Origin of the sequence: Dyella caseinilytica (assembly GCF_016865235.1) — a bacterium.
In the GTDB taxonomy this organism is placed as follows: Bacteria; Pseudomonadota; Gammaproteobacteria; order Xanthomonadales; family Rhodanobacteraceae; genus Dyella_B; species Dyella_B caseinilytica.
Genome location: NZ_CP064030.1, coordinates 3040212 through 3094013 on the forward strand (window position 1 = coordinate 3040212; position 53802 = coordinate 3094013).

The 53802-nt window shown below is 59.8% G+C and carries 65 protein-coding genes and 1 tRNA gene (2 of these 66 running past the window's edge); 35 read left to right on the forward strand and 31 right to left on the reverse strand.

Annotated elements, in window-relative coordinates; translation table 11 throughout:
* The 5 genes in view from ISN74_RS13105 to ISN74_RS13125 are tightly spaced (at most 37 nt apart) and all read right to left on the reverse strand, a layout consistent with a single transcriptional unit that may run on beyond the window.
* A protein-coding gene (locus ISN74_RS13105; protein WP_188799660.1) for a DUF3987 domain-containing protein crosses the window boundary here: on the reverse strand, window positions 1-1398 show its 5' portion. It extends 1023 nt beyond the left edge of the window; only the first 1398 of its 2421 coding nucleotides appear in the window; it begins with the start codon at window positions 1396-1398; its stop codon lies beyond the left edge, outside the window.
* A gap of 37 nt (window positions 1399-1435) precedes the next feature.
* Entirely contained in the window at window positions 1436-1648 is a 213-nt protein-coding gene (locus tag ISN74_RS13110; RefSeq protein WP_188799661.1) for a TraR/DksA family transcriptional regulator, read from the reverse strand.
* A gap of 10 nt (window positions 1649-1658) precedes the next feature.
* Window positions 1659-1931: a hypothetical protein gene (locus ISN74_RS13115; RefSeq protein ID WP_188799662.1), complete on the reverse strand. Its 273-nt coding sequence runs from the start codon at window positions 1929-1931 to the stop codon at window positions 1659-1661.
* On the reverse strand, window positions 1931-2251 hold the full coding sequence (locus ISN74_RS13120) for a hypothetical protein (RefSeq protein WP_188799663.1): 321 nt from the start codon (window positions 2249-2251) through the stop codon (window positions 1931-1933). The genes ISN74_RS13115 and ISN74_RS13120 overlap by 1 nt, the downstream gene beginning before the upstream one ends.
* The gene (locus tag ISN74_RS13125; RefSeq protein ID WP_188799664.1) at window positions 2248-2613 is read right to left on the reverse strand and encodes a hypothetical protein; all 366 of its coding nucleotides are present in this window, start codon (window positions 2611-2613) and stop codon (window positions 2248-2250) included. Before ISN74_RS13125 ends, ISN74_RS13120 begins: the two co-directional genes overlap by 4 nt.
* Before the next feature lie 65 nt (window positions 2614-2678).
* Between ISN74_RS13125 and ISN74_RS13130 the strand changes: the two genes are divergently transcribed.
* From ISN74_RS13130 to ISN74_RS13205, 16 genes are all read left to right on the forward strand, one after another.
* Window positions 2679-2927, forward strand: a complete 249-nt coding sequence (locus ISN74_RS13130) for a hypothetical protein (protein ID WP_188799665.1) — start codon at window positions 2679-2681, stop codon at window positions 2925-2927.
* A complete protein-coding gene (locus ISN74_RS13135) occupies window positions 2924-3412 on the forward strand; it encodes a hypothetical protein (protein WP_188799666.1) in 489 nt (162 codons plus the stop codon). The genes ISN74_RS13130 and ISN74_RS13135 overlap by 4 nt, the downstream gene beginning before the upstream one ends.
* A 299-nt stretch (window positions 3413-3711) precedes the next feature.
* Window positions 3712-3903: a hypothetical protein gene (locus ISN74_RS13140; protein WP_188799667.1), complete on the forward strand. Its 192-nt coding sequence runs from the start codon at window positions 3712-3714 to the stop codon at window positions 3901-3903.
* Window positions 3900-4289 carry a hypothetical protein gene (locus tag ISN74_RS13145; protein ID WP_188799668.1) on the forward strand — a complete coding sequence of 130 codons (390 nt, stop codon included), beginning with the start codon at window positions 3900-3902 and terminating at the stop codon, window positions 4287-4289. Before ISN74_RS13140 ends, ISN74_RS13145 begins: the two co-directional genes overlap by 4 nt.
* Entirely contained in the window at window positions 4286-4477 is a 192-nt protein-coding gene (locus ISN74_RS13150) for a hypothetical protein (protein WP_188799669.1), read from the forward strand. The genes ISN74_RS13145 and ISN74_RS13150 overlap by 4 nt, the downstream gene beginning before the upstream one ends.
* Before the next feature lie 2 nt (window positions 4478-4479).
* Complete coding sequence (locus ISN74_RS13155; protein ID WP_188799670.1) at window positions 4480-4845, forward strand: hypothetical protein; 366 nt, start codon at window positions 4480-4482, stop codon at window positions 4843-4845.
* The gene (locus ISN74_RS13160; RefSeq protein WP_188799671.1) at window positions 4842-5210 is read left to right on the forward strand and encodes a hypothetical protein; all 369 of its coding nucleotides are present in this window, start codon (window positions 4842-4844) and stop codon (window positions 5208-5210) included. The genes ISN74_RS13155 and ISN74_RS13160 overlap by 4 nt, the downstream gene beginning before the upstream one ends.
* Complete coding sequence (locus ISN74_RS13165) at window positions 5207-5413, forward strand: hypothetical protein (RefSeq protein ID WP_188799672.1); 207 nt, start codon at window positions 5207-5209, stop codon at window positions 5411-5413. The genes ISN74_RS13160 and ISN74_RS13165 overlap by 4 nt, the downstream gene beginning before the upstream one ends.
* A gap of 107 nt (window positions 5414-5520) precedes the next feature.
* Window positions 5521-6069, forward strand: coding sequence for a DUF7173 family protein (locus tag ISN74_RS13170; protein WP_188799673.1), 549 nt, complete (start codon window positions 5521-5523; stop codon window positions 6067-6069).
* A complete protein-coding gene (locus tag ISN74_RS13175) occupies window positions 6066-6605 on the forward strand; it encodes a 3'-5' exonuclease (protein WP_188799674.1) in 540 nt (179 codons plus the stop codon). The genes ISN74_RS13170 and ISN74_RS13175 overlap by 4 nt, the downstream gene beginning before the upstream one ends.
* A gap of 2 nt (window positions 6606-6607) precedes the next feature.
* The gene (locus tag ISN74_RS13180; RefSeq protein ID WP_188799675.1) at window positions 6608-7366 is read left to right on the forward strand and encodes an ATP-binding protein; all 759 of its coding nucleotides are present in this window, start codon (window positions 6608-6610) and stop codon (window positions 7364-7366) included.
* Between the two features lie 61 nt (window positions 7367-7427).
* Window positions 7428-7961, forward strand: coding sequence for a DUF669 domain-containing protein (locus tag ISN74_RS13185; RefSeq protein WP_188799676.1), 534 nt, complete (start codon window positions 7428-7430; stop codon window positions 7959-7961).
* Between the two features lie 411 nt (window positions 7962-8372).
* Window positions 8373-9491: an oxidoreductase gene (locus ISN74_RS13190; protein WP_188799678.1), complete on the forward strand. Its 1119-nt coding sequence runs from the start codon at window positions 8373-8375 to the stop codon at window positions 9489-9491.
* 1 nt (window position 9492) lies between these two features.
* Window positions 9493-9942 (forward strand): hypothetical protein, encoded by a 450-nt coding sequence (locus ISN74_RS13195; protein ID WP_188799679.1) that lies wholly within the window; start codon window positions 9493-9495, stop codon window positions 9940-9942.
* A complete protein-coding gene (locus ISN74_RS13200; RefSeq protein ID WP_188799680.1) occupies window positions 9939-10319 on the forward strand; it encodes a zinc-finger-containing protein in 381 nt (126 codons plus the stop codon). Before ISN74_RS13195 ends, ISN74_RS13200 begins: the two co-directional genes overlap by 4 nt.
* Complete coding sequence (locus tag ISN74_RS13205; protein ID WP_188799681.1) at window positions 10319-12163, forward strand: DEAD/DEAH box helicase; 1845 nt, start codon at window positions 10319-10321, stop codon at window positions 12161-12163. Before ISN74_RS13200 ends, ISN74_RS13205 begins: the two co-directional genes overlap by 1 nt.
* A gap of 53 nt (window positions 12164-12216) precedes the next feature.
* Here the strand turns inward: ISN74_RS13205 and ISN74_RS13210 are convergent, their stop codons facing one another.
* Window positions 12217-12810, reverse strand: coding sequence for a hypothetical protein (locus tag ISN74_RS13210; protein ID WP_188799682.1), 594 nt, complete (start codon window positions 12808-12810; stop codon window positions 12217-12219).
* Between ISN74_RS13210 and ISN74_RS13215 the strand changes: the two genes are divergently transcribed.
* Window positions 12809-13279, forward strand: a complete 471-nt coding sequence (locus ISN74_RS13215; RefSeq protein WP_188799683.1) for a hypothetical protein — start codon at window positions 12809-12811, stop codon at window positions 13277-13279. The two genes, ISN74_RS13210 and ISN74_RS13215, sit on opposite strands and share 2 nt — an antisense overlap.
* Window positions 13276-13530 (forward strand): helix-turn-helix transcriptional regulator, encoded by a 255-nt coding sequence (locus ISN74_RS13220; protein WP_203546612.1) that lies wholly within the window; start codon window positions 13276-13278, stop codon window positions 13528-13530. Before ISN74_RS13215 ends, ISN74_RS13220 begins: the two co-directional genes overlap by 4 nt.
* Window positions 13531-13569: 39 nt before the next feature.
* Here ISN74_RS13220 and ISN74_RS13225 read toward each other — a convergent pair.
* The 7 genes from ISN74_RS13225 to ISN74_RS13255 form a co-directional block, all read right to left on the reverse strand.
* Window positions 13570-13662 (reverse strand) — tRNA-Ser (locus tag ISN74_RS13225).
* A gap of 66 nt (window positions 13663-13728) precedes the next feature.
* A complete protein-coding gene (gene csrA / locus ISN74_RS13230; protein WP_188799684.1) occupies window positions 13729-13938 on the reverse strand; it encodes a carbon storage regulator CsrA in 210 nt (69 codons plus the stop codon).
* A 271-nt stretch (window positions 13939-14209) separates the two neighbouring features.
* Window positions 14210-16846, reverse strand: coding sequence for an alanine--tRNA ligase (alaS, locus tag ISN74_RS13235; protein WP_188799685.1), 2637 nt, complete (start codon window positions 16844-16846; stop codon window positions 14210-14212).
* An 80-nt stretch (window positions 16847-16926) separates the two neighbouring features.
* Window positions 16927-17424, reverse strand: coding sequence for a regulatory protein RecX (locus ISN74_RS13240; RefSeq protein WP_188799686.1), 498 nt, complete (start codon window positions 17422-17424; stop codon window positions 16927-16929).
* A 210-nt stretch (window positions 17425-17634) separates the two neighbouring features.
* Window positions 17635-18264: a short chain dehydrogenase gene (locus ISN74_RS13245; protein ID WP_229679267.1), complete on the reverse strand. Its 630-nt coding sequence runs from the start codon at window positions 18262-18264 to the stop codon at window positions 17635-17637.
* A gap of 2 nt (window positions 18265-18266) precedes the next feature.
* Window positions 18267-19301, reverse strand: coding sequence for a recombinase RecA (recA, locus tag ISN74_RS13250; protein WP_203546767.1), 1035 nt, complete (start codon window positions 19299-19301; stop codon window positions 18267-18269).
* Window positions 19302-19426: 125 nt separating this feature from the next.
* Entirely contained in the window at window positions 19427-19936 is a 510-nt protein-coding gene (locus ISN74_RS13255) for a CinA family protein (protein WP_188799687.1), read from the reverse strand.
* A 90-nt stretch (window positions 19937-20026) separates the two neighbouring features.
* Between ISN74_RS13255 and mutS the strand changes: the two genes are divergently transcribed.
* From mutS to katG, 3 genes are all read left to right on the forward strand, one after another.
* On the forward strand, window positions 20027-22606 hold the full coding sequence (gene mutS / locus ISN74_RS13260) for a DNA mismatch repair protein MutS (protein WP_188799688.1): 2580 nt from the start codon (window positions 20027-20029) through the stop codon (window positions 22604-22606).
* Window positions 22607-23096: 490 nt separating this feature from the next.
* Complete coding sequence (locus ISN74_RS21240; protein WP_268235704.1) at window positions 23097-23225, forward strand: hypothetical protein; 129 nt, start codon at window positions 23097-23099, stop codon at window positions 23223-23225.
* Window positions 23226-23315: 90 nt separating this feature from the next.
* Window positions 23316-25493: a catalase/peroxidase HPI gene (katG, locus tag ISN74_RS13265; RefSeq protein WP_188799689.1), complete on the forward strand. Its 2178-nt coding sequence runs from the start codon at window positions 23316-23318 to the stop codon at window positions 25491-25493.
* A gap of 91 nt (window positions 25494-25584) precedes the next feature.
* Here katG and ISN74_RS13270 read toward each other — a convergent pair whose 3' ends face one another.
* Window positions 25585-26145 (reverse strand): response regulator, encoded by a 561-nt coding sequence (locus ISN74_RS13270; RefSeq protein WP_188799690.1) that lies wholly within the window; start codon window positions 26143-26145, stop codon window positions 25585-25587.
* A 110-nt stretch (window positions 26146-26255) separates the two neighbouring features.
* Complete coding sequence (locus ISN74_RS13275; RefSeq protein WP_229679269.1) at window positions 26256-26660, reverse strand: RNA-binding S4 domain-containing protein; 405 nt, start codon at window positions 26658-26660, stop codon at window positions 26256-26258.
* A gap of 45 nt (window positions 26661-26705) precedes the next feature.
* Here ISN74_RS13275 and ISN74_RS13280 point away from each other — a divergent pair, with 45 nt between their 5' ends.
* Window positions 26706-26972 (forward strand): hypothetical protein, encoded by a 267-nt coding sequence (locus ISN74_RS13280; RefSeq protein WP_188799692.1) that lies wholly within the window; start codon window positions 26706-26708, stop codon window positions 26970-26972.
* Window positions 26969-27577: a trimeric intracellular cation channel family protein gene (locus tag ISN74_RS13285; RefSeq protein WP_188799693.1), complete on the forward strand. Its 609-nt coding sequence runs from the start codon at window positions 26969-26971 to the stop codon at window positions 27575-27577. The genes ISN74_RS13280 and ISN74_RS13285 overlap by 4 nt, the downstream gene beginning before the upstream one ends.
* Before the next feature lie 52 nt (window positions 27578-27629).
* Here the strand turns inward: ISN74_RS13285 and htpG are convergent, their stop codons facing one another.
* A complete protein-coding gene (htpG, locus tag ISN74_RS13290) occupies window positions 27630-29501 on the reverse strand; it encodes a molecular chaperone HtpG (RefSeq protein WP_188799694.1) in 1872 nt (623 codons plus the stop codon).
* 135 nt (window positions 29502-29636) lie between these two features.
* On the reverse strand, window positions 29637-30527 hold the full coding sequence (htpX, locus tag ISN74_RS13295) for a protease HtpX (protein ID WP_188799695.1): 891 nt from the start codon (window positions 30525-30527) through the stop codon (window positions 29637-29639).
* A 140-nt stretch (window positions 30528-30667) separates the two neighbouring features.
* Between htpX and gluQRS the strand changes: the two genes are divergently transcribed.
* Together gluQRS and phbB are read left to right on the forward strand one after the other, a co-directional pair.
* The gene (gluQRS, locus tag ISN74_RS13300) at window positions 30668-31534 is read left to right on the forward strand and encodes a tRNA glutamyl-Q(34) synthetase GluQRS (protein WP_188799696.1); all 867 of its coding nucleotides are present in this window, start codon (window positions 30668-30670) and stop codon (window positions 31532-31534) included.
* Window positions 31535-31678: 144 nt separating this feature from the next.
* Complete coding sequence (phbB, locus tag ISN74_RS13305) at window positions 31679-32419, forward strand: acetoacetyl-CoA reductase (protein WP_188799697.1); 741 nt, start codon at window positions 31679-31681, stop codon at window positions 32417-32419.
* Window positions 32420-32744: 325 nt separating this feature from the next.
* Here phbB and ISN74_RS13310 read toward each other — a convergent pair whose 3' ends face one another.
* Window positions 32745-33530, reverse strand: a complete 786-nt coding sequence (locus tag ISN74_RS13310; protein ID WP_188799698.1) for a tRNA threonylcarbamoyladenosine dehydratase — start codon at window positions 33528-33530, stop codon at window positions 32745-32747.
* 148 nt (window positions 33531-33678) lie between these two features.
* Here ISN74_RS13310 and ISN74_RS13315 point away from each other — a divergent pair, with 148 nt between their 5' ends.
* Window positions 33679-34068, forward strand: a complete 390-nt coding sequence (locus ISN74_RS13315) for a cytochrome c (RefSeq protein WP_188799699.1) — start codon at window positions 33679-33681, stop codon at window positions 34066-34068.
* A gap of 16 nt (window positions 34069-34084) precedes the next feature.
* Here the strand turns inward: ISN74_RS13315 and ISN74_RS13320 are convergent, their stop codons facing one another.
* From ISN74_RS13320 to ISN74_RS13355, 8 genes are all read right to left on the reverse strand, one after another.
* Window positions 34085-35629: a glycosyltransferase family 39 protein gene (locus ISN74_RS13320; RefSeq protein ID WP_188799700.1), complete on the reverse strand. Its 1545-nt coding sequence runs from the start codon at window positions 35627-35629 to the stop codon at window positions 34085-34087.
* Window positions 35630-35963: 334 nt separating this feature from the next.
* Window positions 35964-36266, reverse strand: coding sequence for an Mpo1-like protein (locus tag ISN74_RS13325; protein ID WP_188799701.1), 303 nt, complete (start codon window positions 36264-36266; stop codon window positions 35964-35966).
* Between the two features lie 56 nt (window positions 36267-36322).
* Window positions 36323-37198 carry a pirin family protein gene (locus tag ISN74_RS13330; RefSeq protein WP_188799702.1) on the reverse strand — a complete coding sequence of 292 codons (876 nt, stop codon included), beginning with the start codon at window positions 37196-37198 and terminating at the stop codon, window positions 36323-36325.
* A gap of 11 nt (window positions 37199-37209) precedes the next feature.
* Entirely contained in the window at window positions 37210-38268 is a 1059-nt protein-coding gene (locus tag ISN74_RS13335) for an NADH:flavin oxidoreductase/NADH oxidase (protein WP_188799703.1), read from the reverse strand.
* Window positions 38269-38319: 51 nt separating this feature from the next.
* The gene (locus tag ISN74_RS13340) at window positions 38320-39234 is read right to left on the reverse strand and encodes an alpha/beta hydrolase family protein (RefSeq protein ID WP_188799704.1); all 915 of its coding nucleotides are present in this window, start codon (window positions 39232-39234) and stop codon (window positions 38320-38322) included.
* An 89-nt stretch (window positions 39235-39323) separates the two neighbouring features.
* Entirely contained in the window at window positions 39324-39536 is a 213-nt protein-coding gene (locus tag ISN74_RS13345) for a cold-shock protein (protein WP_188799705.1), read from the reverse strand.
* A gap of 282 nt (window positions 39537-39818) precedes the next feature.
* A complete protein-coding gene (gene cspE / locus ISN74_RS13350; RefSeq protein WP_188799706.1) occupies window positions 39819-40031 on the reverse strand; it encodes a transcription antiterminator/RNA stability regulator CspE in 213 nt (70 codons plus the stop codon).
* 275 nt (window positions 40032-40306) lie between these two features.
* The gene (locus tag ISN74_RS13355) at window positions 40307-40516 is read right to left on the reverse strand and encodes a cold-shock protein (RefSeq protein WP_090450316.1); all 210 of its coding nucleotides are present in this window, start codon (window positions 40514-40516) and stop codon (window positions 40307-40309) included.
* A 275-nt stretch (window positions 40517-40791) separates the two neighbouring features.
* Here ISN74_RS13355 and ISN74_RS13360 point away from each other — a divergent pair, with 275 nt between their 5' ends.
* The gene (locus tag ISN74_RS13360; protein WP_188799707.1) at window positions 40792-41214 is read left to right on the forward strand and encodes a hypothetical protein; all 423 of its coding nucleotides are present in this window, start codon (window positions 40792-40794) and stop codon (window positions 41212-41214) included.
* Here the strand turns inward: ISN74_RS13360 and ISN74_RS13365 are convergent.
* Window positions 41185-42309 carry a winged helix-turn-helix domain-containing protein gene (locus ISN74_RS13365; protein WP_229679273.1) on the reverse strand — a complete coding sequence of 375 codons (1125 nt, stop codon included), beginning with the start codon at window positions 42307-42309 and terminating at the stop codon, window positions 41185-41187. The two genes, ISN74_RS13360 and ISN74_RS13365, sit on opposite strands and share 30 nt — an antisense overlap.
* Before the next feature lie 300 nt (window positions 42310-42609).
* Between ISN74_RS13365 and ISN74_RS13370 the strand changes: the two genes are divergently transcribed.
* Complete coding sequence (locus ISN74_RS13370; protein ID WP_188799708.1) at window positions 42610-42948, forward strand: hypothetical protein; 339 nt, start codon at window positions 42610-42612, stop codon at window positions 42946-42948.
* A gap of 138 nt (window positions 42949-43086) precedes the next feature.
* A complete protein-coding gene (locus ISN74_RS13375; protein WP_188799709.1) occupies window positions 43087-44175 on the forward strand; it encodes a phospholipase A in 1089 nt (362 codons plus the stop codon).
* A 36-nt stretch (window positions 44176-44211) separates the two neighbouring features.
* Here the strand turns inward: ISN74_RS13375 and ISN74_RS13380 are convergent, their stop codons facing one another.
* Complete coding sequence (locus tag ISN74_RS13380; RefSeq protein WP_188799710.1) at window positions 44212-44694, reverse strand: FKBP-type peptidyl-prolyl cis-trans isomerase; 483 nt, start codon at window positions 44692-44694, stop codon at window positions 44212-44214.
* 162 nt (window positions 44695-44856) lie between these two features.
* On the opposite strand from ISN74_RS13380, the gene ISN74_RS13385 reads away from it, so the two are divergent.
* Entirely contained in the window at window positions 44857-46218 is a 1362-nt protein-coding gene (locus ISN74_RS13385; protein ID WP_188799711.1) for an MATE family efflux transporter, read from the forward strand.
* Window positions 46219-46222: 4 nt separating this feature from the next.
* Entirely contained in the window at window positions 46223-47779 is a 1557-nt protein-coding gene (gene dacB / locus ISN74_RS13390) for a D-alanyl-D-alanine carboxypeptidase/D-alanyl-D-alanine endopeptidase (RefSeq protein WP_188799712.1), read from the forward strand.
* 191 nt (window positions 47780-47970) lie between these two features.
* Here dacB and ISN74_RS13395 read toward each other — a convergent pair whose 3' ends face one another.
* A complete protein-coding gene (locus ISN74_RS13395; RefSeq protein WP_188799713.1) occupies window positions 47971-48447 on the reverse strand; it encodes a glutathione peroxidase in 477 nt (158 codons plus the stop codon).
* Window positions 48448-48546: 99 nt separating this feature from the next.
* On the opposite strand from ISN74_RS13395, the gene ISN74_RS13400 reads away from it, so the two are divergent.
* The 3 genes from ISN74_RS13400 to ISN74_RS13410 all read left to right on the forward strand — a co-directional run bounded on the left by ISN74_RS13400 (window position 48547) and on the right by ISN74_RS13410 (window position 51153).
* A complete protein-coding gene (locus ISN74_RS13400; protein WP_188799714.1) occupies window positions 48547-49557 on the forward strand; it encodes a methionine ABC transporter ATP-binding protein in 1011 nt (336 codons plus the stop codon).
* Window positions 49554-50246: a methionine ABC transporter permease gene (locus tag ISN74_RS13405; protein ID WP_229679274.1), complete on the forward strand. Its 693-nt coding sequence runs from the start codon at window positions 49554-49556 to the stop codon at window positions 50244-50246. The genes ISN74_RS13400 and ISN74_RS13405 overlap by 4 nt, the downstream gene beginning before the upstream one ends.
* Window positions 50247-50355: 109 nt before the next feature.
* A complete protein-coding gene (locus ISN74_RS13410) occupies window positions 50356-51153 on the forward strand; it encodes a MetQ/NlpA family ABC transporter substrate-binding protein (protein WP_188799715.1) in 798 nt (265 codons plus the stop codon).
* 72 nt (window positions 51154-51225) lie between these two features.
* On the opposite strand, the gene pncB is transcribed toward ISN74_RS13410, so the two are convergent.
* On the reverse strand, window positions 51226-52425 hold the full coding sequence (gene pncB, locus ISN74_RS13415; protein WP_188799716.1) for a nicotinate phosphoribosyltransferase: 1200 nt from the start codon (window positions 52423-52425) through the stop codon (window positions 51226-51228).
* Window positions 52426-52803: 378 nt separating this feature from the next.
* On the opposite strand from pncB, the gene ISN74_RS13420 reads away from it, so the two are divergent.
* Entirely contained in the window at window positions 52804-53616 is an 813-nt protein-coding gene (locus tag ISN74_RS13420) for a cytochrome c (RefSeq protein ID WP_188799717.1), read from the forward strand.
* 24 nt (window positions 53617-53640) lie between these two features.
* Here the strand turns inward: ISN74_RS13420 and ISN74_RS13425 are convergent, their stop codons facing one another.
* Window positions 53641-53802, reverse strand: the end of a protein-coding gene (locus tag ISN74_RS13425) for an aminopeptidase (RefSeq protein ID WP_229679276.1). 936 nt of this gene lie beyond the right edge of the window; only the last 162 of its 1098 coding nucleotides appear in the window; the start codon falls outside the window, past its right edge; the stop codon is at window positions 53641-53643.

The following is a 53802-nucleotide window of genomic DNA, read 5'->3' on the forward strand; positions in this document are numbered from 1 at the left end:
GCTGGTGAAGTCAGGTGGGCCTATCAAGCTATCCAAGCCCGATGTTTCAAGCGTCCGCTCGATCACAGTACGCGCGTGATTCTTGCCCATGCCGGACTTTGCGACGTTGACGAAATACAAGCTGGTGAAGTTGTCGCGTGTGGACACGTAACGACGGCCAAGCACCACGGAGCCAAGCGCGAGCGCCGCTTGCACGGATAGGATGGGCTGCGGATATGGTGCCGTGCGGTTGGTCATGTCCACCACTTCGCCCAGCACGCCAGGCACGCGCAGCAGTTCGGACGGTACGCCCATCGCTTCGATACGCTCGACCACGCCGGGCGTGGCCGCATGCCGGTCGGGGACAGGATCCACGTTTGCCGGTGCAGCCTTACGCTTGCGGCTCCCCTCGAAAAAGGAGTCGGGCATCGGCTCGACCATCTGCACCGCTTCGGGCGGCCACTTCTCGCGCAGCCCCAGCAATTCCGCCGCATCCTTTACCGCTGCAGTGAAATCGCCGTTGTGCGATAGGATGCAGAACACTCCAAACGCATCGTGTGCGTGGCCGTCGTTGAGCGGGTCTGATGCGTGGTGGCTATAGCAGTGCGTGCGGTCATCAAACACGCCAACGCCTGCAAGCTTGCTGCTACTGGTAGGCGAGAGCCAGCGCTTACCCTTGCGCACGTATCCGTTATTTTCAAGGATCGCGATTACATCGTGCGCCTGGTTGAACTGGCCTATCACGTCATCATGATCGCCACTCGACCGTGTGCGCGGCTTCGGCGCTGCGGCCTTTTCTTCTTTTGGTGCCCATGGGCACGCGGCCATCAGTTGCGGCTTGATGCTATCCCAGGCTTGCCACATCGCCACGATGGGCGCGGGCAGCTCGGGGATGGACGTATCCCATGGCGCGTGCCCTTCACGCCAGCGATACGGTTCGTGCGTGTCGGGGTGGATCGATGGCGGCAATACGTCCTGCACCGCACCCGCGCGCAACTCAAATACCGTTACCGGCTTTTCACCAGGCGCACGCGGCGGCCACACGATTTTCTTCACGCTGAACTCGCCTGGCGGCAGCTTGAAGACCGCCTTGTCACGGCCAGGCTTGCCGATGATGCGCGGTGCGCCCGCGAATATCTCGGCAACGTCCAAGCCCAACTCTGCCAGGCACAGTTCAAACGCTGGCAAGTCATCCACGTCGATGGCGCACGTACCTGATGCAGCGTGCACCAGGCCAATGCCGTGACGTGCGCGAGCGCCCACGATTGACATTGCCTGCCACGGGGTTTTGATTACGTTTCGCGGTTCATTCCATCCGGCATCGGTTGGCCCCTTCGTCCCGGGCGGGATGGAGCACAAGCCCCACCCTAACCCAATGTACTTTTGGGCATGTTCGACAGTGTTATTAGGTGCGGACATGTTCTATCCCGTCTGGACAGCTAAACGTGTAGGCCGCTTACGCGGCCTTACTCGCGGTCAACTCTTCCGCGCAACGCGTGCAATGCTTGCCGCGCACGCCATTGCTAAGCACCGCCGCCGGGTACTCTTCGCACTCTTCGCACATAGGTACAACACTGGACACCTTTGCTATGCGTGCCGCGTGGTTCGCGAGCGCTGCGCGGATGTGCATTTCTTCAACTACTTGTGCCTGGTCTGCTTCGTCTGCCATGGTCTTATCCTCAAGGATGCTTAATTGGGAGTCCGTTGTATCGGACAGTTTCGAGCGACAGTCTGCCGTGTGATTGACGGCTTACCGTGTCGTTGATTGCCATCCACTGCGAGCGCGTGACGTAAACAACGGTAGGCAACTTGCCGGAAGTGAGGGCGCGCATGTGCTTCACCACGTTTTCGTGCTTTGCGAAAATCTCCCTGTGCTCTTTGCTGAGCTGGTAGTCAGAGACGTTCAAGCTACGTTGCGCGGCCATTGGCGCTGGCTTGTACTGCGGGTGCATTAAGCAGCCTCCTTCAACGCGGCTTTGCGCGCGTCCAGTTCGGCGCACATGCGCGTCATCTCTTCACGCATGCGCGTGTTCCTACCTGCGCGGCGGCGATAGAACGCCGTAACGTTTGGCGTCACTTCCCTTGTGCACGGCGACAGGTCCGCCAGGTCACCCAGGTGGATGATGTTGCCCGCATTGCGGCGAATCATCTTCACGAACGCGGAGCGCGAGCCGGTATAGCCTTTGCCCTGCGCTACGCGGTACGCCTGCGCCATAGAATCGAAGCGAGTGCCCGCGATCATGACGGGGCGGCTTTGGTTGGTTTTCATCATGCAGCTAGGTCCGTGAGGATGGCGGCCAACGCAGCAATGCGGTCGGCGGAGGTTGGATGTAATGCGTGGATCATCTCCACGTATTGCTCAAGCAGCCGATTGCCGACAGCGCGACAAAACGGCTTAATGAATTTCTCGGGGACCGGCCGCTGGCCGCTGCGAATGCGTGAGAGATAGCTCTCACTCTTGCCCATCGCGTGCGCAATACTTGCCAACTTTTGCCCGCTGGCCTTGATAGCCACGGCCACGGCCTGCGCTTCACTGTCGATCTGACGCACCAGCTTTTCAGGTGCGTTGATCGGCTTGCGCGGCCAAAATGCCTCTAAACCTAGCGCTTGCTGAGTGTTGCCTGCCGTATCCATAAATTGCCTATCCTTGCCTTTGCTTCGTGGGTAGATTGAAGGCTCGCAACCAACTGGCCCGAACCGTGAAAACTTCAAACCAAGCCGAACCGAACCACTCCCGCGACATCGCAGCGCGCATCCTGGCCGAGGCTTTCGGCCTGAACCTGGACGAGGCCCGTCAACTGGTAGCCGTTGCCGACGCCGAACTCCAAGGCAGGCGGTACATGCCGATGGGGCGTGATTTCTTCCGCATGGCGGCCACTCTATCAACGGAATTCCGTTGTTGTCAACGGCACTTCGCATTAAAAATCCGTTTTAATGCGTACCCATGAAAACCGTTGGCGACCGCGTGGAATCCCTGCGCCTCATGACTCCCGACCCGATCACGGGCGGCGTACCGATTAAGTACGCTGACCTTGCGCGGCTGGTCGGCATGCCCGTAAATAGCCTGCAAACGCTGGTGAGCGTGCCCCAGGATTCAAGTAAGTATTTGGCTCGCCTGGCTAACTACTTCCGCGTCAACGCCCTATGGCTTGAAACTGGAACCGGCCCTAAACACGTCCCTGTCACGAATCTGACGGATACTTGCCGGGGATCGTTAAATCCTGCGATCCTCCACGACGCTGAGCTGACAATAGGTGCGGCGGAACACCTGGCACAACGGAAATTCGGGCTCACCGAACGTTGCGAATGGTTGGCCCGCGTCTATGAGCAGCTTGTGCGCGACGGCGGCAAACTGACTGCGGAGCATCAGGCCGCCATTTTTGAGGACGCGAAACAGGGTAAGCTAAATGCTGGAAAACAAGGCAAAAACTGAGCAAGTAGTACAACTACGCACCTACGTTCCCCCACTTTCCGACGATGAAATCCTGGCTATTCGCCAAATGTTAAACCGCAACGCGCACGTCATGGGATCGTGCCCGATAGCTACCCGGATACTGGAAGAACGCGGCCTTTAGCCCGCTTCCGAACTGGGTAGGAAAGCCCGCAAAGCCGCGCCGCAGTTGGGTCGCGGCTTTTTTCTGCCCCAATGCAACTGAATACCGTTGACGAAACGGATTTCCGTTGATAAGGTTCCTCCACGCCGCCCCGAGTGGGCACAAGCCGGAGAAGCCAATGAATCAGCAACCGAGCGACAAGGTAATTAGCCACGACGGCGACACTTGGCGCGTACTCGCCCAGGGCCGCGTGAACGAAGACGGCGACACCTACTGCCACCTTGCCAGCACCACACGCTTCCGCGTGCAGCGTAATGGCCGCGTACCAGTGCAGATGGTCGATTACATCGCTGCAGAGGTGCTGGCATGAACGCTCATCGCACCTACACGGCCACGTTTGCAGACGGCACCACGATTCGCCGTGGCACGTTCCACGAATACAAACAGGCATGGCGCATCCGCTGGATTAGTGGCGGTGTCGAGCGCGTCAAGACCGGCTTTAGCCGCGATCCGTTCCACGTTCCGCAGTTGCGCATGCCGCATCACGTCGGCACCGGCATCACTGGTGCTGCACGCAAAAAGAACATGAGGTTAAACCGCGAATGGTTTAAACGCGCAAACGTTCGCCGTGACTACGCGACACCCGAGCTTGTGGTTACCAATCGCCTCGGCAAGTCGCTTGACGCGCTCATGTCTTCCACGTCGCAGACCGCCGCGATTGCGGCACTCATTCCGATTACGGAGAAAGCCGCATGAGCGCCCGCAAAGCAATCAAGACCACCGCGCAAGTGCGCCTGCGCAACTACGGCGCACTTGGCGCGCAGAACCAGTCTCGCAGCATCGCATGTGTTCACCCAGGCAACGCCTGCCGCGTTGGCGCATCCATCACATACCGCGACGGTTCGCGCTCAATCGCGTATCGCCACGTTTACCAGGAGACCTAATCATGAGCGCTCTTGCACAACGCAACTTGGAATCCGCACACCGCGCATCCATGCGCACCGGCACGCGCGGCCTGGAAGTCGCGCCGGTCAAAGTGATTGTAATGCCCGGCTACAGCGTGCCGAGCGCGAACGATCGCACCATGATGAAGCGCGCAGAGCCAAAGCGCGCCGAACGCCCTGGCGCATGGTTCGTGGACAGCATCCGAAGCGGACGCAGTTACGGCTGTTTCCTTGTATCGCGCCGCAATCCCGCGCTGATGGATAGCGTGGGCGGTTATGAGGACATGCTAGATGCAGACGGTAATGTTGCCGTATTCACGTCTGCCCGCGAAGCACGCGCCGCAATCGCGCTGGCAGGTGACGCATGAGCCTCGCACTCTACTGCCAGCAAATCGGTCGCGGCACGCGCCCCGATCCTCGCCGCGACTACTACGCCGCGCGCAGCGCCGCACGCCTCGCCGCTCGCCGGTATTTCAGGCTGCTAGCTAGCTGGGACGCTACGGGCTGGGACAAGTCGCTAGCCAACCGCGACATGCACGAAGCGGCGGCGGCTGTCCCTGGCGGCATGACGCGCCGCCGTACCTATGACGTGATGCTCCCCGGCTGGTACGCGCGCCGACAGAAGTACGCCCTGGCTATCGGCCGCTCAAAGCACGCCCGCGAACTCGCAATCGCACTTGACCACATGGCGCGCGAATTCTCGCCGCGCCCCTCACTGAGGAACGCCGCATGAGTACCGCCATTTATCCCGCCGAACTATTCGCCCTTCGTCGTGCCGTGCGTATGCAGTCGCACCACGGCTGCACCACGATGCACATTGCTGAGCGTATCGCCCTGGACGCGCTCAAGCGCCTCCACAGCCGCGCCGCCGCACTGACCCAGGCAACGCGCTACCTGCGAGACACCGTGCGCCTTGCGCCAAAGGATTGCGCGTGAATCGCGCCGAGTGGAATGACGCTGCACGTTTCTTCGCGAAGCTTGCCGCCAGCGAAATTTTCATGTGCCTAACCGTGTGGCTGGCGCGCTAATTCGGAGACTTAACCATGTCCGTTGACTACAACAACCCGCTAGACGAAGCCCTGGAAGCGCTCGCTGCCGCAAAGATCAGCGAAGCCGTTGCAAAGGACGTGCGCCTCAAGGCTGAGGATGCCGTGATCGCGCTGCTGCCGAAAAAGGAAAAAGGCAGCGTGAGCAAGAAAGGTGACTATTTCAAGGGCACCGTCACGTTTGACCAAACCATCAGCGTCGATCCCGCAGCACTCGCCGCGATCAAGGACAAGATCAACCCCGAGCGCTTCGCCGCAGCCATCAAGTACAAGCCCGACACCATCGCGGCCGGTCTTAAAGACATGAAGGATAACCACGCGGATGAGTACGCCATCCTGGCGCAAGCGCTCATCAGCAAGCCGAGCAAGCCAGCCGTAAAAGTGGAGCTGATCGCTAAGGCGGAAGCAAAGCTATCTGCGCTCGAAACGCACGCGCCCGCTCCGAAGTTGGAAGCCGCCCCTGTGGTTGAGGCCGTGGCCGTGGCGGAGGAAGCGGCGCCCGCGATGCCGGGATGGCTGGCAAAGCAGATGGGTAAGGCGGCATGAGCATGGAGCTTAACGCCGCAATCGATATCGAAACGCTGGATCGCGCTCCAACTGCCGTCGTGCTTTCCATCGGCTGTGCGGTGTTCAACCGGGCGGGCGGCATCCTCGGCACGTTTCACCGCGTGCTTAGCAAGCTCGAACAGCATCGCGTCGGCCGCACTGTGGGCGTTGACACGCTTGCTTGGTGGAAAGAGCAGGACGAGCAGGCGCGCGTGCTGCTGACCACGCCAGGCGATTCGGTGAGTGGGGCGCTGCACGATCTTCGCCACTTCCTCGACTCGCATGCCGTCGCGGGCGTCTACGGCTACGGCGCGGACTTTGATAACGCAACCGTGCGAAGCCTCGCCCAAACCTTCGGCGTCGATGAACCGTGGCATTACCGCAAGAATCGATGCGGCCGGACCGTCGTTGCGCTAGCCGGTGATCGCATCGCACTGCCTGAACGTGTGGGCACCCATCACAACGCGCTTGACGATGCGATTTTCCAAGCGCGCCACATCGCAGCCGCACTAAACGCACTGAACACGGAGAACTGAAAATGGCAATCTCGCTCGCATCAATCAGCAAGACCACGCGCAACAGCAACCCGCCGCGCATCGTGATACACGGCTCGCAAAAGATCGGCAAATCCACATTTGTGGCCGGTGCGTACAACCCGATTTTTCTCCCGCTTGAGGATGGTCTCGAAGGCATCGAAACCAACTCATTCCCGCTTCTCAAGTCGTTTGAGGAAGTGATGGAAGCGCTGGAAAGCCTCAAGCATGAGGCAAACGACTTCGGCACCGTGGGCGTTGATTCGCTGGACTGGCTCGAACCGCTGGTGTGGAAGTACACGTGCCAGGTCAACAACTGGCCGGACATCGAAGCACCAGGCTACGGAAAGGGCTACATCGCAGCTAACGACACGTGGCGTCTTTTCTTCGCGTCGCTCAATGACCTGCGCGTCAACCATGGCAAGGCCATTGCGCTCATCGCGCATAGCATCGTCAAAAACTTCGCTTCACCGGACTCTGAAGCCTATGACCGCTACGAACTGAAGTTGCAAAAGGGAGCGCTTGGCTTGGCTGTCGAGTGGGCCGACGTGATTGGCTTCGCTACGGAAGAAACCGCGATTAAGAAAGAGAACGCGGCAGGCGGCAAGACGCGCTCGCGCGGCATGAGCACCGGCCGCCGCGTGCTGCATGTCAACGCCAAGCCCGCGTTTATCGCAGGCAATCGCTACAACATGCCCGACACCATCGACCTGTCATGGGATGCACTCATGCAGGCAATGACTCCCGCGCAGAAAGCCGCCTAAACGGCAACACAGCTTCACCGCACCACCAGTAACAAACCGACTTCAACCAGGACATAAAAACATGGCAAATCTGACTGGCTCTTACGATCCGAACGCCGAAACCCAAACCGATTTCTCCCCGCTTCCGACCGGCGAATACATCGCGCACATCTCCGACTCCGACATGGTTCCTTTCCAGAACTCGGACGGCGAAAAGCTGGCACTGGTGTACACCATCGCGGAAGGCGAATTCAAAAACCGCAAGGTGTGGTGTGACTTGAGCCTCAAGCACCCGAACGCGCAGACCTCGCAGATTGCCAACCGCCAGTTCGCTAGCATCCGCGAAGCAACCGGCGTGACGAATCCGCGTGATTCGGCGGATCTGCATTTCAAGAACCACATCATCCGCGTGGAATTCATCAAGGCAGGGACCGTTCAGAACAAGGGCCGTTACACCGTGCCCAAGGACAAGAACGAGGTTAAGGCATGGCGCAAGGCAGACGGCGCACCCATCGCCGCACCGACAGCGCAGAACGTCGGGCAGCAGCAACCGGCCGCCAACCAGGCGAGCGGCGGTGACGCGCAGAAACCTTCGTGGGCACGTAGCGCGGCCTAAGCGTCGCAGGTGATTCGCGCACCAGTGCACATGGACGTGCACAACTTCAAACATCGCGCCGGGCGGTGTCGCGGAACCCGGCAACTGTTCTACCGCTTGCGGCTTGCACCAGGCCGCAACCGATAGAGCACCACCCCACACGGAGCCGATGAGCCATGAGCTTAACCACCAAACGCACCGACTCGCACACGCTCGCACTATTCGTAAACGGCCAGCGCGTTGGCGAAGTTTTCCGTTATCGCTTCCCAATTACGCGCAATAGATACGGCCTGCGCTTGCGCGGCATCTACTGGCGACCGTCAAGCGGAGCGCCTAACACGCGCGGCGGCTACACGACAAAATCATACGTAACGCAGTGCGGCGCAGTTCAAGGTGCGCGCGTGGCGTTCCGATTCTTTGGGATGATTTAAGATGGCACCACTTCCCCAGCGTCCCCGCTCGCTCACTGTTGAGGCCATTTACAAGTGGTGGGCTGATCAGCCGCAGCGCCTTTCGCGTCGCCTTGGAGCTTCGCAGATTGGCAACGATTGCGAACGCAGGTTGTTCTACTCGTTCCGTTGGGCTGCAGTAGAACAGTTCGAAGGCCGCATGTTGCGCCTGTTCAATCGCGGCCATCGTGAGGAACAGGTATTCACCGACGAACTGCGCGGCATTGGTTGCACCGTGCACGATCTTGATCCGGCCACTGGCGAGCAATTCACGTTCACTGGCTGCGGCGGCCACCTGGTCGCGAAGATTGACGGCGTGGCCGTTGGCATCCCCGAGGCACCGAAAACCTGGCACAACGTCAGTTACAAGACCAGCGGCGAGAAGTCTTTCGCCAAGTTGGCGGGCAAGTCGGATGACCGCAAGAAGTACCGCGCAAATCCGTCCGTCATGATGATTCCCGGCGATGGTGTGGCCGTGGCTAAGCCTGAACACGTCGATCAAAATCAGGTGGAAATGCACCTATCAAACCTCACGCGCACGCTTTACCTGGCCGTGTGCAAAGACGACGACAGCTTGCACGCTGAGCGTATCGATTACAGCCCAGCGGAGGGCACGCGCCTAGTCGCGAAGGCTGAGCGCGTCATCTTCGCGGAAGCGCCGCCGGAAGGCATCAGCAGCGATCCGTCGTTCTACAAATGCAAGATATGCCCCATGACCAGCGTGTGCCACACGGCGCAGTTGCCGCGCGTGTCGTGCCGCACCTGCCTGCACTCGACCCCGGAGCGCGAAGGCGATGGCCGGTGGAGCTGCGCTAAGTGGGGCCAAGACATTCCGCACGAACACCAGGCGGACGGATGCCCCGCTCATCGTTACATTCCGGTATTTCTCAAGCGCTGGGGCGAAGTGGTTGACGCGAGCGAGGCTGAAAACTGGGTCGAATACAAGACGCCGGACGGCCACTTATTCCGCAATGGGGAGCGTGGCCCGAACTCCTATGAATCATCCGAACTCTTCGCAGCGACGCCCGAATTTATCCGCGACCCGGCAGCAAATGAAGTGCGCGATACGTTCGATGCCCGCATTGTCCAAAAGGCGGCCTGATATGAACGAGATTAAATGCGGGCGCATCGGGGCAAACAGCGTGCTTGATATCTCGCAGCGCGTAGCGATGGTCATCGCTGAGCACGGGAAGCCCCTGGCCGTGTGTCTCGCGCCGTCCGGACACGTCACGGTTGAGTCTCCCAGGCACGCGCTTGAGAGCGACCTTGTTGGCGTGTATCGCCAACCTGCCGCTAATGATCCGGTGGCGACGTTCCACGCACTGTTGAATGAGGACATTCTCACTGCGGTGGAGGAACGCAAAATCCGTGGCGGCGTCGGCCGTCGCCACATCGCTGATAGTCGATCTGTGCCGGGCGCGCGGTACATTGGCGAGCCGTGTAAGGTGTGCCGCGAAACGGAACGCTACGCATCGTCGCACCAGTGCTGTAAATGCTCAAACGTGCGCCGCCGTGAACGTCTGCGCGCCAAGCGCGCGAAGGTGGCTGCATGAGCGTCATGTGCGGTTACTGCAACCAGCCCGCCGCCCTGGTGCGTGGGCCTGCTGTCTATCCGCATCGTCCCGACTTGCGCGGTCTGCAGTTCCACATCTGCCGCCCGTGCGGCGCATGGATTGGCTGCGAGCGCGGCACCACCAATCCGCTTGGCACGCTCGCAAACGCTGAGCTACGCCGCGCACGCATGGATGCACATGCCGCATTTGATCCGTCGTGGAAGGGCAATAAGCGCCGCCGTGGCGAGCGTTACGCGTGGCTTGCCGAACGGCTTGGAATACCTCGCGCTGCGTGCCACATCGGTCACTTTGACCTGGCGATGTGCCGCCGCGTGGTTGATGTGTGCCTGATCGATGCAGTTCGCGGGGTGCATTGATGCAACTACGTTGGTATCAGCAAGACGCAAAGGCCGCGTTTTGGAATTACCTTGAAGTGTCCGGCGGAAATCCCGCGCTTGTGCTGCCTACCGGGGCGGGCAAGTCTCCGCTTATGGCTGGCATCGCGATGGACGCGGTGCAGAAATGGGATCTGCGTATTGGCATCCTAGCGGCCAATCAAGAATTGGTGGAACAGAACGCGGCAAAGCTGCGCGCCATGTGGCCGAACGCGCCCATGGGCATATACGCGGCTGGCCTGCGTAAGCGTGACCGATTCGACAAGATCCAATACATGCAGATACAGAGCGTGTATGACAAGGCGCACATGCTCGGGCAGTTCGATCTACTGCTAACGGATGAGGCGCAGCGCATCCCGCTTGATGGTGAAGGCGCTTATCTGCGCTTCTTCGCGGATGCGCAAAAGATCAATCAGCGCGTACGCTTTGGTGGACTCACTGCTACACCCTATCGCCTGAAAGGCCGCGCGATCCCGATCTGCGGGCCTGAGTACATCCTCAATGATATTGCGTATGAGGCGCGCATCCCCGACCTGATAGGCGACGCCTACCTATCCAAGCTTGTCACGCCTGGCGGACTTGAGCGCCCCGACCTATCAGCCGTCCATGTGAAGGGTGGTGAATACGTAGAGGACGAACTAGCGGCAGCGATGATCCCGCTAGTGGAGCGTAGCGTCCGCGACATGCTTGCGCGCTCCGTTGGCCGCAAGGCTGGCATCATATTTTGCGTGAACGTCAAGCATGCCGAGATGGTCATGCACGAGTTGCGCAAGTACGGCGAATCGTGCGCCATGATTACCGGCAATAAAAAGATCACGCCGGTAGCGCAGCGCCGCCAGTCTATCGAAGCGTTCAAAGCTGGCCGCATCCGGTGGATGGTTAACGTCAACGTGTTGAGCGAAGGGTTTGACGCTCCGCATATTGATGTGGTGGTGATGAAGCGCCCCACCAAGTCGCCGGGCTTGATGTATCAGCAAATCGGGCGCGGCTTCCGCGTGGTGTACGCGAAGGGCTATGCAATCGACACGGTATCGGAACGCCTCGCGGCTATCGCTGCTGGCGGCAAGGATGACTGCCTGGTGCTCGACTACGCGGGCAACCTTTTGGAGCATGGGCCTGTCGATCAAATCAAAGTAGGCATGCCCAGTAAAAAGACTGGCAAGCGCGAAGTTGAAACCGGCAAGCTCAAAGAGTGCCCGACGTGCAAGGCGTTGCTCCCCATGAGTACACGCGAGTGCCCGGAGATGGTTGGGCCTGACAAGAAATGCGGCCACAAATTCGGTAGCGCTAAGCCACAGCACTATGACACGCACGTTGACGCTCCGATCCTCTCAACTGGTGCGGGTATCGCGCGCAAGATCCACACGCACCAGGTCAGCGGCGTGCGCTACGCCATGCACGCGAAACCCGGAAAAATCACCAGCCTGAAAGTTACCTATTCATGCGGCATGCGCTCATTTAGTGAGTGGATGTGTTTCGAGCATGGCGGCATGGCGCGGATGAAGGCCGTGGACTGGTGGCAAAAGCGCCTGCCGGGTAGCAACGCACCACGCACGATTGAGGAAGCACTAACGCAAGTCGATTCACTGGCGACGCCGATAAGCATTGCCGTAGACGAAACCGAAAAATTCCCCGAGATAAAAGACTATGACTTTGGACAACTTGCCGAACGTGGCGGAGAAAGCGCGACTGCTGATAGCAGCGCAAAATACAGTGAAAGCAGTGTTAGCCCTCCCCGATCTAACACCGTGCCGCCAGTGTCTACAGTTCCAGACTGGCTTTTGTTCGCAGTGGAAAATGCAGGTGCCGGAAAGCGAGCAGCTTAATGGCTGTGAGAAATGGATAGAGGAAATTCCATTTTGATGGAATGCCGGTGAACTCATTCACGCAGATTAGCGATCACATCGCGCCACCACGTTACGGCCCCAAGGAGAACGAAATTCATATCGTACATCCCCCTAAATGCACCTTCGAGCCAAACAGCCTGGTGCACCGAAAGCTGTCTTGGGACAGCATGGCCTTCTGCAATCGTATGCCCGTCCTCTTCGAATCTTGCATAAATGTCAAAGACTTGATCGACGGTCTGAAAATCTGCTTCGTACGCGCGCTCTGCAAGCGTCACATGTTTTACTGCGAGCGCGATTTGCTGGCAGCTACGCAGGTTCATGTCTTCACGCATCCACTCTTGCAACGAGCCGATGCCCTTCAACGACCTACCCGTAAGCCGCGAAGCCTTTTCCCAGCCCTTCTCAAAATCAAGCTCTGCTGCGAGCCAATCACCCATATTCCACGCCGTGCTCGCGGCGTTTTGGGCCATGTACATGGCAGGGTGATTCGGTCGCCTTGGCGAACGTTGCCACCTCATGAATTGCTGCGTTTCCCACACCAGCTTTGCATGAACATCATCCAGCCTCGCAAGCCCCAGGGTGCGATCCCTACCTTCCTTGCCTTTTGTCTTCGGAGAACGAGCCATGTTTCTGCATCCTGTTCGATTCCCTAAGCCGATGTTGACGCCATCAGTGATCGCGAGCAATTCACAGCCAACTAAACAACCGCAAGAATTTACGCCACAATTACACCCGACCGGCGCGCAATCACGCGGGCCACATCGCAGGGGAATACACATGAAGACATTGACCGTCACCGCTACCGTTCTCGCCGTCCTGGCTTTCAGCCATAGCCATGCCGCTGGCCGCGCCAAGCTCTGCAAGGATCTTCGTCCATCCGTTGTATCCATCGCCAAGGCCCGCGATGCTGGCAAGTCGCAGGATTCAATTTCAGAAGCAGTGACAGCAGCAGCCGAGCATGAAGAGGCAAGCGTGCATCACGCATTGCAAACGGCCGTCGCACTCGCCTTCAATCAGCGCGACAGTGACCCGGAGCAGTTCGCAGATGCTTTTGTGAAGCGTTGCAGTGCGTATGACGGGGATATCTTGCCGTGATCGATCAGCCGGAAGCTGTCGCACCTGTGCACCGTGTGCCCGTCACCCTGATTCCTTTTGAGATGGTCGCAGCACGCGCCGGGCTTGGCCGTACCACCATCTACGCAGGCATTGCAGCAAAGACATTCCCTGGACCGGTCAAAGTTGGCAAGCGGTCGCTATGGGTTGAGTCCGAAGTGGACCGATGGATAGCTGCACGCATCGCGGAACGCGACATGGGTAGCAACGTGGGTAGTAGGAACGCCGCATAAGAAAAAGCCCTGAGAAATCAGGGCTTTGTTCCATATTACTGGCGGAGAGAGAGGGATTCGAACCCTCGATAAGGCTTTTGACCCTATACTCCCTTAGCAGGGGAGCCCCTTCGGCCTCTCGGGCATCTCTCCGTGTTTTGTTTCCGTGGTGTCACGGAGCCGGCAAGGATACCGGCCAGCGCCCTCAAGGTAAAGAGGTTACCCGTGTGCGCCTGATCCACCCGAGGCGCCGCCTTCGTGCTCGTTCTCGCCCTTGATGCGCTGGTAAATTTCTTCGCGGTGCACGGCCACGTTCTTCGGTGCATTGATGCCAATGCGAACTTGGTTGCCTTTCACGCCGAGAACGGTGACGGTCACCTCGTCGCCGATCATCAGGGTTTCACCGACCCTGCGGGTCAGAATCAACATAGCTGTTACTCCATATAATGCTTGTGGTCACAGGCCATCTGCATGGTGTTGCCTCACCCCTGAGCACAGTCATCACGCAGTTCTGACGTTCGCGTCCGTCAAAGGCCTTACCGCCTTCCCCGGCTCCAAACAACCAAGTTGCCTCGAAAGACAGCTTGCCTTCACGGCACTATACGCAACCGGCAGCACCGTTATCTAACCGATACTAGCCGAGCGCAAGCGCCAGGTGCAATTTACACATAATCTTTACATCGGGTCCATACGCGGCGCATCAACCGGCAAGCTGCTCTCCAATCCAGCCGACTGTACCTGTCAGGATGTCAGGTAATTGTGGTTTGTCGAGTCCGCCACCTTGCGCCATGTCTGGACGGCCGCCGCCTTTTCCTTCGATTTGGCCGGCGACATAAGCCACTACATCACCTGCTTTGATACGTCCCGCAGCCTTGCCATGCACGCCGGCAACCAGCGAAATACGGCCATCCGCCGCACCGGCCAGCACCACCACGCAATCCGCAAGTTGTTGCTTCAGCTGATCCACGCCATCGCGCAGTGCCTTGGCATCGAGGCCTTCCAAACGGGCAGCAATCACCTTGATACCACCAACATCTTTGGCTGAACTGGCAAGGTCTCCGGTCATGGAGCCGGCGGCTTTAGCGCGCAACGATTCGAGCTCGCGTTCCAGCTTTTTCTGACGGTCCAGCACCTGACGCAACTTCTCGGCAACATCGTCGCCGTTGCTTGAAAGCAGCTGCGATAGTTCACCGAGGCGGCGCTCTTCGTCTGCCACATAAGCCAGCGCACCGGTGCCCGTGACAGCTTCGATGCGGCGCACGCCGGAAGCCACACCGGCTTCGCTGACGATCTTGAACAGACCAATATCACCGGTACGGCCGACATGCGTGCCACCACACAATTCGGTGGAGAAATCACCCATCTTCAGCACGCGCACTTCGTCGCCGTACTTCTCGCCGAACAGCGCCATCGCGCCGAAAGCAATCGCATCGTCGTACGCCATCTGGCGCACTTCGGCTTCCGCGTTGCGGCGCACTTCGGCGTTCACCATCGCTTCGATCCGAGCCAGTTCTTCGCGACTGACCGGCTTGAAATGCGAGAAGTCAAAACGTAGACGATCCGGTGCGACCAGCGAGCCCTTCTGCGTAACATGCGCGCCCAACACGTCGCGCAACGCCGCGTGCAACAGATGCGTGGCCGAGTGATTGAGTACCGTCGCCTGACGGCGCGTTGCGTCGACAGCCGCATCAACCAGATCGCCCGTGCGCAAAGGCTGTGCACCCTGCCAACGGCCGGCATGACCGAAGAACACACCGCCCATCTTGAGCGTATCGCTCACTTCGAACGATCCCGAGGCATTCGACAACGCACCGGTATCGCCTACCTGACCACCTGACTCGGCGTAGAACGGTGTGCGATCAAGGATAACCAATGCTTCTTCGCCGACAGCAACCTGGTCGATCTGCTTGCCCTCACGCACCATGCCGACGACCTTGCAGCCCTGGCTGGAAAGCGTTTCATAGCCGAGGAAAACGGTGGGTTTAAGCTGGCTCGCGAGTTCGGCCGGCATCAGTCCCTTTGCCTGGAAATTGCTGCCTCTACGGCCTCGCTCCTTCTGCTCTTCCATGGCCCGGTCGAAGCCTTCCATATCTACCGATAGCCCACGCTCGCGCGCAATGTCAGCGGTGAGGTCGACTGGGAACCCGTAGGTGTCGTACAAACGGAAGGCATCTTCGCCCGGAATGGTCTTGCCGGATTTGGCTGCGACTTCGTCGAACACGCGCATACCGTGTTCCAGCGTTTCGCCAAAGCGCTGCTCTTCTGTGCGCAGCGCCTCTTCGACAAACGATTGCTTGGCAGCGAGCTCTGGATACGCGCTGCCCATTTCCTCGACCAGCGGCTGCACCATCTTCCAGAAGAAGTCGCCACGCACGCCGAGCATCCAGCCATGGCGCAACGCGCGGCGGATGATTCGACGCAGCACATAGCCGCGTCCTTCGTTCGACGGCAACACACCATCGACGATCAGGAACGAACATGCGCGGATGTGATCGGCGATCACGCGCAGGGATTTGTTGGCCAGATCCTTGGTGCTGGTGAGTTCTGCAGCGATCTGGATCAGGTGCTGGAACAGATCGATCTCGTAGTTGGAGTGCACGTGTTGAAGGACAGCGGCGAGGCGTTCCAGGCCCATGCCGGTGTCCACGCATGGCGCTGGCAGCGGCGACAGCGTGCCATCGGGCGCACGGTCGAACTGCATGAACACCAGGTTCCAGATTTCGATGTAGCGATCACCGTCTTCATCGGGCGAACCGGGCGGGCCGCCAGCGATTTCCGGACCATGATCGTAAAAGATTTCGGTACACGGACCACAGGGACCGGTGTCGGCCATCTGCCAGAAGTTGTCCGAGGCGTAGGGTGCGCCCTTGTTGTCGCCGATGCGCACGATGCGCTCAGCCGACACGCCAATTTCCTTGTTCCAGATGCCGTAGGCCTCGTCATCGGTGTGATAAACGGTGACCCACAGTTTGTCGGCCGGTAACTTGAAAACGCCCGTCAGCAACTCCCAGGCGTAGCGGATCGCATCGCGCTTGAAGTAGTCACCGAACGACCAGTTGCCCAGCATCTCGAAAAAGGTGTGGTGACGCGCGGTGTAACCGACCGAATCCAGATCGTTGTGCTTACCGCCGGCGCGCAAGCAGCGCTGTACGTCCGCGGCGCGCACATAGGACAGTTTTTCGCTGCCGAGAAACACGTTCTTGAACTGCACCATGCCCGAGTTGGTGAACAGCAACGTCGGGTCGTTGGTCGGCACCAACGAGCTGGATGGCACGATGGTGTGATCCTTGGTGCGGAAATAGTCGAGAAAAGCGGCGCGGATATCAGCAGTTTTCATGAGATCGAGGACAAAGAGAAAAGGACGCAACAGGCGTCGACGCCGCGACCGGCCCATCCATCCTTCCTGGAACGTGGACCTCAGGGGGTATCGTCGGCAGCGTCGTCCACGTCAGCGCGGGTGACATCCCGTACTGTGGCGGCGGGAAAGCCGCGACGCAAGAGGAATTGCGCCCGGCGGACGCGTTCGGCGGGGTCCGAAGTGCCCCGGGCGCCGTATCGGCGGCGAAGTTGGGTGGCGGCGGCCTCGGTCCAGTCGATCTGCGCCGCATCCAGCAGACTGCGGATGCGTGCATCGGACAGACCGTGACTTTTCAGTTCGGCGCGCAGGCGCATCGGGCCGTAGCCCTGGGCGGTGCGGCTGCGGATCAATACCTTGGCGAAACGGTCGTCGTCCTGGTAATGCTGCTCGCCGAGGCGATCCAGCGCTTCGACAGCTTCGTCGCCGGCATAGCCGCTGCGATCCAGCTTCTGCCGCAGTTCGCGGCGGGAGTGTTCGCGGCGTGTGAGCATGCCCAGCGCTTTGTTATAGGCGCTGGTTTTAGGCTTTTCCGGATTGTCACCGGGTTTGCGTTTCATGGTTTTTCTGTCCGTTCTCTGCGAAGAGATTTGGACAGCGATTCGATCGGAGACGGCCATTCTATCGAGACGCAAGACCTCGCCTCAGCGTCATTCCGGCGAAGGACGGAATCCATGGCGCGTGCGAAGCGTGGATTCCGGCCTTCGCCGGAATGACGCTGAGGGTGATTTAGCATCCCGATAAGCATCGACAGCGGCAAAGGAAAGAAATCAAAAGACCTTGTAGATCTGCCCGGTCTGCGCCCCTTCCACACTGCGACTGAAAGCCAGCGCTGCGCGTGCTGCCGTCACCGGCTCGAACCCGCGGAAGAACGGCGCGTAGGACGGCATCGCCTCGGTCAGCACGTTGGGGCTGACTACATTGATGCGCAAGCCACGCGGCAGCTCGATGGCCGCAGCGTATACAAAGGCCTCCACCGCACCGTTGACCAGGCTTGCCGAGCTTCCCTCAACGATAGGCTGCTCGGAAAGGATGCCGGTGGTCAGCGTGATGGATCCGCCATCACGCAGATAATCCCGCGCAGCCAGAGCCAGATTCACCTGCCCTAGCAGCTTGTCGGCAATACCCAGCGTGTGCAGCGACTCGCCATAGGGCGCGGCCTTGAAATCCGCCAGTGGCGCGAAGGTGACCTTGCCTGCTGCGCTGATCACGGCGTCCAGCTCACCAGCCTGCTGCAATCCGTTGCGAATGCTGTCGACGTCCGTGAGGTCGATCTTCACGCTGCCGGAGTTGCGGCCGGCAGCGATCACCTCGTGACGCTGCCCCAATTCAGCCGCCACGGCACGCCCAAGCGTGCCGGAGGCGCCGACGAGCAGAATGCGCAGGCGCTTTTCACTCATGCTCAGGCCTCTTCCAGGGCCTCACCGGAGGGCGCGACCGCGCCAGAGCCAGCAACCAGCAGGCGCGAACGCAGCTCGCGGTCAATCTCGTCGGCGATGGCCGGATTGTCGCGGAGGAACTGACGCACGTTCTCCTTGCCCTGGCCGATACGGTCGCCCTTGTAGCTGTACCAGGCGCCGGATTTGTCGATCAGGCTCTGGCTCACGCCCAGCTCGATGATCTCGCCTTCGCGCGAGGTGCCTTCGCCGTACAGGATCTCGAACTCGGCCTGACGGAACGGCGGCGCCACTTTGTTCTTCACCACCTTCACGCGCGTTTCGGAGCCGATCACTTCCTCGCCCTTCTTCACCGCGCCGATGCGGCGAATGTCCAGGCGCACCGAGGCGTAGAACTTCAGCGCGTTACCGCCGGTGGTGGTTTCAGGGTTGCCGAACATCACGCCGATCTTCATGCGGATCTGGTTGATGAAGATCACCAGGCAGTTGGACTTCTTGATGTTGGCGGTGAGCTTGCGCAGCGCCTGGCTCATCAGGCGGGCATGCAGGCCGACGTGGGAATCACCCATCTCGCCTTCGATTTCCGCCTTGGGCGTCAGCGCGGCGACCGAGTCGACCACCACGATATCCACCGCGCCAGAGCGCACCAGCATGTCGGCGATTTCCAGCGCCTGTTCGCCAGTGTCGGGCTGCGAGACCAGCAGGTCATCCACATTGACACCCAGCTTCTGGGCATAGCCGGGATCGAGCGCGTGCTCGGCGTCGACGAAGGCCGCCGTGCCGCCGTTCTTCTGGCAGTTGGCGATCACCTGCAGGGTGAGCGTGGTTTTACCGGAAGATTCCGGGCCGTAGATCTCAACCACGCGGCCGCGCGGCAAACCGCCGACGCCCAACGCGATATCCAGGCCCAGCGAACCGGTCGAGACAGTCTCGATGTTGTCGTCGGTGCGGTCGCCCATGCGCATCACCGCGCCTTTGCCGAATTGCTTCTCGATCTGGCCGAGGGCGGAAGCGAGCGCTTTGCGCTTGTTGTCATCCATCGTCTTGATTCCGGTCGTAAGTGGTCGTGGCATGCATCTTCCTCCCTGCCCGTCTCACGGGTTGGGATCGGTGCAGGTCTTGAGTATCCCACACCGGTCAAGCCGACCAGCTGGCTAATTTCTAATCAACTTGTCAGCGTCTCGCGAACGCCGATGAGCGCCTCTGCCACTGTCTGCCGCCGCACGGCCTCGCGGTCACCGGCAAACTGAAACAGTTTGGCGCGCGCCTGACCGTCACGACGCTTCCAGCCGACCCAGACCGTGCCGACCGGCTTTTCTGGCGAGCCTCCCGTGGGACCGGCGATGCCAGTAACCGCGACAGCCACGCCTGCACCGAAGCGTTCCAGCGCGCCGGAGACCATCTCCAGCACGGTCTCCTCGCTTACAGCGCCGAAACGCTCCAGCGTTTCCTGCCGGACGCCAAGCAACGTTGCCTTCACTTCGTTGCTGTAGCTCACTATGCCACCCTCGAACCAGGCGGAACTACCCGCCAGATCCGTCAGTGCTTTGGCGATCCAGCCACCGGTACACGACTCGGCAGTGGCCAGCATTAATCGCTCTCGCTGCACATCGGATGCCACCTGCGTGGCCCACGCCATCAACTCGGCGTCGGTAGGAACGGATGACAACTCCATGCGAAACTCCACGCTTTCCCGACGCCATCAGTTTGCGGCGCGAAGCGCTCCTTGTACCCCTTCCGCCCCGTAACGCCAAGACTTGACCGAATGAGCCAGGACGACCTTTCCCTTCACACCCCTGGCATGCGCCAGTACCTCACAGCCAAGGCAGCTCACCCCGATGTGTTGCTGTTCTTCCGTATGGGGGACTTCTACGAGCTGTTCTACGACGACGCACGCAAAGCAGCGCGTCTGCTGGATATCACGCTGACGCAGCGTGGCCATTCCGCCGGACAGCCAATTCCCATGGCAGGCGTGCCGTATCACGCGGTCGAGAACTATTTGGCCAAATTGGTGCGGTTGGGCGAGTCGGTGGCGATCTGCGAGCAGATTGGCGATCCTGCCTTGGCGAAGGGACCGGTGGAACGCAAGGTGGTGCGCATCGTCACACCGGGAACGGTGACGGATGCGGCGCTGCTGGAAGAGCGCCGCGACAATCTGCTGCTGGCGATTGCCGCCGGTGCGCATGGCAGTTACGGATTGGCGTGGGTGGATCTTTCCAGCGGGCGCTTTCTGCTGAGTGAAGTGTCGAATGCGGAAGCGTTGGCGGCGGAACTGGCGCGCCTTCAGCCGGCGGAAACTTTGGTCGGCGAAGACGTGGCGTGGCCGAAACTGGTTAGCGCTCTGCCCGGCCTGCGCAAGCGTCCACCGTGGCATTTCGATAGCGATGCAGCGCGACGCGAGCTCAACCGTTTCTTCGGCACGCGTGATCTTGGCGGCTTTGGCGTTGACAACATGCCACTGGCGATTGCGGCGGCAGGCTGTCTGCTTGGCTACGTGGAAGAAACACAGAAGAGCGCGCTGCCGCACCTTTCCGGCATGGCTGTAGAAAGTGCCAGCGAAACGATTGCGTTGGATGCCGCCACGCGCCGCAATCTGGAACTGGATACACATCCCAGCGGACGCACCGAACACACGTTGCTCGGCGTGCTCGATGAAACCGTAACGCCGATGGGCGCGCGTTTGATGCGCCGCTGGCTGAATCGCCCGCTGCGTTCGCGCGACACATTGCGTCGCCGTCATCAAGCCATCGGCGCCTTGATCGAAACGCGCCGTTATGAAGACCTGCGGGATCAGTTGCGCGGCATCGGTGATCTCGAGCGCATCCTCGCACGCGTGGCATTACGTTCAGCCCGACCGCGTGATCTTTCCACCTTGCGTGACGGTCTCGCTGCAGCACCTGCATTACGCGAATCGATCGCCACGCTGGACAGCCCGCTGCTGCATGGATTGGTCGACGGTATTGGCGATCACGCCGCCCTCGCCGAACTGCTTAAGCGCGCCATCATCGAACAACCGCCCGTGCTGTTGCGCGACGGCGGCATCATCGGCGATGGCTATGACGCCGAGCTGGACGAACTGCGCCGCCTCGCCACACATGCTGATCAATATCTGGTTGAACTTGAAGAACGCGAGAAAGCCGCCAGCGGCATTCCCACACTCAAGGTCGGCTACAACCGTGTACACGGTTACTACATCGAAATCAGTAAGGGGCAAGCGGACAAGGCGCCCACGCATTACACACGCCGCCAGACGACCAAGAACGCCGAGCGCTATATCACCGAAGAGCTGAAAACCTTCGAGGACAAGGTGCTCTCAGCCAAGGAACGTTCGCTGATGCGCGAACGCGCGTTGTACGAAGCGTTGCTGGACACACTGACCGAACAACTCGAACCGCTCAAGCACGCCGCCGCAGCGATGGCTGAACTCGACGTGCTGTGCACGCTCGCCGAACGCGCCGAAGCACTCGACTGGAGCGCACCGGAACTCACCGATGTTGCTGGCATCGCCATTGAGCGTGGCCGCCATCCGGTGGTGGAAAAGGTGCGCGAAGAGCCTTTCGAACCGAATGACCTGATGCTCGATGACAGCCGCCGCATGCTGGTGATCACCGGCCCGAACATGGGCGGTAAATCGACTTATATGCGACAGAATGCGCTGATCGTATTGCTCGCACATATCGGCAGCTATGTACCCGCTTCGAGCGCCGTCATCGGCCCCATCGACCGCATCTTCACTCGTATCGGTGCAGGTGATGACCTGTCGCGAGGCCAATCCACCTTCATGGTGGAAATGAGCGAGACCGCCAACATCTTGCATAACGCCACGCCGCAAAGCCTGGTGCTGATGGATGAGGTCGGACGCGGCACCAGCACGTATGACGGACTGGCGCTCGCCCGCGCAGCCGCGGTGCATTTGGCGGCAACCAGCCGCGCGTATACGCTGTTCGCCACCCATTATTTCGAACTGACAGAACTGGCATCCGAATACACCACCATCGCCAACGTGCATCTGGATGCTGTGGAATACGGCGAACAGCTGGTCTTCATGCATGCCGTGAAGGAAGGTCCGGCCAATCGCAGCTTTGGCTTGCAAGTCGCGGCTCTGGCCGGCCTGCCCAAATCCGTGATCGCCGATGCACGACGCACGCTGGCAGAACTGGAACGCGGCATGCATGCGCATGTTGCGGCACCTGCAACCACGACATCGTCTCCCGCATCACCGCAACTTGGCTTGTTCGCGGCAGCGCCTTCCGTTGTCGAACGCGCGTTGGAGACCATGGATCTGGATGCGATGACGCCACGCGAGGCGCTTGAGGCGCTTTATAGGTTGAAGTCGCTTTCGTAAAGGATAAAGACTCTGGGAAGAGTTATCGTGCCTCACCGTCATTCCGGCGAAAGCCGGAATCTAGCGACTTTCGTGCGGAAAGACACTGGATCCCGGCTTTCGCCGGGATGACGGTGAGGTGACACGACTATTCGAAGTACGCATTCGGCTGAGCAAATTCAGAAGCTCCAAGCCCAGCTTTCGTTCCCCACATCGAATGATGTGACTTGGCTGCGCCACATCAGCAAGCATTCGCCACCTTATCTTTTGGGCCGTCGTCTAAACACCGGTCTTCATCCCTCTCATCAATTTTTTCACCGCAACACAACGCCCGGTGGTCTATCGTGACGCGCCGTAGGCGTGTGTGATCACACTGACGCTATAGCGTCATAGCCGCGGACTATGAAGGAGATTGGAAAAATCGAATTCACATGTTCGAAAACGGCGCCTACATTCGAGCTACAGCGAGCCGACGCCAGCCACTGACTCAGCCGTAGAAAAGGAACCCGCCATGAGTAGCGATCGCAAGCCTCTCACAACCATTTATGGCGCATGGGTTATGGACAATCCGAACCACCTCAACGTCGGCCCGCCGCTGGTACTGGACTACCAGCGCATCAAGAAGTGGGTGCATGGCTAGATGCCATGGCAAGGACATTTCATTTATCGACGCTTGGATTCCACACCGGACCCAAGTCGCTGGACGCTAACGACCAAAGGTGGCTAACCCATGTCAACCGTAGCAAAATGCCCGTTTAATCACGTCGCAGGCGGCGGCGCGACCAACCTCGACTGGTGGCCGAACCAGTTGCGTTTGGACCTGCTGCATCAACACTCTGCCAAGTCCGATCCTCTCGGCAAAAAGTTCAACTACGCCGAAGAATTCAAAAAGCTGGACTACGAAGCGCTGAAGAAAGATCTGCGCGACTTGATGACCGATTCGCAAGACTGGTGGCCGGCCGACTTCGGCCACTACGGCCCACAGTTCATCCGCATGTCCTGGCACGCCGCCGGCACCTATCGCATTGCTGACGGCCGTGGTGGCGCTGGCCGTGGCCAGCAACGCTTCGCTCCGCTCAACAGTTGGCCGGATAACGTCAACATCGACAAATCGCGCCGCTTGCTATGGCCGATCAAACAGAAATACGGACAGAAGATTTCCTGGGCGGATTTGCTGATCCTCACCGGCAACGTTGCGCTGGAGACGATGGGTTTTCGCACCTTCGGTTTTGGCGGTGGACGCGAGGACACCTGGGAACCGGATCAGGAAGTGAATTGGGGCGACGTCCAGAAAAAGTGGCTCGGCGACCGCCGCGATCCCAAGACCAATGAACTGCCTCAGCCGTTCGGCGCCAACGAACTGGGTCTGATCTACGTCAATCCGGAAGGCCCGGGCGGCAAGCCCGACCCGATTGCCGCCGCCCATGAGATCCGCACCACCTTCGGCCGCATGGCGATGAACGATGAGGAGACCGTCGCGCTGATCGCGGGCGGCCATACTTTCGGCAAGACCCACGGCGCTGCGCCGGAGTCGCACAAGGGCCCTGAGCCCGAAGCAGCTCCGATCGAAGAGCAGGGCCTGGGCTGGAAGAGCAACTTCGGTAGCGGCAAGGCCGGTGACGCGGTCGGTAGTGGCCTGGAAGTCACCTGGACCACCACGCCGGCCCAATGGAGCAACAACTTCCTCGAAAACCTGTTCAAGTACGAGTGGGAATTGACCAAATCGCCGGGCGGCGCGAACCAGTGGGTGGCCAAGGGCGCCGAGGCCATCATTCCGGATGCGCACGACAAGTCGAAGAAGCGCCTGCCGACCATGCTGACCACCGACCTCTCGCTGCGCTTTGATCCGGCCTACGAGAAGATCTCGCGCCGCTTTCTGGACAATCCGCAAGCGTTCGCCGAAGCCTTCGCCCGTGCGTGGTTCAAGCTCACGCACCGCGACATGGGGCCACGCGTACGCTACCTCGGCCCGGAAGTGCCAAAGGAAGAGCTGATCTGGCAGGACCCCATCCCGGCGGTGCATCACAAGCCGATCGATGACGCGGATGTGGCTGCGCTCAAGGCCAAGGTGCTGGCCTCGGGCCTCAGCATCTCCGAGCTGGTCGGCACTGCTTGGGCATCGGCCTCCACCTTCCGTGGTTCGGACAAGCGTGGTGGTGCCAACGGTGCACGTATTCGTCTGGCTCCGCAGAAGGACTGGGAAGTCAACGAGCCGGCCCAACTGGCCAAGGTGCTCAAGACGCTTGAAGGCATCCAAGCCCAGTTCAATGCAGCAGCCACCGGCGGTAAGCAGGTGTCACTGGCCGACTTGATCGTGCTGGCTGGCAACGCTGGCATCGAGAAGGCGGCGAAAGACGCCGGCGTCAACGTGACGGTGCCGTTCAGTCCTGGCCGCAATGACGCCACTCACGAACAGACCGACGTGGAATCGTTCGCCGTGCTCGAACCGTTCGCCGATGGTTTCCGCAACTACCTCAAGAGTGGATACGCCGTGCCCGCCGAGGCTCTGCTGGTCGACAAGGCGCAGCTGCTCACCCTTACCGCGCCCGAGTTGACAGCATTGGTGGGCGGCCTGCGCGTCCTGAACATCAACCATAAACAGTCCAAGCATGGTGTCTTTACCAAGCGACCGGGCGTGCTGACCAACGACTTCTTCGTCAACCTGCTGGATATGGGTACTGAGTGGAAACCCACCTCTGAGGCGCGGGATGTGTTCGAAGGACACGACCGCAAGACGGGCGACCTCAAGTGGACCGGCACCCGTGTGGACCTCATCTTCGGTTCAAACTCGCAGCTCCGTGCCTTGGCTGAGGTCTATGGAAGTACGGACGCGAAGGAGAGGTTTGTGCATGACTTCGTCGGCGCCTGGAACAAGGTGATGAACCTTGATCGTTTTGATCTGGCGTAACACCCACAGGTAAATCGCAAGACACGAAAACGCCGCAGCGCATGCTGCGGCGTTTTTTATCGCAAAACAAAGGAAATCGCGGAAAGCTTTCTCAGGCCGCCATGCCGGACAGCGTGTCACCGACGCTCTTGTACGCTTGCGCGGGAGCGTCCGGAAGCGCATTTACCGGTGCCGCTGCCAACAGGCGCTCAGGCAAACGTCCAGCCTGCACCAACCGCTGGATGCTCTGCTGCACTTCACGCTGACCGAAGGGCTTCTTGATGAAGTCGTCGGCGCCGAAACGCTGCACGTAAAACTGCTCGGTCGCCTGCTGATTGCCACTGATCATGACGATGGGAATGTGCTGAGTGACGGGGTCGTGGCGCAGTGCGCGCAATACGGCAAAGCCGTTGATGCCCGGCAGCACGATATCCAGAAAAATCAGCTCCGGCTGCTCGGTCTTCGCCAGCTCGATCGCGCTTTCGCCATCGACCGCCTTCTGCACGATATAACCATCGAGCCCCAGCATCTTGCCCAACACTGCGCGAATGGTCGGCGAATCGTCCACCACCAGCATCTTCGTCCCCAACGCGGCCAGCGATGACCGCACAGGAAGCACGACTTGCGGCGCATGGTTGCCGAGCAAGCGCTTGATAAATCCGATCCCGTTCATGGCCTTCCCCTAACTCCACTACTGCATCTGCTTCGGTGGGCAGCTCATTCAAGGCTGCCCTTTTAAATGGATCTTCACGCAGATTCATGCGGATTTCTGAGATGCGCTGCTCATGGAAAGTCCTTAAGCCGTCGCAATTCCCGACGTTGCTGCTTATTTGGGCGCGTCGGCGGACGATTCAGGCCGGCCCCGCTTAACCTGCGCAACTCACGCGCCTGCTCGCGAGCCGTGCGGCTGGCCTCGGTTTCCCGGTAAAGAAGCTGGGCCTGGCTGGCCGGGCCGCGTTGTTCGGAAAGTGCCAGGATCTCCAGCTCCATACGCTCCTCGCTCCGGGTCAGCCGGATAGTGTCGCCTACGTGCACGGTCTTGGCTGGCTTGCAGCCGCCGCCATTCACATCGACCTTGCCGCCGTCGATGGCCTGCTTGGCGAGGCTGCGAGTCTTGTACATGCGGGCGGCCCAGAGCCATACGTCGGCACGCACCGCGCCTGCGGGGGTAGGATAAAGTTCGCTCATCGGCGCCATTATCGCGCCATCCGCGCTCGACCAAGGAGGTTGTTCGTGACTCTCACATGGAATACTGCCGCGCTGCTCTTCTTTCTGGTTTATAGCGCCGGGTACCTCTCGGCACGCTGGCTCTACTTGCGCACAGACATTTCCCAGACCCCGCGCTCGCCAGAAAGTATCGACGACGAGGCGATCCTGACGGAATACCGCGCAGGCCGCCGGATCGATGCTTTGCGGCTCTACCGCACGCGTTACCTGTGCGGACTGAAAGAAGCGCAGGCAGGTCTGCAGGCACTAGTGAAAGCCGCGGACAGATCATGATCTTCTACCTGTTGGATTTGATCGGCGTGGCCGTCTTTGCCGTCAGCGGCGTGCTCGTCGCCGCCCATTCGGGCATGGATGTACTCGGCGGCTTTGCGCTGGCGGCATTGACCGCCATTGGCGGCGGGACGCTACGCGACGTATTGCTCAACCGCCATCCGATTTTCTGGATACGCGATGCACGCTATCTCTGGGTGATCCTGGCTGCAGCGGGATTGACCATGATCTACATCGCTTTCCTGCCGGCACCGGGACATAGTTTGCTGATTGCCGATGCACTGGGCCTCGCGCTGTTCGCGATAAGCGGCGCCCAGATTGCCGAATCGGCCGGGCACTCATTCCTTATCGTGGTGCTGATGGGCACGATGACCGGCACTGCCGGTGGCGTGTTGCGCGATGTGATGAGCGCGCGGGTACCGATGATCTTCCAGCAGGATCTCTATGCCACCGCGGCCATCGCCGGCATCGCGGTGTATGTGATTTTGCAAAAGCTGGGCGTGCCCCGAACCTTCGCCGTCAGTGCGGGTGTGGTTGTCATTCTTGGCATGCGCTTGCTGGCCGTGGTCTGGGGCGCGCATCTGCCTCGTTTGCATGCCATGGCGTAATCGCACTTCTCCCTCCCCTGCTTTATAGGGGAGGGAGTGAATGCAGCGACGTTTAGCCGAGCAGCACGCGATTCAGACGCTGCACGAATGCGGCCGGGTCAGGGAGCTGCGCACCCGCGGCGATTTCCGCCTGTTCGAGCAACAGGCTGGCGAGATCATTGGCCTTGGCACCGTCGCTCTCTGCTTCGACGCGCTTGAGCAACGCATGCTGCGGGTTGATCTCGAGCGTGGGCTTGCTGGAAGGCATGTCGTGGCCGGCCTCACGCAGCAGGCGAGCAAGGTGCGGCGCCATTTCGTAATCCGACAACGCCAGGCATGACGGTGAGTCGGTGAGGCGCGGAGAAACCCTCACGTCCGCAACGCGATCGCCCAGCAGCTCTTTGAGCTTCTTGAGCAACGGCTCGGCAACCTTGCTGGCTTCCTCCTGCTGCTTCTTGCCTTCTTCATCGAGGGGCAGTTCGCCCTTGGCGACGTTGCGCAACTTCTTGCCGGCATATTCGGTAAGACTGCCGATCATCCATTCGTCAATGCGATCGGACATCAGCAACACTTCGGTGCCCTTGGCTTTGAAAGCTTCCAGTTGCGGGCTGCCAGCAGCGGCGGCGTAACTATCGGCGGTGATGTACCAGATGGCCTCCTGGCCCACGGCCATGCGGCCGATGTAATCATCCAGCGATACCTTCTGCTCGCTGCCCTGCCCCTTGGTGGACGCAAAACGCAGCAACTTCGCGATGCGCTCGCGATTGGCATGATCTTCGGCGATGCCTTCCTTGAGCGTGTTACCGAAGGCCTTGTAGAAGGTTTCGAACTTTTCGGGTTCGTCCTTCGCCAGCTTTTCGATCAGGTCCAGCACACGCTTCACGCAAGCCGCCTTGATGCGCTCAAGCTGGCGGTTGTGTTGCAGAATTTCGCGACTGACGTTGAGCGGCAGATCATCCGCATCGACCACGCCGCGCACGAAGCGCAGGTAATTCGGCAGCAACTCTTCCGCCGCATCCATGATAAAGACGCGCTTGATATAGAGCTTGAGCCCCTTGCGCTCGTCACGGCCGCCCATCATCAGTTCGAATGGCGGCTGCGAGGGAATGTAGAGCAGCGTGGTGAAACTCTGGCTGCCTTCCACGCGATTGTGCGTCCAGGCCAGCGCATCATTGAAATCGTGGCCCAGCGACTTGTAGAAGCTCTGGTAATCGTCGTCGCTGATCTCGCTCTTGGGCTTGGTCCACAGGGCGGAGGCGGCGTTGACGGTTTCCCAATCACCAGTGGGCTTGTCGTCCTTTTCCTCCGGCATACGGATCGGGAAAGCGACGTGATCGGAATAGCGCGTGATCAGCGAGCGCAACTGCCAGCGCTTGAGGAATTCGTCTTCATCGGCTTTCAGGTGCAGCACCACGGCGGTGCCGCGCTCGGGCAGTTCGACCTGCTCCAGCGAATATTCGCCCTTGCCGTCGCTTTCCCACTTCACGCCTTCGCTGGCTGGGGCGCCAGCGTGGCGGCTCAGCACCGTCACCTTGTCTGCCACGACGAAGGCCGAATAGAAGCCCACGCCGAACTGGCCGATCAGGCGCGCATCACTCTTCTGCTCGGTGCTCATCGCCTCCAGAAAACGGCGGGTGCCGGAGCTGGCGATGGTGCCGATGTTGGCCACGACCTCATCGCGACTCATGCCGATGCCGTTGTCGCGAACGGTGACAGTGCGGGCTTCGGGGTCCCAGCTCACGTCGATGTGCAATTCGGCATCACCGGTCAGCAATTCGGGCTTGGCGATCGATTCGAAACGCAGCTTGTCGCAGGCATCGGAGGCGTTGGAAATCAGCTCGCGCAGGAAGATTTCCTTGTGCGAGTACAGCGAGTGCGTCACCAGATGCAGCACCTGGGCCACTTCAGCTTCGAATTTGCGGGTTTCGGCAGTTGAGGTCGTCATACGTATTGAGGATGTTTTACGTTAAGTGGAGATCGGATGGGAAGAACAGACTAACAACATGGCGGGCATACAGACCCGCTTATTTCATTTTTCAGCATGACCTTCGTGCGGGCACAGCGCACGCGCAATGTCAGGTTATCCCTGCTTTTGCAGTGCTGCGATGCGCTCTTCCAGCGGCGGATGGCTCATGAACAGGCGTTGCAGGCCCTGCGCCAGCGGACCGGAGATGCCGAATGCCGCCATCGTCTTGGGCAAGGTGCTTTCGCCGTGATTGAGCTGCAGGCGCTGCAAGGCGGAAATCATCGCACCACGGCCGGCCAGCTTGGCACCAGCGGCGTCAGCGTGGAATTCGCGCCAACGCGAGAATGCCATCACGATCATCGAAGCGAACAAGCCGAACACCAACTGGAGCACCATCACCGAGACGAAGTAGCCGATACCGCCACCGCCGCGATTGTCGCGCCCGCCGGACATCCAGCTGTCGACCATGCGGCCAACAATACGTGCAGCCAAGATCACCAGCGTGTTGAGCACGCCCTGGATCAGGGTCAAGGTCACCATGTCGCCGTTGGCGACGTGTCCGATTTCATGGCCGAGCACGGCCGTAATCTGCTCACGGTCCATCTGCTGCAGCAGCCCGCTGCTCACCGCCACCATGGCGCTGTTCCTGGTCATACCGGTGGCGAAGGCATTCATTTCCGGGGCGTCGTAGATCGCCACCTCGGGTATGCCGATTCCGGCGTTCTGCGCATGACGGCGCACCGTGTCCAGCAGCCAGCGCTCGGTTTCGTTCTGCGGCTGCTGGATGACCCGTGCGCCGGTGGACATCTTGGCCATCCACTTGGACATGGCCAGCGAGATGAAGGCACCGCCCATGCCGAACACCGCGGCATAGATCAGCAGCCCTTCCATGCCGCCATAGCCATGCATGGCCGCCCACTGATCGACACCAAACAGATGGCAGACGATGCTCAGCAGGAACAGGACGGCGATATTGGTAAGAAGAAAGAGTGCGATGCGGCGCATAACTATCCTTGGGTCGTCACACTGATTGGCGCAATGGTAATCTCGTCCAGAGATCCGGGCAAAAACTTGATTTTTCAAGATCTAAGCTCATCCAACCGCGCCGCCGTAGGCACCTCAGTCAGCTTCCGTAAAATGGGCAAATGAACTACCGCGGACGCTTTGCCCCCTCCCCCACTGGTCTTTTGCATGCCGGCTCGCTGGCTGCCGCGGTAGGCAGCTGGCTGTGCGCCCGTCACGCCAGCGGTCAGTGGTTGGTACGGGTGGAAGATATCGATCCGCCGCGCGAAGTCGCGGGCTCCGCCGAAGCCATTCTCGCGGCGCTGCCAGCCTTTGGCCTGGAGGCGGATAGCACTGTCATCTATCAGTCATCCCGCATCGCCGCCTATGACGCGGCATTCGAACAACTGCAACGCGCCGGTCAGGTGTTTCCTTGCTGGTGCAGCCGCAGCGACCTGGCGACCGCCAATGGCCTGCATCGCGATGGCCACTGCATTGCGCCTGCCGATCCAGACCGCCCGCCCGCATGGCGCATGCGCGTACCCGACGAGGAGATCCGCTTCATCGACGGGCTACAGGGTCCCCAAGGACAGCTGTTGCGCGATGTGGTGGGTGATTTCGTCATCCGCCGAGTCGAAGGTTTCTATTCTTATCAGCTGGCCTGCGTGGTCGACGATGCCTGGCAAGGCATCACCGAAGTAGTGCGCGGCAGCGACCTGCTCGACTCCACGCCACGTCAGATCTGGCTGCAACGTTGCCTGCGTTTACCTACGCCACGATACCTGCATTTGCCTTTGGTGCTGGACAGCCAAGGCCGCAAGCTGTCGAAATCCGAGCGATCACGCAAGATCGATCCCGCACACCCCATGCCCAGCCTGCGCCATGCGCTATCGTTTCTGGGCATCACGCCGGATGAAAACGCCCGCCATCCTGCCGCGTTGCTGGATGCGGCGCTCGCCCATTTCGATCCGCATCATTTGCCGCAATGCAGCGATCATCGGGTACCGTAACCCGGTATAAACAACCTTGCGCAGCCGAAACATGTATCGCGATACCGAGAACCGATATTCCTTCATGATGTCTGCGTATAACCCCATGTGTCCGCGCTCGCTGCACGGACACTTTCCCATGCAGACAATCAAGGAGATCAGGTCATGACACAGCGTACGGCATTGGTTACTGGCGGCACCGGCGGTATCGGTACCGCAATCGTGCGCTATCTGGTCAAGCAGGGACACCGCGTCGCCACCAATTACCGCGACGAGGCGAAGGCTGACGCCTGGCGCAAGGCGATGGCGCAGGAAGGTATCGAGGTTTGCATGGTTCAGGGCGACGTAGTCGACCCGACCTCCTGCGAAAACATGATCAGCGCCATCCACCACAAGTGCGGCCCGATCGAGATCCTGGTCAACAACGCCGGCATCACCCGTGACACCACCTTCCACAAGATGACCTACCAGCAGTGGATGGATGTGGTGAACACCAACCTCAACGCCTGCTTCAATGTCACCCGGCCGGTGATTGAGGACATGCGCACCCGCAAATGGGGACGCATCGTGCAGATCAGCTCCATCAACGGCTTGAAAGGCCAGTACGGTCAGGCCAATTACGCAGCGGCCAAGGCCGGCATGCATGGCTTCACCATTTCACTAGCGCAGGAGAATGCCAGGTTCGGCATTACGGTGAACACGGTTTCGCCAGGCTATGTCGCCACTGACATGGTGATGGCGGTGCCGGAGGAAGTGCGGGAGAAGATCATCGCGCAGATCCCGGTGGGGCGTCTGGGCACGCCGGAAGAAATCGCCCACGCGGTCGTATTCCTGACTACCGATGAAACCAGCTGGATCACTGGCACCAATCTTAAGATCAACGGTGGGCAATACATGGGTTGGTAAACGGCACCGGGGATGCTCCGACCCATCAGAGCATCCCTAGGAATGCTCTGATCTATTCCACGTACCCGTCACCGCACTGTATGCGCGCCTCGCATCGCTCCGTCGGTGAAGGCAGACTGGCCGTCTGTCGAGACGGCGGAGCGATGCGAGGCGCACATACAGTGCGGCCCCAACATATTGAATTCAAAGGACGGGGTGACGTCCAGAAGGCTCGCAGGCTGTGTTGCGCGACTTGAACAGACGGCCAGTCTGCCCTGCGCCACGCAACACAGCCTGCGAGCCTTCTGGACGTCATGCCGGGTGCGTGGAATAGATCAGAGCATCCCTAACGTCCCAACAGTTTCTCCAGCACTTTGCCGACCGCCGCAAACGCAAACGCCCCGGTGACGTGCGTGGCAGCTCCGAGGCCACCACCGCAGGCAAGGTTCATGGCATCACCTCCGGGCGGCCGCGTGCCGCAAACCGTGCCATCCGGCTGCGGGTACTGCACGTTCTGCAGCGAATACACCGCCGACACACCGAAGTAGCGATCCGGGTTACGTGGGAAGCCGAAATCCTGGCGAAGTTTTTTGCGGATCAGGCTGAACATCGCGTCGTGCTCGGTGCGTGAAAGATCACGCACACGAATCTGTGTGGGATCGGTACGCCCACCCGCCGATCCCACCGTCACCATCGGCAGCTTGCGGCGGCGGCACCAAGCGATGGCTTCCAGCTTCACGCGGAAGGCATCACAAGCATCCAGCACCACGTCATAGCCACGATCGAGCAATTCGTCCAGGGTGGCCGGAGTGAGGAAACGCTCGATGGCCTCAAGCCGGATGGTTGGATTGATCGCATGCGCACGCGCAGCGATCACCCCGACTTTCGGCTTGCCGTATTCGCCATCCAGCGCATGCAACTGGCGATTGGTATTGGAAACACAGACTTCATCAGCATCGATCAAGGTCAGTCGGCCCACGCCCGTACGCGCCAATGCCTCGGCCGCCCACGAACCCACGCCGCCGATACCGATCACGCATACATGCGCCTGTGTCAGACGCGCCAATGTACCGGCACCGTAAAGCCGCTCGACGCCATCGAAGCGCTCAGCGGGAAATGCTGTGCCACTCATGCTGGGTGGCCGACGATGACTAGGGAAACGCAAAGGTTCACGGTAAAAGCCCGTTATCAAGAGAGTCCTGGGCATTTTAACTTGCCGTAGGACTGACATACGGACTGCGTTATGCTCCGGGCTTCATGGCCCCGGGAAAGGTATGGCAATGCGTGTTGCGCTCCTGATCGTGCTTGGACTGGCTATCGGCATCATCGGCACCGTCTTCACCATGCGAGCGCTCGATGAGCGCAATCCATTACCACACGCGGTGATGGTGACCATGGGCTTTCATCGCCATCAGTTGGAACAGGCCGTGAAGGGCCAGCGCTGCGACGCCACGGCCAATATCGAACAGCTGCAGCATATGCAGATGATCGCCGGCGATATCCCGGCCGCGTTTCCCGATGCGCCGCAGGCCTTCCAGGATCTTGCCAGCCACCTGCGCTCGGCTCTGCAGACAGCAGCGCAGTCAGCACCCGTAGATTGCCCTGCGCTCGTCAGTGCGCTGAAGCCGGTGGATCAGGTCTGCAAGGAATGCCACCAGCAATATCGCTGAGGGGCCCCCTCGGCACTCAGTTGGGTGCCGGATCCTCGGGAGCCGGGAACATCAGGATGGTGATTTCCTTGCCTTGCGGAATCTCCACCGCCGGCGAACCCAATGCCGCCATGCGGCTCTTGAACTCAGCCAATTCTTCGCGCTGGCCGAGTGCCGAGCGACCATTCACTGCCCAGATGCGCCCGCCCTGCTTCCAGCGCACCATGGCCTGATCGAGCTGTGAGGTAATCACGGCGTTGGCTTCGATAGGTGTGCCATTCTTGGGCTGTAACACCGCCAGCATGGTGGAACCATTGGGGTCAGAGGTGAACACCGTATCGCCGGGCCGCACGTTGGCCGCCAGCGTAGCCGCAGCCATATCCCAGCGCGGCTTGGTTTCCACCCGGTAAACCGGCCCGAGATTGACCGCGCCCATCAGGAACAGGGCCGTGATGGTCACTGGCACAGCGCGACGTGGCAACGCGCCGATACCCAACCCAACCAGCACGAAGAACGGCACCGCGCTCCACAGCACGTAACGTGGCAACAACATGGATTTGAACAGCGATATCGCCAGCACCAACAGCGGCAGCACCATCACGCTGAGCAACAGCACCCTGCCCTCCAGTCGATGCCGCTCGCGCCACAGGCCCACGCAAGCGGCCATTGCTACCATCGCTCCAAGCACCGGCACGGCGGTATGCAGCAGGTCAAACTTCACCACAGCAGCCATGCGCATCAGGTAGACGCTGCCCGCAACAACCCACAAGTGTTGCCAGCTCAGTTCAGGGATCCAATTGAAATTCTGCAGCATATGCCCCTTGTTGGCGGCGAAGATCGCACCGTAGAAAGGCACGCAGCACAGACAGATCAAGATCAGGCTGAGCAACCAATTGCGGCGAAATGCGCTCTGCACGCCGGGCATCGATCCCGAGCGCAAACTGCGCCAGATCAGGAACAGTGAAAGATTGGATGCCAGCAGCCATGGCGCCGCGTCGCCGAGCACATCCAGCGCACCGACAGAGCCCAGCACATAAGTTGCCCATCCCCATCGCTCCGAACCTTCGTGCCGAAGATCAAGCGACGCCCGTGACGGGTCCTGCGCGATGCGGAGCAGTCCCCATAGCGCGATGGCGATCAGCAAGGTAACGAGTGTGTATGAACGCGCTTCCTGTCCGTACTGCACTTGCAGCGGCGACAGTGCCATCAGCAATCCCGCAGCAAGACCCGCGGTACGACCGCTGATGCGACGCGCCATCGCAAACACTACGCCGGCAGTCATGGCGCCGAACAGGGCTGAAGGAATGCGCAGCCAGGCATCGCTGCTATGTGCGAATTGGGTGACCAGCTGCAACAGCAAGAAATAGGTGGGCATGTGCCGATTGGTAAAACTGTCGGCAACCAGGCCACTCACCCCAAGATGAACGCGCTGCGACGTTAACGCTTCGTCAAGCCAGAACGGCTGGTGATCAATACGGAACAGCCGCACCACCAAGCCAAGCAACACGATGGCCGCCATCCAGGCGATATCGCCCGAGGGCCATGTTTCGCTCCATATGCGAAGTTTGCGATCGGTTGCCATAGGGCACTCAGGTAGTAGCGATCGTACGGATCGTCACGAAAGCGCCACGCACATGCACAACACGATAGTGGGTGTGATTCACGGACATAGCTGTCCAACGAACGTATTGACGGGGATGGGGAATCTAACGCGAAAGACCGGAATCGGTTGTCAGCGATTTATGACAGGTTGGTGCGCATTCAGTCGAAACAGGCTTCCGCATGACCTGTGGCCTACGCAAGAAAAATCAGGCCGCGATCATCGCCCTATTTCTCCGCAGTGAATGATCACCAAGTAACTCCGCGCAAGCTGCTGCAGTGCCACATAAACACATGCTTGCGCCAAACCTCCGTCATCAAATTTTTACTTTGCCGCGCAGGACTTCCCAATACATCACCCAATCGCCGATAAGGCTGTAGAGCGGGTGGCGAAACGTGGCGGGGCGATTTTTCTCAAACGCAAAATGACCGATCCAAGCAAAGCCATAACCGGCCACAGGCGCCAGCCACAACCAGACCAGGCGTCCGGAAAACAAAGCGAATAACACGATCAACAAGACCAGCGTGCTGCCAATGAAATGCAAGCGGCGGCAGCGGCGATCACGATGTTCATTGAGGTAGTAGGGATAGAAATCCTGAAAACTGGCGAAAGACGACATGTGTGCACCTCCATCGCATTTTTATCAGCCTAAACCCTACGCGTGCGGCTTGCACGTCACCCAGGAAGCGGAATGAATTCCTTCTCGTCACCGGTCACTTTGCCAAAGCGCTGCGCAACCCAGTCCGCCTTGGCCTGTTCAATGCGCTCGCGTGTACTGGACACGAAGTTCCACCACAGGTGACGTTCGCCATCCAGCGGTGCGCCGCCGAACAACATCAGCCGGCTGGCCTCTTTCGCACGCACAGTGGGTGCCGATTCGCCCGCCTGCACCGCCACCTGCGTCGCCGTCAGTGTGACATCCCCCCAACTGACTTCACCGTCGATCACATGCACGCCGCGCTCGGCATGCTCTTGTGGCAACGCCAGCTCGGCACCTGCTTCCAGACGCGCCTCGATGAAGAACATGGGTGCAAACACTTTCACGGGCGATTGTTTGCCATAGGCGGTACCAGCAATCAGCACCAGTTCGGCGCCCTCCTCCCGGATATGCGGAAGGCTTTCGGCATCATGGTGATGAAACTCCGGTGCGACCTCTTCATCGGCGCGTGGCAATGCCACCCATACCTGGATGCCATGCATGCGCTGCCCATCCCGACGCGCGTCGGGTGGCGTGCGCTCGGAATGCACGATGCCACGCCCTGCAGTCATCCAATTCACAGCGCCTGGCGTGATATCAGCCAGACTGCCGAGGCTGTCGCGATGACGGATGGTGCCCTCGAACAGCCACGTCACCGTGGCCAATCCGATATGCGGATGCGGACGCACGTCCATGCCTGTGCCAGGCGCGAAGTCGGCAGGTCCCATGTGGTCATAGAACACGAACGGTCCGACATGACGCGCCAATAACACCGGCAGCATACGGCGCACTACGAAACCATCGCCCAGGTCATGCAGGCGCGCGTTCTCGATCAGCGTGGGATGAGTCTGCAAGACGTATCTCCTTACCAGGCGCGTTGATATTGCTCCGGTGCGACGATCGTTGCACCCAGCTCTTGCGCAGCACGGCGCGGGAAGTACGGATCACGCAGGCTGGCGCGTGCAATCAGCACCACATCGGCAGCGCCACCCGCAATGATGCCATCGGCTTGCGCCGGCTCCGTAATCAGGCCGACGGCGCCGGTAGCCATGTTGGCTTCCTGTCGAATGCGCGCTGCGAACGGCACCTGATAGCCAGGGCCGACGGGAATCTTCACATGTGGCACCAGGCCACCGCTGGAAACATCGACAAGGTCCACGCCCAGAGCCGGGAGTTCGCAGGCAAGGCGTACGCTCTCGTCGATATTCCAGCCGCCTTCGGCCCAATCCGTAGCGGAAATGCGCAGCCACAATGGCAGATCGGCCGGCCACACTTCGCGCACGGCAGCAATCACTTCACGCACCAGGCACGTGCGATTTTCAAAGCTGCCACCGTATTCATCAGTGCGATGGTTGCTCAGTGGCGAGAGGAACTGGTGCAACAGGTAGCCGTGCGCCGCGTGCAGCTCGATCAACTTGAAGCCGGCTTTCTGCGCGCGTACGGCGGCGGTCCTGAAATCCGCGATGACTTTGCGAATGCCTTCGGCATCCAGCGCTTGCGGCACATGCCAATCCTTGTCGAAGGGAATGGCAGAGGGTGCGACGGTTTGCCAGGCGCCCTTGTCGGCAGGCAGCGCATGACCACCTTCCCAGGGACGCCACACGCTGGCCTTGCGCCCAGCATGCGCCAGCTGCACGCCAGGAACCGCGCCATGTTCGGCGATAAACGCCGTGATCGGCCGCCAGGCTTCTATCTGAGCGTCATTCCAGATGCCGGTGTCGCGCCCGGAAATACGCCCTTCGGGCGACACGGCCGTCGCCTCCGCAATCACTGCGCCCGCCCCGCCTACCGCCCGACTGCCCAGATGCACGAAGTGCCATTGATCGGGCACGCCATCGGTGGCCGAGTACTGGCACATCGGCGATACCACGATGCGGTTACGCAAGGTGAGGCTACGTTGCTGATAGGGTTCAAACAGTTTCATCGTCGTCCGCCATCGGGTGAAGCCAAGCAGATGGCGGCGAACCGCCCATGATCAAGCCTGCGCCTCATCGCTGAAGCACGCGACCTGGCGCTCTTCCATCCACGCAGCCAACTGCAGGGCAAGCGCATCAGGTATTTTCATCCAGGTGAAGTGATCAGCACGTTGCCCGGCAAGCTGATCCGGCGTGACTGCGCTCACCTGTTTCGAGGTGTTCGGCATGCCATCCAGCAACCATGCCAGCGAACTAGGCGGTGCCATCCAATCGTCCTGCAAGCACAAAGCGTGCACTGGCAATGCCATCGCCGCCAATTGATGCGTGAAATCGGCTTGCATGCCGCTCACCGAGTAACGACCTGTTCGTCCGCTGCGTGACCAGTCCGCGATGACGCCACGTGCTTCATTGCCGCCAAAACCGATCCTGCGTCCGGGCAAATACCCCATCAACGAAGCCAGCGGCGACACCAGGGTGTAGGCAAGACGAAGCGCGAACTTCGCAGGAAAACGCCGCCAATAAGGTGCGCCACTGGCGATCAGCGTGATGCCTGCCACCTGATCGGGATGCAAGCTGGCGTAAAGGCAGGAAAGCTGGCCACCAAGACTGTGTCCACCCAGCCAGAATGTTGCCTGCGGCCAACGCGCCTTGGCCTGCTCGATACCAGCTGGCAGATCGGCCTCAAGCAATTCGCGGTAACCCCAATTGGCGTGTCGTCCGGCGCGTCGATCGCTGGAGCCAATGCCACGCCACTCATGCAGCATGACCGCGATGCCATGCGCAGCCAAGGCTTCGGCCAGCGGCAAGTAGTGCTTGGCCGGCACACCCATCGCCGACAGCCAATACAGCACATGCCGCGGATAGTCGCGGGGTTGCACGGTGATTAATTCGCTGCGCGCACCATCGCGCGCAACAGCAGGTGCGATGATGGTATTGGCCGCCATGGCGGCAGATGACGAAGATAATCCAGACATTCGCACAGGTTAGCTAATGGCCGTGACAGAAACAAAAAGGCCGGCAATGAGCCGGCCTTTTAAGCATTTTGTCAAACGATGCTCAAGGTTTATTTCGGAACGACCTCATCGGCCTGTAATCCTTTCTGGCCTTGAACCACCTTGAACTCCACCTTTTGCCCCTCTTTCAGGCTTTTGAAGCCGTTACCCTGGATTGCACGGAAATGCACAAAGACATCCGGGCCATTGGAGCGGCTAATAAAGCCGAAGCCCTTGGCGTCATTGAACCACTTGACTGTGCCTTCCTCACGTTGATCCGACATGACTCACTCCGTTCTAGCGTTTAACTCTGAGACCAGTCGGCCCACCCGAGCCGACGGCTTACTGGGTTTGCCAAGATCGAGTGGAGCCTTGCGGACAGGGACCGCATTGCGGACACGCGTAATACCGAGCAGACACAGTGACTAGAGCTTAATGATTTTCGTAAAGCGATATGTGATGAAAAATTCACGTTTGGAAGCACAATGAAAATCGGCAGCAAAATATCCAGAAAATAAAAAAGCCGGGCATTAAGCCCGGCTTTTTAAATCGATCTATTCGGGCAATTAGCTTGCCTGAACCTCATCGGCCTGCAGACCCTTCTGGCCCTGCACAACCTTGAAGGTGACCTTCTGGCCTTCCTGGAGGCTCTTGAAGCCATTGCCCTGGATGGCACGGAAATGCACGAAAAGGTCGGCCGAGCCGTCCTCGGGCGAGATGAACCCGAAACCCTTCGCATCGTTGAACCACTTAACGGTACCGCTCTTACGATCTGACATGATGTACTCCATCTGTTCCAGCGTTTGACTCTGAGACCAGTTGGCCCGCCCGGGCCAACGGCTTACTGGGTATGCTGAGGATCAGGTGAAGTGACACAGACGGGTCGCGCCGGTATACGCACGTTACCAAGCAAACACAGTGCAGAGAGCTTAATCGGTTCGACATGTCGATATGTGATCAAAATTTCACATCTCGCCAGCGACCCAACTTTTAAAAACAAAACAAAAGCCGAGCTCAAAAAGCCCGGCTTTACCGATTCTATCTATTCAAGCAATCAGGCTGCCTGGACTTCATCGGCTTGCAGGCCCTTCTGGCCCTGCACCACCTTGAAGCTGACCTTCTGGCCTTCTTGCAGGCTCTTGAAGCCATTGCCCTGGATCGCGCGGAAATGCACGAAAACATCCGGGCCGTTGTCGCGGCTGATAAAGCCGAAACCCTTGGCATCATTGAACCATTTTACGGTACCGATCTGACGATCAGACATGTAACACACTCCAAAAAAACTAGGTTTTTCAAAAACAAAGACTCAACCACCATGAGGTGGCCGACTTAACTGGTGTGCTAAGGAAAGCCCTGAGAGTGAGCGATGAGGCAGATGGTGATCGGCTGCATCGGGTCACGTGACTCCGGTGACCCCGGCAAACACAGTTCGCCCATCATAACCGCAAATGCACAGATAAGGCGAATAGGTATTCAGGAAAGGCCTCCTTACAAGGCGCGCTATGCTTGGCCGGCTAATAAATCAAAGAGAACATGTCCATGGATTTGGCTAACAAGACAGATTTCTTTCAACAGGCTTACGTGAGACAGGGGCTCTTTCTCCTGCTCGGACTCTTGGCCGGGTGTGGGCACGCTGCCCGCAAGACGATCCCGACTGCCGCGCCAGCCGCGCCGCAGGTGGTCGATATCGGTGTGCCCGCCTGCAATGCCTATCTGAATCGGTATCTAGCCTGCCACCGCGCCGCGCACGTCTTTTCTGGCGACGTCCTGGAAAACCATTACCAATCGATGCTCTCCAGTCTGCGACAGAGCGCCAGCGATCCGCTGGTACGCCCCTATCTGGCCAGCCGCTGCATCGGCATGACGCAGCAGCTCGACGCTGCACTGCAAGGTCGTCCGTGCACAGCTACCGCAGCATCCCTGGCAACAGCCTCATCCGCGCCAGTGAGCACGCAACACTGATCCAATCGCGGTGGGGCGACAGCGCCCCAATCGAATCTTCGGTGTGTCATGCCATGCAGCCGTGTCGGAGATCGCCTGCGCCAGCTCTTCGAGCATGCGTTGCGACGGTTCGACCTGCTTCTCAAGGAAGAGCGCCTTCACTTCGAACACGCCTTCAGCGCGATGCGCCTTCGCATCGAGCCGACCGATCAATCGACCCCGATGCAGAATGGGCAGCACGTAATAACCATACTTACGCTTTGCAGCGGGAACATAACATTCGATGCTGTAGTCGAAATCAAACATGTCCCTTAGGCGGGCACGATCCCAGATCAGTGGATCGAATGGCGACAACAGCACCGTGTTCGTCGCACGCAAGCGGCCTTCGCGAGCTTTCTCCAACAGCGCTGCGTGGTCACGGTGTACGTATGCCGGACTCTTCCAACCAGCCACTTGCACACTCAACAATTCGCCCGTGGCGAGCAACGGAGTCAGCTCACGCTCGTCAACGGCCGGCTTAAGGCGAAAGTAATCGGCAATCCAGCGCGCCTGTGTCACGCCAAGCGCGCGCACGCTGTCGAGGATGAATCGCTTGCGCAACGCCGCCTGCGGCATAGTTAGTACAGCGTGATCGAACGAAGGGTCGAGCTTGTCCAACACTCGCTCGGCAAGATCGTAGATGCGTTGGAAACGCTCGCGTCGGGTCACCATCAATTCGCCTGACGCGAACCACGCTTCCAGCCAGCGCTTTTCGGGTTTCCACTCCCACCAACCCGAAGCACCGCGATCGGCGCGTTCAAAGTCGGAAGCGCGCACCGGACCCGATACACGCACACGCTCCAGCAACGCCTGCATCTGTTCGGGATGAGCATCCCTGGCGCGCGCAGCATGTTTGTCTGCCCAATGAGTGCTCTCCGATTGCGCCCGCCATGCGCGATGCAGGCCGATATCGGAGGCGGTGACAAAACAGGCTTCATGTGCCCAGCATTCAGCAATGCGGCCCGCTTCCAGCGCCTCTTCCAACCAACTTTGCGGATAGCTGCCAAGTCGCGCATGCAATACCAGATAAGGGCTTCGCGCAACAACATGAATGCTGTCTATCTGCAACAAGCGCATGCGCTGGATGCACGCCAGCAGATCATTTCTCGTCGCACGCTTTCGTGAAGGTTGAAGCAAACCTTGCGCAGCGAGTTGAAGTGCACGTGCCTGTGTCAGCGTAATGGGTTTTGCAACAGATGAAGATTCGCTCAACGGAATGTCGCCTTTACGAATTCATTACCTATGTGTTGTGCTTGCATTTATCACGCACTTGCTAACGTGTCTGCAAGCTTGATGTGCCGGAGCGTTCTTCGGCCGTGAACTCATCACTCGAAAAGCGGTCTGACATGTTGAGCATTCTTGCATGGAGCTACGATGATGAAATACCGCATCCCACTTCTCGTTTCCCTGATTAGCACCAGCATGCTCTTTGCGGGCGCCGCTCTTGCGCAGCAGTCAATGCCATCCGCCACCAGCTCCGACAGCGCCACATTCAATTCCGCCCAAGGCCAAGTCACGATCAATTCAACCATGGGACAAACGCCTTCCACCACGTCGCCACCTTCCTTTGAGCAGCTTGCCAATGGCAAGAACGTCATCACCAAGGATGCCGCCGCCGCGTATCCGCCGCTGCAGAACGATTTCGAGTACGCAGCCCATGGCGGCAACAGCATCAGCAAGGCGCAATATGAGCGCTGGGTGAAAGATCTCAACTGAGCAACAGCAAGGACGCGCAGTCAAAGGCGTCATGTATGCCGGCCATCACCCTTGATGGCCGGCTTTTTTATTTTCTGCACAAGGAATGGTTAGACTTGGCAGCATCGCGCCGGGGAGTGGCGCCTTGGGGAGTCGCCCATGAAGCTGCACTTGAGCTGCCTGATGGCATGTGTGTGCACCGGCTGGTTCGTTTCGCCAGCCCGCGCCCAGAACACGAACCCTTCCGATATCCGTGCGTGCACCGCGATCGAAAGCGATTCGCAACGCCTTGCCTGCTACGACAAAGCCACTGGTCGCAGCGAATTGCCCGCCGCGAAAAAACGCACCGAGCCTGCGACGGCGACTTCCTCCAGCGTGTTTTCGCACGAGCAGAACGTCACCACCACACCGAACAACGGCGGCACAACCGCTCCGCTGTCATTGCTCGACAGCCGCTGGGAACTGTCACCCGAAAGCAAGCTCGGTACATTCAACCTGCGTGGTTACAAGCCAATCTACGTGCTGCCCGTGTTTGCCACGAGCAACCAGAACAACCTTCCCTACAGCCCCAATCCCGTCAACGCGGAACACACGCCGCTGGGGATGCAGGATATCGAAGGCAAATTCCAGCTCAGCCTGAAGACCAAGATCTGGCAAGGCGTGTTCGGTGACATCGGTGATTTGTGGGTGGGTTACACCCAGGATTCTTATTGGCAGGTCTATAACTCGAAACTGTCGCGCCCATTCCGCGAGACCGATTACGAGCCCGAGGCGATGCTGGTGTTCAACACCAACTATCAGCTGTTCGGCTGGGATGGACGCCTGCTGAGCATTGGCGTCGATCATCAATCCAACGGTCAGTCCGATCCGCTTTCGCGCAGTTGGAATCGGGTGATGGCGCAGATCGGTTTCGAGCGTGACGACTGGACAGTGATGTTCCGCCCGTGGTGGCGCATTCCCGAACAGGCCGCCGACGACAACAATCCAGATATCAGCAACTACATCGGCCGTGGCGACATGCAGATCATCCACGAATGGAACGGCCAGGAATTCGGCCTGATGCTGCGCGATTCGCTACGCGGCGGCAGCCAGCAACACGGCGCAGGACGGCTCACCTGGAGCTTTCCCTTGGTCGGCAACCTGCGCGGCTATGCGGAGCTGTTCAAGGGCTACGGCGAAAGCATCATCGACTACAACCACAACGCCACCTATCTTGGCGTAGGTATCTCGTTGCTCGACTGGTACTGAGCGCCGTGTAAAGGCACGGCACTCAGCGCAGTTCAATCAGTGGTGATGACCACCCGGGCCATGTGCATGGCCGTGCGACAGCTCATCGGCAGTAGCCGCGCGCACCTCGGTCACTTCGATGTCGAAGTGCAGAGTCTGGCCGGCGAGCGGATGGTTGCCATCGATGTGCACGGTTTGGCCATCGACCTTGGTGACGGTCACATTGATCACGCCCTGCGGGCCGTGGCCCTGGAACTGCATGCCAGGCTGAATGTCTTCCACACCCTGGAACGCTTCGCGCGGCAGTTCCTGCGCCAGTTCCGGATGATGCACACCGTAGCCTTCCTCAGGCGTCACATCGACCTTGAACTGATCGCCCACTGCGCGGCCGGCCATCTCCTTCTCCAGGCCCGGCACGATCTGGCCGGTGCCATGAAGATAGGTAAGCGGCTCACGACCTTCGGAGCTGTCGATCACCTGGCCGCTGTCGTCGGTCAGGGTGTAATGGAAGGAAACAACACTGTTGTCGGCGATCTGCATGCTGGTCTCGCTAAGTGAAATGAGCGCCGACCTCGGCCGACGATGGGCCCCTAAGAGTAACATCCCGTCCGCCAGGGATGCTCTGGCACCTATGCAGAATGGACCACGGCATCCCCAGGGAATCATGCAAGAATCGCTGCGCCTTCCCCGCATCCCATCACCATGACGCCCCTTCTTGAAGCTTGGCGCCACCGCCCGACGCACCGACAGGTGTGGTCGGTGGCCATGCCGCTGATGCTGTCCAACCTGACCGTGCCGCTGGTCTCACTGGTCGACAGCGCCGTCGCCGGCCACCTGCCGCACACGCAAGATCTGGGCGCGGTGACCGTAGGCAGCGCTGTATACGCCTTGCCGGTATGGAGCTTTGGCTTCCTGCGCATGGGCACGACCGGCTTCGCCGCCCAAGCCATGGGCGCGGGCGACGCCTCGGCACTGCGAACCGTGCAGGCGCAGGCATTGCTGCTGGCGGCGGCGCTTGGCGTGATCGTGGGTGCGCTGATGATGCCGGCGCTGCCCTGGCTGGTCGGCCAGATGCATTCCACGCCGCTGATGACCAGCCGTGCGCTGGATTACCTGCATTTGCGCTTGCTGGGCCTGCCTGCCGCACTATTGAATTACGCCTTGGCCGGCTGGTTCATCGGCGCGCAGCGGACGCGCACCACCTTGGCGTTGTTGCTGGTCACCAATGTCGTGAACATCGTGCTCAACCTGCTGTTTGTGCTTGGCTTCGGTTGGGGCGTGCCGGGTATCGCCGTGGCCTCGGTCGGTGGCGAATGGTGCGGTGCCGCCTACGGGCTGTGGCGCGCGTATCAGGTTGTGCACAGCATGGATGGCCGGATCGATTGGCGCGCGATGCGAGGCTGGGATCATTGGCGACCGTTACTCGCAGTGAATCGCGACATCTTTGTACGCACCATGTTGCTGGAAGGTGTTTTTTTCAGCCTTTCGTTGCTCGGCGCGCGGCTGGGCGATGCCACCGTCGCGGCCAACGCGCTGCTGTTCAATGGCCTGATGCTTTGCGCGTTCTGCCTGGACGGCTTCGCCAACGCAGTCGAAGCGCTGTGCGGCCACGCCATTGGTGCGCGCGATAACCTGGCGCTACGGCGCGCGCTGGTGGTCGCTGGCGGATGGGCACTGATTGGCAGTCTGGGTTACGCCCTGTTCTTTGGGTTGGCTGGGCGTCTGTTCGTGAATCTGCAGACCAACTTGCCAGAGGTGCGCGCGATGGCCTACGGCTACCTGCCCTGGTTGACTGTGCTACCGCTGATAGGTGTATGGAGCTATCTGCTGGATGGTCTGTTCATCGGCGCCACCCGCGCCCGCGAGATGCGCGATGGCATGGTGCTGTCGGTGATGTCTTACGCGCTGCTGCTGTGGCTCACCCGTGGCCTGGGCAACCAGGGGCTTTGGCTGGCCTTCCTCGCCTTCATGGCCATCCGCGCCACCAGTCTCGGCTGGCTGGGTTTGCGTATACAACGACGTCACGCGTGGGTCGCCCAAGGACAAGGCTTCGGCAATACTTAGGGCCATGAAAACTGCATCGTTGCGATACCTGCTGTGGCTCGGCACAGCAAGCATGCTGTGTAGCCTGGCCGCGAATGCGCAGGATGTTCCGGCCGGTGCACCGACCAGCGCGGCCAGCACAACCGTGGAACAACTCACGGCGGAAATCGATGCGCAGATCGACCAGCCGCGCTTCGCCTCGTCCAGTTGGGGCATTGCCATCACCTCGCTGGACACCGGCCGTACGCTCTATGCACACGACGCTGACCGGCTGCTCCAGCCCGCCTCGACCGCCAAGCTCTACACCGCCGCCCTCGTACTGGACACGCTCGGCACCGACTACCGGATTCCCACCCAGTTACTGGCCACGCGTCCGATCCAGCAAGGCCGCCTGGAAGGGCCGCTGATCCTGCACGGCATGGGTGATCCCACCTTGGGCACGCCAGGCACCAACAGCGACTGGGCCGATCAGCTCGCCGCGCAGGTGGCCGCCACTGGTTTGCGTGAAGTGCGTGGCGACCTGATCGCAGACGACAGCTACTTCAGCGGCCCTCAAGCGGGCTCCGGCTGGGAGGCGCGTGATTTGCAGAGCTGGTTCGCCGTGCCCTCGTCCGCACTGAGCGTGCAGGAAAACGTCGTCGATCTCACCATCACACCATCGAGCGCGCCGGGCCGCCCCGCTTCGCTGATGTTCGATCCACCGGCAGCGCTTGCACACGTGGTCAGCAATCTGAGCACCAGCGCTCCCCGCACGCGCAACGATATCAATCTCTATCGCGCGCCCGGTGACGTCACGCTGTATGCATTCGGCAACGTGGCTGCACACAGCGAGCCACAAACTTTCAAACTCGCTATCGCCGATCCCGCCTGGTTCGCTGGAACCCTATTGCGCGAGGCGCTGACACGCCACGGCATTCGTGTCGATGGCCAGGTACGCACATTGCATTGGCCCGAGCCAGACAACATCGGGCTCGACAAAGCGGTCGTGCTTGCTCAGGTGCTGTCGCCACCGGTCATGGAAGTGCTGACGCGCGGACTGAAGCGCTCGCAGAATCTCTACCTGCAAAACCTGCTGCAGATTGCCGGCGTGAAAGCGCAGGCCAATGCCATGCAAGGCGGAGACCCGCCGCCGGGCTTCCTTAGTTCGGAAGCATGGGGCATACGCGCCATGCGCGATCTGCTGGATCGCATCGGCATCTCGCCCGATGCCAGCCAGATCGAAGAAGGCAGCGGACTGTCACGCCAGGATCTGGCGACACCCGACGCCATGGTCCATCTACTCACATGGCTCGCCAGCCAGCCGTATGCGGCGCAGTTGCGCGACGCCTTACCCAATGCCGGCGTCGACGGCACGCTCGAATGGCGCATGCGCAACACGCCCGCCATGGACAACGTGCACGCCAAGACCGGCAGCATGAACTACGTGCGTTGCCTTGTGGGTTATGTGACCACAGCATCCGGCGAACGTCTGGCATTTGCCATCATGCTCAATAACTTTGTGCATGATGGTGACGAGCCCAGTCCGAGCCGAAATCTGGATGCAATCGTGGAGTTGCTGGCGGGGTTTCGGGGGCATAGCTGAAACCGGTGCAGCCCCGGAAATCATCCCTTCTTGCCAAGATCCCGAAACCAACCTCACCGTCATTCCGGCGTAGGCCGGAATCCATGGTACATGTGCGAGATAGATTCCGGCCTACGCCGGAATGACGGTGAGGCAACACACAACGCCGCTAGTCACGTTGTAACAAACAGCGACGTAAAAACTACAGCGCGTCAGCGCTTCTGCAAATCCTTCTCGATCTTTTCCGGCGTATCGTTCGGCGCGTAGCGCTTCACCACATTGCCTTCCGCATCAATCAGGAACTTGGTGAAGTTCCACTTGATCGATTCGCTGCCCAGCAAGCCCTTGGCCTGCTTCTTCATCCACTGATACAGCGGATGCGCGCTGTCGCCGTTTACATCAACCTTGGCGAACAGCGGAAAGGTCACGTCATAGCTGGTCGAGCAGAAGTTCTTGATCTCGGCCTCGTCACCAGGCTCCTGATGACCGAACTGGTCACAGGGAAAGCCAAGCACCACCAAACCCTGATCGCGATGCTTGCGCCATAGTTCCTCCAACCCTTTGTATTGCGGGGTGAAGCCGCATTTGGAGGCCACATTGACGACTAGCATGGTTTTGCCGCGCCAGGTGGATAGCGACTGGTCCTGGCCATCGATGTCGCGTGCGTTGAAGTCGTAGACGGTGGTCATGGCAATCGCTCCAGATAATATCGATATGGCAGTCTACTGCACTCCTTATCACACCCAGTGGCATAGAATGCACGCTCCGGCTATTACCCAGGGTTCCGCGTGATCCGATTCGTCGATGTCCACAAGTCCTACCGTGTCAACGGCAAGGACATCCCGGCGCTCGAGCCCTTCAGCCTGGAGATCGCCGATGGCGAGGTATTTGGCATCATCGGCCATTCCGGGGCCGGCAAATCGACGCTTATCCGCCTGATCAACCTGCTCGAACGCCCTAGCGGCGGCCACATCCTGATCGGCGATACCGACATCACCACCCTGCCCGATCCTGCCTTGCGCGCGGCGCGCCAGCGCATCGGCATGATCTTCCAGCACTTCAATCTGCTCTCGTCACAAACCGTGACCGAGAACATCGCTTTTCCGATGCGCCTGGCGGGCGACAAGGATGCGGCGACGATACACAAGCGCGTCGACGAATTGCTGCAGCGGGTCGGCCTGCAAGCACATGCCAACAAATATCCGTCACAGCTTTCCGGCGGCCAGAAGCAACGCGTGGGTATTGCGCGTGCGCTGGCCAATCAACCGTCCATCCTGTTGTGCGACGAAGCCACTAGTGCACTCGATCCGCAGACCACTGCCTCGGTGCTTGAGCTGCTGGCCGAAATCAACCGTGAGTTGAAATTGACCATCGTGCTGATCACCCACGAAATGGATGTGGTTCGCAGGGTGTGCGATCGTGTCGCTGTGCTGGATGCGGGACGCATCGTCGAATATGGCTCCGTCGCGGATGTGTTCCTGCATCCACAACACCCCACCACACGCCGCTTCGTCAACGAAGCGCTACCGGAAGAAGCCGCCGGCGAGCATGTGCCTTACCAATATGTGCCCGGACGGATCATGCGCCTGTCCTTCCGCGGCGAAGCGACCTGGTCACCTACACTGGGACGCGTCACGCGCGAGACAGGCGTGGATTACAACATTCTTGCCGGCCGCATCGACCGCATCAAAGACCTGCCTTACGGCCAGCTCACGCTGGCGATGCAAGGTGAAAACGTAGACAGGGCACTGCAGGCGCTACGCGACGCCGGCATCGAAGTCGAGGAGCTTGCGCGATGATCGCCACCCACATTCCCGTGCTGCAGAACCTGTTTCCCAATATCGACGACTGGGGCGAACTCGGCCAGGCATGCATCGACACCCTACTGATGCTCGGCGGCTCACTGCTACTCACCGTGGCCATCGGATTGCCGCTGGGTGTGCTGCTGTTCCTGACGGGTAAAGGCCAGCTGCATGCCATGCCCAAACTCTACGGCGCGCTCTCGCTGGTGGTGAACGTGCTGCGCTCGATCCCCTTCATCATCCTGATGATCGTGCTGATGCCGCTCACCTACGTGCTGGTCGGTACCAAGCTCGGCATTCGTGGCGCCATACCGCCACTGGTGATTGGGGCTGCCCCGTTTTTTGCACGATTGGTGGAAACAGCGTTGCGCGAGGTGGAGCATGGCGTGATCGAAGCCACGCAAGCGATGGGCGCCACGACCTGGCAGATCGTCCGCCATGTCCTGCTGCCCGAAGCGCGCGCCAGCCTGTGGGCCGGCGTCACGGTGACGGCCATTGCACTGGTCGGCTATACGGCCATGGGCGGCGCGATCGGCGCGGGCGGACTGGGCGACCTGGCCTATCGGTATGGTTACCTGAGCTATAAATCCGATTACATGGTCGTTACGGTATTGCTGCTGATCGTGCTGGTGCAGTTGCTGCAGATGCTGGGTGACCGGATCGTGGCGTATTACAGTCGCCGCTGACCCCCTCCCTGTTGCTCCCAGGCCCCGAATTTCCCTGAACCGTTGCGTGCGGGCACTTTGCATTCGGCCGTATGGACGGCTATTCTGTTGCACTGCACAAGGACCATCTATGAAGAAGCTCCTGGTTTTCCTTGCCGGTACACTGATTCTGGCCGGCTGCTCCTCCTCCGGTTCTGGCGATTCCAATAGCCAGACGCTCATCGTGGCCGCCACTGCCGTGCCGCACGCGGAGATCCTGAAAGAAGTGAAGCCCATCCTGGCGAAGGAAGGCGTGAACCTGGACATCAAGGTGTTCGCCGACTACGTGCAGCCCAATGCGCAGGTCGCGGAAAAGAACATCGATGTGAATTACTTCCAGACCAAGCCCTACCTGGATGCCTATAACCGCGAACGCGGCACGAACCTGGTGATCATCACCGGCGTGCATATCGAGCCGTTCGGCGCCTACTCACACAAGATCAAGTCCATCGACCAGTTGTCCGACGGCGCCACGGTAGCCATTCCGAACGATCCCAGCAACAACAGCCGTGCCCTGCTGCTGCTTGCCAAGAACGGCCTGATCACGTTGAAGGATCCCAACAACGAAATGGCCACCCTCAAGGACATCACTGCCAATCCGAAGAACCTCAAGTTCAAGGAGCTCGAAGCCGCGATGCTGCCGCGCACGCTGGACGAGGTGGACTTGGCATTGATCAACACCAATTACGCCCTGGCCGCCGGACTCAATCCGACCAAGGACGCGCTGCTGATCGAAGACAAGAATTCGCCGTACGTGAACTATCTGGTCGGTCGCCCGGACAACCAGAATGACCCACGCGTACAAAAACTGGCGAAGGCGCTCACCAGCCCGGAAGTGAAGGCGTTCATTGAACAGAAGTACCACGGCGCGGTGCTGCCGGCGTTCTGATCGACATGACGTTGGAAGAAAGAAAAAGCCCGCGCTGATTACGCGGGCTTTTTTATGCGACTTACCTCGACATCACGCCGCCGATTCAGCCTCGGCCAGAATCGGGATGTCGAACACCTGCCGCAGGTACGCGATGTACGCATCATCCTCACACATGTTCTTGCCCGGTGAATCGCTCAGCTTCGCGACGGGTTGCCCGTTACAGCGAACCATCTTGATCACGATATTGAGCGGCGTCGGACCCACATCGTTGGTGAGATTGGTACCGACACCAAAGGCAAGCTGACAGCGCCCGTGGAAGTGCTCGTAGAGCTTCATCACTTTCGGAACATCCAGCCCATCGCTGAAAACCAACACCTTGCTGCGTGGATCGACGCGGTTGTCCTGATAGTGCGCCAGCACCCGCTCACCCCACACAAACGGATCGCCTGAATCGTGGCGCGTGCCGTCGAACAGTTTGCAGAAATACATATCGAAATCGCGCAGGAAGGCGGTCAATCCGTAGACATCAGACAGCGCAATGCCCAGGTCGCCGCGATATTCCTTAGCCCAAGCCTCCAGCGCGGCTACCTGGGAATCACGCAGGCGCGGCCCTAGCGCCTGATGTGCTTGCAAATATTCGTGCGCCAGCGTGCCGAGTGGACGCAAACCCAATTGCCAAGCCAACCAGACATTGCTGGTCCCAGTCAGTTGGGCCCCCAGTCCTTCGTGTAACGTCGTTACCACTTCGCGGTGCCACTCGCGCGAGAAACGGCGACGGGTACCGTAGTCAGCAATGCGACATTCGCTGTAGCCGGGTGTGTCACGCAGCAGCGCAATCTTCTCTCGCAAACGCCGCCTTCCTTCGCTCAGATCGAGCCCGGGATGGGTATTGCGGAAATAAACCTCGTTGACGATGGCCAGCAACGGCACTTCAAACAAGATGGTGTGCAGCCATGGACCACGGATGTAGATCTCGATCTCGCCGTTCCCTTGCGGCGAAGGCGCAATCTCCACGTATTTGGTGTTGAGTTGGAACAGCCCCAGGAAATCGACGAAATCGCTCTTGATGAAACGCCAGGTGCGCAGGTATTCGAGTTCGGACTCGGTGAAACGCAAGCTGCATAGCGCTTGCAGTTCCTCGCGGATTTCATCGATATAGGGCTCCAGGTTCACCCCCGGGTTCCGGCACTTGAACCGGTATTCCGCATGCGCACCGGGGTATTGATGCAGAACCACCTGCATCATGGAGAATTTGTAGAGGTCAGTGTCGAGCAGCGAGCTGACGATCATGGATCACTTCCATGTCGGTGGGAAAGGACATGCCGAGGCATGGAAATATGCGCGCGCAAAGTGCGCAGCGTGTGCCGATTATCCTGCTGAAGCTGTTCCTAGAAAAGTAAAACCCCGGCAGCCAGGGGAATAACGGCCGGGGCTTGTTAGGTCGTGTTCCGGGGGGAGGGTAAACTTGGAACCGGCCCCTGGATGTCACGATGCTCTGTGCCATCCGGTTGTCGCCTCACGGCGATTCGAATACTTAGTGTGGTTGGTGCGGGCGAAGTTCAAGGCCACGATTGAATCGGTTCAGCTTTCCGATAGCTAGGAATGCCTGACGCCATACGGTTTCACCTGCACCTTTATCCAAGTATTTGTTGCAACAAGGACATTACCATGCGATGGCGTTGGATCAGCTTGTTAGCTTTGTGTTTCGTCCTACCCCTACACGCAGCGGACCTAAGCGTCGACACCGGACACGGTGCGCACATCTGGACCACCGCGCAGTTGCTGTCGCGCCCTGATGTGCAAAACGTCACCATCCCGATCGACGTGGCATTCCGCCGCACCATGCAGTACCGCGCCGTACCACTGGCGGCGCTGTTGTCGGGGTTGGAACATGGCGAACGCCTGCAGTTCGTTGCCAACGATGGGTTCTCCGTCGATCTGACGGCCGACGCGATTCTCAATCACGCTGGTGCAAAGGCATGGCTGGCGATTGAAGACCCAGCCCATCCCTGGCCGGCACTCCCTGACAACAAAGGCGATGCCGGTCCCTACTACGTCGTGTGGACCCATCCTGCTGCGGCTGGCATCAGCACCGAGCAATGGCCTTACCAACTTGCCCGGATTCAACGTACACAGGATGCCGCGACGCGCTTTCCCGCCACGGCGCCCGACGCGTCATTGCCGGCAAACAGCCCTGTTCGCCAGGGTTACATGGTCTTCCAACGTACCTGCTTCGCCTGCCACACACTCAACGGCCAGGGCGATGCGCATATGGGACCGGATTTGAATATTCCGCACAGCCCCACCGAGTACCTGAGCGACGATATGCTGCGCGCGTTTATCCGCAACCCGCAATCGTTGCGACGCTGGCCGGAAGCAAAAATGTTTGGCTTTCCTACGCAGGAGTCGCTCTCGGATACGGACTTGAATGCGCTGCTCGCTTATTTGCACTACATGGCACAACACAAAGCCGGGTTGTGACTGCAGCAGCCGGATTTCCCGGGATCACGTTCTGGGCAACCCGGCCTGGGATGCATTCGCCGTCTTGAGCAAATCTTGTAGCGCGCTTTCGCGTGCGGCCTTGGATTCCTTGGCCAGCGCTCTCACCCGGGCGTAGAAATCCGGCCACTGTCCGTTTGCCTTCTTGAACAAGACGGCAAACGACTG

Bases quoted from the DNA above. Each gene is read 5' to 3' on its own strand.
- ISN74_RS13110 (WP_188799661.1), bottom strand. From the start codon at position 1,648: ATGGCAGACGAAGCAGACCAGGCACAAGTAGTTGAAGAAATGCACATC.
- ISN74_RS13115 (WP_188799662.1), bottom strand. From the start codon at position 1,931: ATGCACCCGCAGTACAAGCCAGCGCCAATGGCCGCGCAACGTAGCTTG.
- ISN74_RS13120 (WP_188799663.1), bottom strand. From the start codon at position 2,251: ATGATGAAAACCAACCAAAGCCGCCCCGTCATGATCGCGGGCACTCGC.
- ISN74_RS13125 (WP_188799664.1), bottom strand. From the start codon at position 2,613: ATGGATACGGCAGGCAACACTCAGCAAGCGCTAGGTTTAGAGGCATTT.
- ISN74_RS13135 (WP_188799666.1), top strand. From the start codon at position 2,924: ATGAAAACCGTTGGCGACCGCGTGGAATCCCTGCGCCTCATGACTCCC.
- ISN74_RS13140 (WP_188799667.1), top strand. From the start codon at position 3,712: ATGAATCAGCAACCGAGCGACAAGGTAATTAGCCACGACGGCGACACT.
- ISN74_RS13145 (WP_188799668.1), top strand. From the start codon at position 3,900: ATGAACGCTCATCGCACCTACACGGCCACGTTTGCAGACGGCACCACG.
- ISN74_RS13150 (WP_188799669.1), top strand. From the start codon at position 4,286: ATGAGCGCCCGCAAAGCAATCAAGACCACCGCGCAAGTGCGCCTGCGC.
- ISN74_RS13155 (WP_188799670.1), top strand. From the start codon at position 4,480: ATGAGCGCTCTTGCACAACGCAACTTGGAATCCGCACACCGCGCATCC.
- ISN74_RS13160 (WP_188799671.1), top strand. From the start codon at position 4,842: ATGAGCCTCGCACTCTACTGCCAGCAAATCGGTCGCGGCACGCGCCCC.
- ISN74_RS13165 (WP_188799672.1), top strand. From the start codon at position 5,207: ATGAGTACCGCCATTTATCCCGCCGAACTATTCGCCCTTCGTCGTGCC.
- ISN74_RS13170 (WP_188799673.1), top strand. From the start codon at position 5,521: ATGTCCGTTGACTACAACAACCCGCTAGACGAAGCCCTGGAAGCGCTC.
- ISN74_RS13175 (WP_188799674.1), top strand. From the start codon at position 6,066: ATGAGCATGGAGCTTAACGCCGCAATCGATATCGAAACGCTGGATCGC.
- ISN74_RS13180 (WP_188799675.1), top strand. From the start codon at position 6,608: ATGGCAATCTCGCTCGCATCAATCAGCAAGACCACGCGCAACAGCAAC.
- ISN74_RS13185 (WP_188799676.1), top strand. From the start codon at position 7,428: ATGGCAAATCTGACTGGCTCTTACGATCCGAACGCCGAAACCCAAACC.
- ISN74_RS13190 (WP_188799678.1), top strand. From the start codon at position 8,373: ATGGCACCACTTCCCCAGCGTCCCCGCTCGCTCACTGTTGAGGCCATT.
- ISN74_RS13195 (WP_188799679.1), top strand. From the start codon at position 9,493: ATGAACGAGATTAAATGCGGGCGCATCGGGGCAAACAGCGTGCTTGAT.
- ISN74_RS13200 (WP_188799680.1), top strand. From the start codon at position 9,939: ATGAGCGTCATGTGCGGTTACTGCAACCAGCCCGCCGCCCTGGTGCGT.
- ISN74_RS13205 (WP_188799681.1), top strand. From the start codon at position 10,319: ATGCAACTACGTTGGTATCAGCAAGACGCAAAGGCCGCGTTTTGGAAT.
- ISN74_RS13215 (WP_188799683.1), top strand. From the start codon at position 12,809: ATGTTTCTGCATCCTGTTCGATTCCCTAAGCCGATGTTGACGCCATCA.
- ISN74_RS13210 (WP_188799682.1), bottom strand. From the start codon at position 12,810: ATGGCTCGTTCTCCGAAGACAAAAGGCAAGGAAGGTAGGGATCGCACC.
- csrA (WP_188799684.1), bottom strand. From the start codon at position 13,938: ATGTTGATTCTGACCCGCAGGGTCGGTGAAACCCTGATGATCGGCGAC.
- alaS (WP_188799685.1), bottom strand. From the start codon at position 16,846: ATGAAAACTGCTGATATCCGCGCCGCTTTTCTCGACTATTTCCGCACC.
- ISN74_RS13240 (WP_188799686.1), bottom strand. From the start codon at position 17,424: ATGAAACGCAAACCCGGTGACAATCCGGAAAAGCCTAAAACCAGCGCC.
- ISN74_RS13245 (WP_229679267.1), bottom strand. From the start codon at position 18,264: ATGAGTGAAAAGCGCCTGCGCATTCTGCTCGTCGGCGCCTCCGGCACG.
- recA (WP_203546767.1), bottom strand. From the start codon at position 19,301: ATGGATGACAACAAGCGCAAAGCGCTCGCTTCCGCCCTCGGCCAGATC.
- ISN74_RS13255 (WP_188799687.1), bottom strand. From the start codon at position 19,936: ATGGAGTTGTCATCCGTTCCTACCGACGCCGAGTTGATGGCGTGGGCC.
- mutS (WP_188799688.1), top strand. From the start codon at position 20,027: ATGAGCCAGGACGACCTTTCCCTTCACACCCCTGGCATGCGCCAGTAC.
- ISN74_RS21240 (WP_268235704.1), top strand. From the start codon at position 23,097: ATGAGTAGCGATCGCAAGCCTCTCACAACCATTTATGGCGCATGGGTT.
- katG (WP_188799689.1), top strand. From the start codon at position 23,316: ATGTCAACCGTAGCAAAATGCCCGTTTAATCACGTCGCAGGCGGCGGC.
- ISN74_RS13270 (WP_188799690.1), bottom strand. From the start codon at position 26,145: ATGAACGGGATCGGATTTATCAAGCGCTTGCTCGGCAACCATGCGCCG.
- ISN74_RS13275 (WP_229679269.1), bottom strand. From the start codon at position 26,660: ATGAGCGAACTTTATCCTACCCCCGCAGGCGCGGTGCGTGCCGACGTA.
- ISN74_RS13285 (WP_188799693.1), top strand. From the start codon at position 26,969: ATGATCTTCTACCTGTTGGATTTGATCGGCGTGGCCGTCTTTGCCGTC.
- htpG (WP_188799694.1), bottom strand. From the start codon at position 29,501: ATGACGACCTCAACTGCCGAAACCCGCAAATTCGAAGCTGAAGTGGCC.
- htpX (WP_188799695.1), bottom strand. From the start codon at position 30,527: ATGCGCCGCATCGCACTCTTTCTTCTTACCAATATCGCCGTCCTGTTC.
- gluQRS (WP_188799696.1), top strand. From the start codon at position 30,668: ATGAACTACCGCGGACGCTTTGCCCCCTCCCCCACTGGTCTTTTGCAT.
- phbB (WP_188799697.1), top strand. From the start codon at position 31,679: ATGACACAGCGTACGGCATTGGTTACTGGCGGCACCGGCGGTATCGGT.
- ISN74_RS13310 (WP_188799698.1), bottom strand. From the start codon at position 33,530: ATGAGTGGCACAGCATTTCCCGCTGAGCGCTTCGATGGCGTCGAGCGG.
- ISN74_RS13315 (WP_188799699.1), top strand. From the start codon at position 33,679: ATGCGTGTTGCGCTCCTGATCGTGCTTGGACTGGCTATCGGCATCATC.
- ISN74_RS13320 (WP_188799700.1), bottom strand. From the start codon at position 35,629: ATGGCAACCGATCGCAAACTTCGCATATGGAGCGAAACATGGCCCTCG.
- ISN74_RS13325 (WP_188799701.1), bottom strand. From the start codon at position 36,266: ATGTCGTCTTTCGCCAGTTTTCAGGATTTCTATCCCTACTACCTCAAT.
- ISN74_RS13335 (WP_188799703.1), bottom strand. From the start codon at position 38,268: ATGAAACTGTTTGAACCCTATCAGCAACGTAGCCTCACCTTGCGTAAC.
- ISN74_RS13340 (WP_188799704.1), bottom strand. From the start codon at position 39,234: ATGTCTGGATTATCTTCGTCATCTGCCGCCATGGCGGCCAATACCATC.
- ISN74_RS13345 (WP_188799705.1), bottom strand. From the start codon at position 39,536: ATGTCGGATCAACGTGAGGAAGGCACAGTCAAGTGGTTCAATGACGCC.
- cspE (WP_188799706.1), bottom strand. From the start codon at position 40,031: ATGTCAGATCGTAAGAGCGGTACCGTTAAGTGGTTCAACGATGCGAAG.
- ISN74_RS13355 (WP_090450316.1), bottom strand. From the start codon at position 40,516: ATGTCTGATCGTCAGATCGGTACCGTAAAATGGTTCAATGATGCCAAG.
- ISN74_RS13360 (WP_188799707.1), top strand. From the start codon at position 40,792: ATGGATTTGGCTAACAAGACAGATTTCTTTCAACAGGCTTACGTGAGA.
- ISN74_RS13365 (WP_229679273.1), bottom strand. From the start codon at position 42,309: ATGCGCTTGTTGCAGATAGACAGCATTCATGTTGTTGCGCGAAGCCCT.
- ISN74_RS13370 (WP_188799708.1), top strand. From the start codon at position 42,610: ATGAAATACCGCATCCCACTTCTCGTTTCCCTGATTAGCACCAGCATG.
- ISN74_RS13375 (WP_188799709.1), top strand. From the start codon at position 43,087: ATGAAGCTGCACTTGAGCTGCCTGATGGCATGTGTGTGCACCGGCTGG.
- ISN74_RS13380 (WP_188799710.1), bottom strand. From the start codon at position 44,694: ATGCAGATCGCCGACAACAGTGTTGTTTCCTTCCATTACACCCTGACC.
- ISN74_RS13385 (WP_188799711.1), top strand. From the start codon at position 44,857: ATGACGCCCCTTCTTGAAGCTTGGCGCCACCGCCCGACGCACCGACAG.
- dacB (WP_188799712.1), top strand. From the start codon at position 46,223: ATGAAAACTGCATCGTTGCGATACCTGCTGTGGCTCGGCACAGCAAGC.
- ISN74_RS13395 (WP_188799713.1), bottom strand. From the start codon at position 48,447: ATGACCACCGTCTACGACTTCAACGCACGCGACATCGATGGCCAGGAC.
- ISN74_RS13405 (WP_229679274.1), top strand. From the start codon at position 49,554: ATGATCGCCACCCACATTCCCGTGCTGCAGAACCTGTTTCCCAATATC.
- ISN74_RS13410 (WP_188799715.1), top strand. From the start codon at position 50,356: ATGAAGAAGCTCCTGGTTTTCCTTGCCGGTACACTGATTCTGGCCGGC.
- pncB (WP_188799716.1), bottom strand. From the start codon at position 52,425: ATGATCGTCAGCTCGCTGCTCGACACTGACCTCTACAAATTCTCCATG.
- ISN74_RS13420 (WP_188799717.1), top strand. From the start codon at position 52,804: ATGCGATGGCGTTGGATCAGCTTGTTAGCTTTGTGTTTCGTCCTACCC.